Here is a 56,394-nt window from a genome sequence, read left to right on the forward strand (position 1 = left end):
ACGGCAGCCTCGACAAAGACGACAACCCACTGAAAAACGCCCCGCACACCGCGGCGGAACTCGTCGGCGAGTGGACTCACCCCTACAGCCGCGAACAGGCCGTTTACCCGGTGGCGTCGTTGATCGAAGGCAAATACTGGCCGCCGGTGGGCCGGGTCGACAACGTGTTCGGCGACCGCAACCTGGTCTGCGCCTGCCCGTCGATCGAAAGCTACGCTTGATCTGTGAAGGGGGACGGTCCATCCGTCCTCCGAACTTCCCTTGTGGGAGCGAGCCTGCTCGCGAAGGCGATATGTCAGCCAAATGGATGTCGACTGACAAGCCGCCTTCGCGAGCAGGCTCGCTCCCACAGGGAATCAGTTTTCAAACCTTGTAACCGTCGATCCCATAAAAAGAAACCGGAGAAACACCATGTCGTTAAGCGTGTTCGACCTGTTCAAGATCGGCATCGGCCCTTCCAGCTCCCACACGGTTGGCCCGATGCGTGCCGCGGCCCGGTTCGTCGAAGGGCTGCGCCGTGATGACCTGCTCAAGACCACTGCCAGCGTCAAAGTCGAGCTGTATGGCTCCCTCGGTGCTACCGGCAAGGGCCATGGCAGTGACAAGGCCGTGCTGCTGGGCCTGGAAGGCGAGCACCCGGATACCGTGGACACCGAAACAGTCACCGCCCGGCTCCAGGAGATTCGCAGCAGCGGTCGCCTGAACCTGCTCGGCGAACACCTCATTGAATTCAACGAAAAGCTGCACCTGGCGATGATTCGCAAACCGTTGGCCTTCCACCCCAACGGCATGATCTTCCGCGCCTTCGATGCCGCCGGGCTGCAGGTGCGCAGCCGCGAGTACTACTCGGTAGGCGGCGGTTTTGTGGTGGACGAAGGCGCCGCCGGTGCCGACCGTATCGTCGAGGATGCAACGCCCCTGACCTTCCCGTTCAAGAGCGCCAAGGACCTGCTCGCCCATTGCACCACTTACGGCCTGTCCATCAGCCAGGTGATGCTGACCAACGAAAGTGCCTGGCGCCCCGAAGCCGAAACCCGCGCCGGCCTGCTGAAGATCTGGCAGGTCATGCAGGATTGCGTGGCGGCCGGCTGTCGCAATGAAGGGATCCTGCCGGGCGGGCTGAAGGTCAAGCGACGGGCCGCCGCGCTGCATCGCCAGCTGTGCAAGAACCCCGAAGCGGCATTGCGTGATCCGTTGTCCGTGCTCGACTGGGTCAACCTGTATGCCTTGGCCGTCAACGAAGAAAACGCCTACGGCGGACGCGTTGTCACCGCGCCGACCAATGGCGCGGCAGGCATCATTCCAGCCGTGCTGCATTACTACATGCGCTTCATTCCCGGGGCCAACGAAGATGGCGTGGTGCGGTTCCTGCTGACCGCCGCCGCCATCGGCATCCTCTACAAGGAAAACGCTTCCATCTCCGGCGCCGAAGTCGGCTGCCAGGGCGAAGTCGGCGTGGCCTGTTCCATGGCGGCCGGCGCACTGTGCGAAGTCTTGGGCGGCACCGTGCAACAAGTGGAAAACGCCGCCGAAATCGGCATGGAACACAACCTCGGCCTGACCTGCGACCCCATCGGTGGCCTCGTCCAGGTGCCTTGCATCGAACGCAACGCCATGGGCTCGGTGAAAGCCATCAACGCGGTGCGCATGGCCATGCGCGGCGACGGGCATCACTTCGTCTCCCTCGACAAAGTCATCCGCACCATGCGCCAGACCGGCGCCGACATGAAAAGCAAATACAAGGAGACCGCCCGCGGCGGTCTGGCGGTCAACATCATCGAATGCTGATACGCGCCACTTTCATTTTCCAGGAGCTGATATGTCCACCGAACAATTGTTGAAAACCCCGCTGCACGCGCTGCACCTTGAGCTGGGCGCGCGCATGGTGCCATTTGCCGGCTACGACATGCCCGTGCAATACCCGCTGGGCGTCATGAAAGAACACCAGCACACCCGTGATCAGGCCGGGCTGTTCGATGTGTCCCACATGGGCCAGATCCGCCTGACCGGCGCCGATGCCGCCAAAGCCCTGGAGACACTGGTGCCGGTGGACATCGTCGACCTGCCGGTGGGCATGCAGCGCTACGCCATGTTCACCAACGATAACGGCGGCATCCTTGACGACCTGATGGTCGCCAACCTGGACAATGACGAACTGATCCTGGTGGTCAACGCCGCCTGCAAGCATCAGGACCTGGCCCACCTGCAAGCGAAAATCGGCGACCGGTGCAGCATCGAACCGCTGTTCGAAGCCCGCGCCCTGCTCGCCCTGCAAGGCCCGGCCGCCGTCAGCGTACTCGCGCGCCGGGCGCCGGACGTGGCGAAAATGACCTTCATGCAGTTCCAGCGCGTGACGCTGCTGGGCGTGGATTGTTTTGTCAGCCGTTCGGGCTACACCGGCGAAGACGGTTTCGAAATTTCCGTGCCGGCCGCCGACGCAGAGAAACTCGCCCGCGCCCTGCTGGCCGAACCGGAAGTCGCGGCCATTGGCCTCGGTGCCCGCGACTCCCTGCGCCTGGAAGCCGGCCTGTGCCTTTATGGCCACGACATGAACACCGAAACCACGCCGATCGAAGCCAGCCTGCTCTGGGCCATTTCCAAAGTACGCCGTGCCGACGGTGCCCGCGCCGGTGGGTTCCCCGGGGCTGAGACCATCTTCGCCCAACAACAGAGCGGCGTCAGCCGCAAACGCGTCGGCCTCCTGCCCCAGGAACGCACACCGGTGCGCGAAGGCGCGGAGATCGTCAACGAAGCTGGCGAGACCATCGGCACCGTATGCAGCGGCGGTTTCGGCCCGACGCTGGGCGGTCCGTTGGCCATGGGCTATCTGGACAGTGCCTACGTGGCAATGGATACACCGGTCTGGGCCATTGTGCGTGGGAAAAAGGTGCCCATGCTTGTAAGCAAAATGCCATTTGTTGCACAGCGCTACTACCGTGGTTGATTGGCTGTTTCTATAAGTAACGCGGTTGCGTTAAACGTGCACTAATGTGTAACGCAACCGCCATAAAAAGGTGCATGTTTGATATTCAACCGGGCTTATAACGTCGCGGAACTATTGAACTAGCCTTTCGAATAAGCCTTCCCCAGCGAAACATCTAAATCGCCAGCAAGCTGAGCAAATCCGGGCCCTTGAGGGGGGTTGTTTTTTCATTGGAAGTTGGCGTAGAGTTTCGTCACTGTGTTTGCATGGGTCGCTTGGATCGTGACCTGGGCAGTAGCCTACGAAGTTAGCTACATCCCGTTCGACGTCATCTTACTTTCCTGCAACCCAGCCCCAGTACTCTTTCGCGTTGAAAGAGGCTGTCATTAATTTAGCGTCAAGGAAATTAAGAAAATGTCTACTCGTCAGAGCGGTACCGTCAAGTGGTTCAACGACGAAAAAGGTTTTGGTTTCATCACCCCTGAAAGCGGTCCGGACCTGTTCGTGCACTTCCGCGCCATCCAGGGCAACGGCTTCAAGAGCCTGAAAGAAGGCCAGAAAGTCACTTTCGTCGCTGTGCAGGGCCAGAAAGGCATGCAGGCTGACGAGGTTCAAGCCGAGGCCTGAGGCTTTCGCAAACTAAAAAGCCCCTGATTGATATCAGGGGCTTTTTTATGGGCGCAAATCCGTAAAATGGCTTCTTTTTTCAGCCGAGGCCGTCATGCCGAAACACCTGCTCACTCCCCAGGGCGATTTCCCCCCCGTCGGCCTGGGCCGTCGCCTGGCAGCGATGTTTTATGACTTCCTGCTGTGCACGGCACTGCTGATCGTGACCGGTGGCGTCTACAAGATGATCCAGATGGCGATCATCGGCGAAGAAAAGATGCGCGCCCTCACCGACGCCGGAGCACTGGACGGTGACCCGCTGCTGTCCACCGTATTGCTCTTCGTGCTGTTCGGTTTCTTCGCCAAGTTCTGGACCCACAACGGCCAGACCCTGGGCATGCAAGTCTGGTGTATTCGCGTGCAGAACGCCGATGGCACGGCCATCAGCCTGTGGCAGGCGCTGTTGCGGTTCGTGGTGTCGATTGCGTCGTTGCTGCTGCTGGGGCTGGGTTTCATCTGGGCGCTGTTCGACAAGCGCAAGCGCGGCTGGCATGACATCTACTCGGATACGCAGCTGGTGCGGATTCCCAAGAAGACCAAGTAAAGGAACAACCACTGGTCTCGTGGCGAGGGAGCTTGCTCCCGCTCGGCTGCGCAGCAGTCGTAAAAGGCCTGTTTGGTTTACCTGAAGATATGCGGTGCTGGCAGGAGGGGGCTGCTTCGCAGCCCAGCGGGAGCAAGCTCCCTCGCCACGAAGGTTTCTCAGGTCTCAATACCTCTCAAAGCTTCAAGCCCTTCAGAGATCTCAAGACTCCCGGAATCAGGCATTCCCCGCCAATTTCATCCGCGCTGCCTGGGTGAAGTCCAGCATGCGCTTGAGCGGGCGGATCGCCTGGGGGATCAAGGCCGGGTCGACGAAGATCTCGTTGCTGCCGTCCTTCAGCGCCTGGAGCGTGCGCTCCAGGGTGTTCATCGCCATCCACGGGCAATGCGCGCAACTGCGGCACGCCGCGCCGTTGCCAGCCGTAGGGGCTTCGATGAAGACTTTGTCGGGGCACAGCTGCTGCATCTTGTAGAAGATGCCGCGGTCGGTGGCGACGATCAGCGTCTTGTTCGGCAAGCTTTGCGCCGCAGCGATCAACTGACTGGTGGAGCCCACGGCATCCGCCAGCTCGATCACCGAGGTCGGCGACTCCGGGTGCACCAGGATCGCGGCGTCCGGGTACAGCGCCTTCATGTCTTCCAATTGCTTGGACTTGAACTCCTCGTGGACGATGCAGGCACCGTCCCAGAGCAGCATGTCGGCGCCGGTCTTGCGCTGGATGTAGGTCCCCAGGTGCTTGTCCGGGCCCCAGATGATCGTCTCGCCGTTGTCCATCAGGCTCTCGACGATCTCCAGTGCGCAGCTGGACGTCACGACCCAGTCGGCCCGGGCCTTTACCGCCGCCGAAGTGTTGGCGTAGACCACCACGGTGCGCTCCGGATGCTGGTCGCAGAACGCCGAGAACTCATCCACCGGGCAGCCCAGGTCCAGGGAGCAGGTGGCTTCCAGGGTCGGCATCAGCACGCGTTTTTCAGGGTTGAGGATCTTCGCGGTCTCGCCCATGAACTTGACCCCGGCCACCACCACGGTCTTGGCCGGATGGGCGTTGCCGAAGCGGGCCATTTCCAGGGAGTCGGAAACACAGCCCCCGGTCTCCTCGGCCAGGGCCTGGATGATCGGATCACAGTAGAAATGCGCAACCAGCACCGCGTCCTGAGCCTTGAGCTCGGCGGCGATGGCGGCGCGGTACCAGGCTTCTTGCTCGGCCGTCAGCGGCTTGGGCTGCTTGGCATCGAGGTGGGCCTGGACCAGAAGGCGTTCGGAAATCTGCGTCATATTCGCAAGACCTATGGGCGCGTTTTGCGCGAAAGTCGAGTATACACCCGGCTCCGGACCACTCGGGTACCGCCGGGAAAGTGGGTATCAATCAGGCACGGGACAGCATGAAGCCGGCAAGGCTACAGAATATCCCGCCGTTGCAAAAGATCATTCTGACCTGTGCCCGGCCACTGCAACGCACCCGTTCCCTCGTGGTGCCAAGCTGACTGAAATGTAATCACCCGCCGCGTCCGGCTGTGTCATCTTCTTTTCAACCCGCACAGGGGCCAGTTCCTGTGCCTGCTTTGAATCGAGCGATGGATTTTCAAACGTCATGCAATCGAAAACTTCCCGGCGAACCTTCGTCAAGGGCCTGACTGCCGGCGGCATCCTTGGTGGCCTGGGCTTGTGGCGCTCGCCCGTCTGGGCGATTGCCAGCCCGGGCCAGCCCAACGTACTGAGCGGCACCGAGTTCGACCTGTTCATCGGCGAAAGCCCGGTCAATTTCACCGGCAACCCGCGCACCGCCCAGACCATCAACGGCGGTATCCCCGGCCCGTTGCTGCGCTGGCGTGAGGGAGACACCGTGACCTTGCGTGTACGCAATCGCCTGCAAGACAGCACTTCGATCCATTGGCACGGCATCCTCCTGCCGGCCAACATGGACGGCGTCCCCGGGCTGAGCTTCAAAGGCATCGAGCCCGGCGGTCTGTATGTCTACCAGTTCAAGGTCCGGCAGAACGGCACCTACTGGTACCACAGCCATTCCGGCTTCCAGGAGCAATCCGGGGTCTATGGCTCGCTGGTCATAGACGCCAGGGAACCCGAGCCTTTCCAGTATGAGCGGGACTACGTGGTCATGCTCACCGACTGGAGCGATGAGGACCCCACCCAAATCATCCGCAAGCTGAAGAAACAATCGGACTACTACAACTACAACAAACGCACGGTCGGCGACTTCATCGACGATGTCGGCAAGAACGGCTGGGCCGCCACCGTGGCCGATCGCAAGATGTGGGCCGAGATGAAGATGAATCCCACCGACCTTGCCGACGTCAGTGGCGCCACCTATACCTATCTCATGAACGGCCAGGCACCGGACACGAACTGGACCGGCCTGTTCAAGCCGGGTGAACGCATCCGCTTGCGTTTCATCAATGGCTCGTCGATGACCTATTTCGATGTGCGCATACCCGGCCTGAAAATGACGGTCGTGGCCTCTGATGGCCAGTACGTCAAACCGGTGAGTGTCGATGAGTTCCGAATCGCCGTGGCGGAAACCTACGACGTCATCATCGAGCCGACGCAGCAAGCCTACACCCTGTTCGCCCAGGCCATGGACCGCACCGGCTACGCCCGCGGCACCCTCGCGACCCGGGCCGGATTGGCGGCGCCGGTACCGCCCTTGGACCCTCGGCCACTGGTGACCATGGACGACATGGGCATGGCCGACATGGACCACGGATCGATGCAGGGCATGGACCATAGCCAGATGCAGGGCATGGATGACATGACCGGCATGGACCACGGCACCCTGCCAGGTATGGGCGGGATGCAAACCCATCCCGAAACGGAGAACAACAATCCGTTGGTGGACATGCAGGCCATGAGCGTCAAACCCAAGCTCGACGACCCAGGCATGGGCCTGCGCAACAATGGCCGCAAAGTGCTGACCTACGCGGACCTGCGCAGCACCTTTGGCGACCCCGACGGCCGCGAGCCGGGCCGCACGATCGAGCTGCACCTGACCGGGCACATGGAAAAATTCGTCTGGTCGTTCAACGGCGTGAAGTTCAGCGACGCCGCGCCGCTGCTGCTCAAGTACGGCGAGCGCCTGCGCATCGTGTTGATCAACGACACCATGATGACCCACCCCATCCACCTGCACGGCATGTGGAGCGACCTGGAAGACGAAAACGGCCAGTTCATGGTGCGCAAGCACACCATCGACGTACCGCCCGGTTCCAGGCGCAGCTATCGAGTGACCGCCGACGCGCTTGGCCGCTGGGCCTATCACTGCCACCTGCTGTTTCATATGGAAATGGGCATGTTCCGCGAAGTCCGGGTGCAGGAATGAGGAGCCGACCATGATCAGCCTGTTTAAATCCCCCACCCTGCCCGTGGCTGTGCTTGCCCTCGGCACCAGCCTGTCAGCCTGGGCAGCAAGCGACACGATGCACGGCATGGATCACAGCCAGATGCCGGGTATGGACCACAGCCAGATGCAAGGCATGGACTCGATGCAGGGCATGGATTCCATGCAAGCCGCGCCCACCAGCAATCGCACACCGATCCCTGAACTGACCGCAGCTGACCGCGCCGCCGTCTATGAAGACCATGGTGGCCATGCGGTGCACGACAGCGCCATCAACTCATTCTTCCTGATCGACCAGTTGGAGTGGCAAAACGCCGATGACGGCAGCGCCCTTAGCTGGGATGCCTCCGGCTGGATCGGCGGCGACATCGACCGCTTGTGGCTGCGCTCCGAAGGCGAACGCACCCATGGCAAGACCGAAGAAGCCGAACTCCAGGCCCTCTGGGGTCATGCCATCAGCCCTTGGTGGGATGTGGTGGCCGGCGTGCGCCAGGACTTCAAACCAGGCGACTCACAGACCTGGGCAGCATTCGGCGTACAAGGCATGGCGCTGTACAACTTCGAAGCCGAGGCCACCGCCTTCATCGGTGAAGATGGCCAGAGCGCGGCGCGCCTGGAGGGCGACTACGACATTCTGCTGACCAATCGGCTGATTCTGCAGCCCACCGCCGAAGCCAACTTCTACGGCAAGAATGACCCTGATCGGGGCGTCGGCTCGGGGTTGTCCGACACCGAAGTGGGGCTGCGGCTGCGCTACGAAATCTGCCGTGAGTTCGCCCCGTACGTTGGCGTGACCTGGAACCGCGTCTACGGCAACACCGCCGACTACGCCCGGGACGAAGGCGAAGACCGCAGCGAGGCACGCCTGGTAGTGGGTGTGCGCCTGTGGTTCTGAGGCATTGGCCCTGCTCCATCAATCACTGAAAAACAAGCTGTAGGAGTCCTGCATGTCATTCATCAAAACCGCTGTCATGGCCGCCGCGCTGTCCACCGGCCTGTTGGCCAATGGCCTGGCCCAGGCCCATCCGAAACTGCTGTCCTCCAGCCCCGCCGAAGGCGCTGAGGGGGCATCGCCAGCGAAGATCGAGCTGCACTTTTCCGAAAATCTCGTGACCCAATTTTCCGGCGCCAAGCTGATTATGACCGGGATGCCCGGCATGTCGGCGCACGCACCAATGCCCGTGCCAGCCAAGGTTTCCGGCAGCGATGATCCGAAAACCATGGTCATTACTCCCCATGCGCCTCTCACCGCCGGCACCTACCAGGTGCAGTGGCGCGCGGTATCGTCAGACACGCACCCGATCACCGGCAACATTACGTTCAAGGTGAAGTGAGTTGACGAGCGACTCGATCAACATCGCGCTGCGCTTTGCCCTCTACCTGGATCTGATGTTGCTGTTCGGCCTGGCTGCGTTTGGCCTTTACAGCTTGCGAGGTCGGGAGCGGGCGTCAGGCGCGGTGTTGCCTTTCGCGTCGTTGCTGGCGACCACGGCCGTGCTTGGAATGTTGCTCTCCCTGGGCGCCATGGCGTGCATGACCTGGGCCATGAGCGGAGCTTCGGAGTGGGCCGAGCTGTGGCCACACTTCGAAATGATGGTGCTGGAAACCGATGTCGGTTTGAGCTGGACGCTGCGCATGGCGGCGTTGTTGCTGGCCGGTTTCGCCGTGACGCTTGATAGCCGCTCGCCAACCTTCAGCCTGGTCCTGGCCATGCTGGGCGGAGCCGTGGCTCTGGCGACGCTGGCCTGGGCAGGGCACGGCGCCATGGACGAAGGCGCACGCCGGAGTTGGCATTTCACCAGCGACTTCCTGCACCTGTGGGCAGCGGGTGGCTGGGTCGGAGCCTTGGCCGCGTTTGCCCTGCTGCTTCGGCAGGCCGAACCTCAGCTGGCGGTACTGGCCCGGACCTTGAGCGGATTTGCCACGGCCGGTGCGGTAATTGTGGCAGTCATCGCTGTGACAGGAGTCGCCAATTATCTGTTCATCGTCGGCACGAACTTCGCGGGGTTACTCGACAGCACCTATGGTCAGCTGCTGATGCTGAAACTCGGCCTGTTCCTGGCCATGCTGGGGTTCGCCGCGCTGAACCGTTTTCACCTGGGCCCGCTGCTGGAACAGACCCGACAGACTGGCGAGCACGACGTCGCGGTGGAAGCGTTGCGACGCAGCATGCTGCTGGAGCTTGGTGTGGCGGTGATCATCCTGGGACTGGTGGCCTGGTTGGGGACGTTAAGCCCGGGGATGGAATAAAGCCCCTCTCACGGCACTCACCGAACCCGTGGCGAGGGAGCTCGCTCCCGCTGGGGGGCGAAGCCGCCCCAAAACCGCCGCACTCGGTCCCCCCAGATGCATCGCGCCCATTCTTTTTCAGGTCTGCTTCGCAGCCCAGCGGGAGCAAGCTCCCTCGCCACGAAGGGCGACTGGGTGCGGCATTTGATTATTCGATAAGTCCCGCCGTTTTTCAGTTTGCCCAATGCAGGCCGCCGTAGCCTAAATGTGCTTTGTCTTAGCAAGGCCCCATCATGGAAAACGTCCAAACCACCAGCACCCGCGCCGTCTGGCTGATGGTCAGTATCGTGCTGGTAGCGCTGAACCTGCGGCCCTCGATGGCCGCGGTCGGGCCGCTGCTGTCAGCCATTCGCGGCGAGGTGCCCCTGAGTTTCAGCAGCGCTTCACTGCTGACCATGCTGCCCGTCATGGCGATGGGCGTGGCCATGTTCCTGGGCATGCGCATCGCCCTGCGCATCGGTGAACACCGTACCGTCGTCCTGTCGCTGCTGATCATTGGTATCGCCACGGCATCGCGCTTGTATCTGGACAGCGCCGCCGGGGTGGTCACCAGCGCGGTGGTGGCCGGGCTCGGAATCGCCTTGATCCAGGCCGTGATGCCAGCACTGATCAAGGCGCGCTTCGCCGACAGCGTCTCGCTGCTGATGGGCTTGTATGTCACCTCAATCATGGGCGGCGCGGCGCTTGCCGCCTCGTTTTCACCCTTTGTCCTGGCGCAGACCGGCAGTTGGCGCATCGGCCTGGCGATCTGGGCCTTGCTGGCGCTGGTCGCCTTGGGCTGCTGGTGGGTCCAACGCTGGAGCGTCACGCCCCTGCCCCAAGCCGCATCCCAGCGCCACCAAGCGTTTTTCGGCAACGCCCGGGCCTAGCTGCTGGCGATTTTTTTTGGCTTGGGCACCGCCTCCTATACCTGCGTACTGGCCTGGCTGGCACCGTATTACGTGGAAAAAGGCTGGAGCGAACAGCACGCCGGCCTGCTGCTGGGATTTCTCACGACGATGGAGGTGTTGTCCGGCCTCATCACTCCGGCGATCGCCAACCGCAGGCAGGACAAACGTAAAATCCTGGTCGTTCTACTGGTCATGATCATGGTCGGCTTCTGCGGCCTGATTCTCAATCCGGAGCGCCTCAGCCTGTTATGGCCGAGCCTGTTGGGGCTGGGTATCGGCGGGCTGTTCCCCATGAGCCTGATCGTCTCCCTCGATCACCTGGACAACCCACGCCGCGCCGGGGGGCTCACTGCATTCGTGCAGGGCATCGGCTACCTCATCGCCGGGCTGTCGCCGCTGATTGCCGGGATGATCCGCGACCGGCTGGGGAGTTTCGAATGGGCTTGGTGGTCGCTCGTGGCGGTCATCGCGCTGATGATGGTTATGGTATCGCGCCTGGACCCGAAACATTACGCAAAGCACATCCGCTAACGATTTCAGGTAGGAGATTTACAGGTTGAAGCTTTAGCTCTCGCTTCCTGGCGCTACTATACCTGCTAGGAATTTTACCTTGTAAGGGAGCTACGCCTTGTCCGTCAGACCTGACAGAACCTTCGCTGAAGTACTCAAGCACACCGTCAGACGCATTCTTTCCTATTGGACCCAGATCACAGTCACCTTGGGCCTGCTAGCAACAGGACTAGGGTTCATCACACTGTATCTCTATACCCGCACGATTGGACGAATCGATCTGTTCATGCCGTCCATCGATGTGAAGTCCGCACTGTTGGTCTGGGTCGTACTGGTTTTACTGCTGATGCTTTCGTACCTGTTCATCCTCGGAGCAACAACCTGGATGTTCGGCTGCTCGGTTTCGCTGTTTTCAAACCTGAAGGATAACCAGCCGAAGATCGTTTTTTATCTGGCGTTCCCCACTGTCGTTGGATTTAGCGCATTCATCCTGACCACTTTCTTCCTGCCCGCATTAAACGCATGGGCGACATTCGCGGCGTTACTGGTGGTCGTCTTCGTTGCGTGCTTTCTCATGTACGCCTTCACGCCGTTCAAAAAAATCATCAGGAAAAGCATCCTTGTCCAAGCCAGGCTGGATCGAGCCCGCCTGAAACGCCTGGCGCACCATCAGCAGATAAAGCAAAAAAAACAAAAGCCGCAGAAGGCAGCCCGCGCCCCGAAGGTCCGGCTGCCAAAACGGCTTACTGATTCGTGGCAGGCACTCAAAAACAGGACGACGCCAACGTGGCTACGGATGACAAGAGAATGCCAGCGGCTATGGTCATGGGTATGGGCTCGCAAAGGATTCTGGCTCGTCTCCCTGCTCTCGCTCTCCATATTTGTCACTGTGATCTTCGCCGCTTTTCCAATCCTGTTGACGATACGTTCGTATATGGAGAGGGAAACGCCGGACACCGTCCCCTACGTGGCGGGTCTGTCTTGGTTGACACTCATCTTCACCCTGCTGCCAGTCATCATCTTTTATTGTTTCAAGGGGGACATCTACAGGCGTACCTTCAATGGCCTGATGGCAATGATCCTCGCATTCTGCGCCTTCACAATGCTTTCACCAGGCAGTTTGAGCCACATTACCTATATCGCGGCCGAAGGCTTGTCAGTTCGGCAAAAAACGGCAGAACGATATGCGTTGCCAGAAGACATGGAGCTGCAGGACCTGAGCGCCACCCTGTGGAAAACACGTCAGGTGGCCGCGAAAAAAATAGAAGTCGAGGCGTTCCAGTTGTATTCCTTTGGGGACGTACTGCTGCTGTGCCCAAAAGACATGCTGTCGCTTGAACTCAAGGAGCTGAAAAACTACTCGAAGTTCTGTGTCAGCACGCTCAACAGCAAAGTCGTACGAAAACCTCTGTTGCCGGCATTCGCCAGGAAGGCGCCAAATGAATGGTCCTGCCGGGTACCATCATGGCAAATCCACGCAGGACGTTGGCTAGGTTGGGAAGTGCTGGTTCCAGGTATCCATCGCTCCGCTTGGGGCGAGAAGAAAGCGCCAGACCAGGTCAGGTCATAGCGTATCGCTCGCACTACTCGTCGCAGAGCTGGCATGCGTCCGCTCTGCGACCGTCCAGCCGCAGCACCTGACTCCTCGCTTCTGCGCGGGGAGATACTTTATTCCAGGCAAAAAAAAATCCGGAAATCCTCACTTACGTGGGCCTTCCAGACTTTTAAAACTACAGAAAATGGTGGGTCGTGTGGGATTCGAACCTACGACCAATTGGTTAAAAGCCAACTGCTCTACCAACTGAGCTAACGACCCTCTGTGTGGTGGCGCGTATAATACTGATTTCTAAGGACTATTCAACACTTAATTTGAAATAAATCAAAAATAAGGGGTTGGATCGCTCACGCCGGCTGCCGCGAAGCCTTCAGCACGCAGACGGCAGCTGTCGCACTTGCCACAAGCACGCCCTTGATCATCGGCCTGATAGCACGAGACGGTAAGGCCGTAGTCCACGCCCAGCTTCACCCCCGCCTTGACGATGTCAGCCTTGCTGAGGTTTTGCAGCGGCGCCTGGATACGAAAGCCTTGCCCTTCTACACCGGCCTTGGTCGCCAGGTTGGCCATACGCTCGAAGGCTTCGACGAACTCCGGGCGGCAATCCGGATAACCGGAATAATCCACCGCATTGACACCAATGAAGATGTCACGCGCCCCCAGTACCTCGGCCCAGCCCAACGCCAGGGACAGGAACACGGTATTGCGCGCCGGCACGTAGGTCACCGGAATCCCCTCGCTCGGTGCTTCGGGTACGTCGATGGAACTGTCGGTCAACGCCGAACCGCCGATGCCGTTGAGGTTCAGGCCGATCACCTTGTGTTCGATCACACCCAGGTCTCGTGCCACTCGCTCGGCAGCATGCAGTTCGGCACGGTGGCGCTGGCCATAATCGAAGCTCATGGTGTAGCAGCGATAACCTTCGGCACGGGCCATCGCCACGACGGTCGCCGAGTCCAGGCCACCGGACAGCAGGATGACGGCACGTTTTTCAGAAGTGGTTGATTGTTCAGTCATGTCAGCGCCCCGGCTCGTCGTTCCAAAGATATTTATGCAGCTGCAATTGCAGGCGCACCGGCAAGTTGTCCGCTACCACCCAGTCGGCCAGATCCCGGGCGTTCAGGTCGTGGTGACTCGGCGAGAACAATACCTCGCCGGCGCGCTGATCGAGTCCGTACTGGATCAGCTTGGACACCGCCCAGTCGTAATCTTCCCGCGAACAGATAACAAATTTGACCTGGTCGTTGGACGTCAACAGCTCCATGTTCTCGTAGCGGTTACGATGCGCCTCCTTCGAACCAGGGGTCTTCAGGTCCACGACACGACTGACTCGCGGATCGACAGCCGAGATATCCAAGGCGCCGCTGGTCTCCAGCGAGACCTCATAGCCGGCATCGCACAGTCGCTTGAGTAAAGGAATGGCATTGGGTTGTGCCAATGGCTCACCGCCAGTGACGCAAACATAGCGCGGACGAAAACCTGCGACTTGTTCAACGAGGTCATCGAGGGTGCGCAAGGTACCGCCGCTGAAGGCGTAGGCGCTGTCGCAGTATTGGCAACGCAGCGGGCAACCGGTGAGGCGCACAAAAACAGTGGGCAACCCGGCCGTCCGCGTTTCACCCTGCAACGAGTAAAAAACTTCGGTAATTCTCAATGTGTCTTGCATAGTCGCCACGGGCGTAACAGCTAAACAGGCTGTCCGCCTCCGTCAGGCACTTCAAGCAACCCCGCCAACGCGTAGATCCCAGGAAGCGTGTTTCAGAAAAAGGGCGTGAATTCTAACGAAAAAACCCGCGACAGGCGCGGGTTTCTTCAAAACGGGTCAAACGGCCTTACATGCGTTGCAGATCGCGCTGGGCCAACTGAGCGGCGGAGGTACCCGGATATTGGGCCACCACCTGCTGCAGAATGCCTTTTACCTTGTCGGTATGACCGAGGCGGCGCTCGACATCGGCGAGCTTGTACAGCGAATCCGGCACCTTGGCATGCTTGGGATACAGCTGCGAGACCTTGGCGAACGCCTGGCCGGCGCCTTGCAGGTCGCCCTTGGCCAGGTTCACTTCGCCCAGCCAGTATTGGGCATTACCCGAATACTGGCTGTTGGGGTATTTACGCAGGAAAGCGCCGAAGGCCTGGCTGGCCTTGTCGAAATCCTTGGCTTTGATCAGGTCGAAGGCAGCATCGTAATAGAGCTTTTCCTTCGCCGGGTCAGCCGGCTCGCCACCGGCGGCAGGTGCTGCCGGGGCACTCGCCCCGGCGCCTGCGGCTGCACCGGGGGCGTTCAAGTCGCCACCGGCTGGAGAATTCTCAGGAGTCGCGGCAGGTGCAACGCCGGTTCCTATGCGCCGATCAAGATCCTGGTATCGCTCCAGGTTTTCCTGCTTCATGCGCGATACTTCGTTTTGCAGAACTTCAATCGCGCCTTGCTGGCGTGAAAGTTGATCCTGCATTTGCTGCAGTTGGTTGAACAGCTCGCCCTGTGCCGAGACAGGGGCCGAAACCCCTCCCCCGGCATAGGCGCCGTTCGTACCGTAACCTGCAGGCGGATAACTGCTCCCGCTATTGTTATAGCCGGCATCGTTATCGACCACAGGAACCGCAGCCCACGCCGCAAGCGGCGCGAGGCTGAGAGCCAGAACAGTTACAGCACGACGGCACGTTCGCATGACGAATTACTTACGCAGTTCGACGCGACGGTTTTGAGCCCAGGACTGCTCGTCGTTGCCGGTAGCAACTGGACGCTCTTCGCCGTAGGAAACCAGTTCCAGCTGAGCTGGGGAAACACCTTGCAGTACCAGGTAGCGCTGAACGGCTTTCGCACGACGCTCGCCCAGTGCCATGTTGTACTCACGAGTACCACGTTCGTCGGTGTTGCCTTCCAGAACAACGCGAGCGCCGTTTGCTTTCAGGTCTTTGGCGTGAACGTCCAGAGCGCGCATGGCTTCTGGCTTCAGGTCCGAGCTGTCGTATTCGAAGTAGAAGGTGGTGATTGCGCGCAGAGCAGCTTCTTCGCTCAGGGAGCCATCAACTGCACCAGTGTTAGCGCCGTAACCAGCGTTTGGATCAACAGCGCCTTCACCGGCGTTGTCGCCGCCTTTGGACGAGCAACCTACAGCTACAGCCATGGCCAGAGCCAGCGCAGCAAATTTACCAAACTTCAGCATTTCCATCGTGAAACTCCTAATGAACCCCAGTGTGTTAAGTAAAACGTATTGCGCCGCGTCAGTTCAGGTAAGGGGACCAGGACGGTTCTCTGACTTCGCCTTGAGCGGTAGGAAGCGGGAGCCTCACGCGTCCATTAATGGACACGAGCATCAAGACTCCCCGGCCCTGCTGGCGGGTGGCGTAGATTACCATGGTGCCGTTGGGCGCAACAGTAGGTGACTCGTCCAGAGTGCTATCAGTGAGGATTTTTACGCTACCGCGCTGCAAATCCTGGGCCGCCACCTTGAAATTGGTGAAACCGTCCTGGCGATGGATCATCACCAGAGTCTTTTCGTCCGCCGAAAGTTTAGGGTTGGCGTTGTAGTTACCGACGAACGTCACGCGCTCGGCACCACCGCCACCGGCGCTGGTCTTGTAGATCTGCGGCTTGCCGCCACGGTCCGAGGTGAAGTAGATAGTCGAGCCATCCTTGCCCCAGAACGGTTCGGTGTTGATGCCCGGGCCGTTGGTCACGCGGGAGATCGAGCGTGAAGCCAGGTTCATCACGTAGATGTCCGGATTGCCATCCTTGGACAGCACGAACGCCAGCCGCGTACCGTCGGGCGACCAGGCAGGCGCGCCGTTCAGGCCTTCGAAGTTGGTGATCTGCTCGCGGCGACCGGTGTCGATGTGTTGGACGAAGATGCGCGGGCGCTTCTGTTCGAACGACACATAGGCGATGCGCTTGCCATCTGGGGCGAAACGCGGCGACAGGATCGGCTCGCGCGATTGCAGCAGGGTCACCGCGCGGGCGCCGTCATAGTCGGAGCGCTGCAGGGTGTAGCGGGTATTTTTCTCGGAGAAGCGTTCGGCGGTCACGTAGAGCATGCGGGTCGAGAACGCGCCCTTGATGCCGGTAAGTTTCTCGAACGACTGGTCGGCGATGTAGTGGGACATGTCACGCAACTGGTCAACGCTGCCCGACACGCTGCCGGTCAGCACTTGCTGCTCGGTGGCGACGTTGAACAGGGCGTACTGCACCTGCAGGCGGCCACCGGCCGGAACGATGCTGCCGACCATGATGTACTGGGCGCCAAGAGCCTTCCAGTCGCGGTAGATGACTTCGCTGGCCTGGGTCGGCAGGCTGATCATGTTCTGCTTGGGAATCGGCGCGTAGTAGCCCGAGTTGCGCAGGTCGTTGCCGATGATTTCCGCCATGTCGTCCGGCAGGACGCTGCCGCCCTGCCAACCGAACGGAACGACGGCGATCGGGGTCGCACGGTCGCTGCCGCTGGTGACCAGGATGTTCTTTTCCTCTGCTACCGCTATCCCTGCCAGGCAGCAGATAACGACAAGCATTGATCGAAGAAGGTTTCTCACAAGGCTAGATCCTCAGGTGTGAATGTCATCTTGAACGAACGATAGGGAGCAAAATCGCTCGGCTTCATTCCTTGCATTTCCGTCAATCGCCCAATGTTCTTGACCGCCGCGACCGCCGAAGCGTCGAACGGACCATCGCCACTGGACTTGGCCACGCTGACCGAGGTAACCGTACCGTCGGGCAACATGCCGATTTGTAATACTACCGTCATGCCTTTGCGCGCCGAAGGAGGACGAGCCCAGCCTTCCGCCGCTCGGGCGCGAATCAGATCGTCGAAGCTGCCGGCGACTTCATCGCCCTGCTCGTCGGCCAAGGCCTGCTGACGCTCCGGCGTGTCGGAAAGCAAATCTGCCAGGGCCTGGGCCTTTTTCTCTTCGGCGGATTTACGCGCTGCGTCCTGGGCCTTCTTCTTGGCGGCGTCGGCGGCGGCTTTCTTCTTCGCGTCTTCGGCGACTTTCTTTTTCGCCTCTTCAGCTTCAGCTTTCTTCTTGGCGTCTTCGGCCGCTTTTTTCTTCGCGTCCTCGACAATCTTTTTCTTCGCTTCTTCAGCGGCCGCTTTCTTGGCCTCTTCTTCAGCGGCTTTCTTGGCTTCTTCTTCGGCTTTCTTCTTGGCTATATCAGCCAATTGTTTCTCTTCTGCCTTTTTCGCTTCGGCGGTTTTCTTCGCCTCGTCGGCTTTCTTGGCTTCGTCGGCCTTTTTGGCCTCGTCCGCTTTTTTCGCCTCATCGGCCTTCTTGGCTTCTTCGGCCTTTTGAGCAGCTTCCTCTTTCTTTTGTTCCGCTGCTCTCACCGCTTCCTGCTCGACCTTCTTCTGCTCCATCTGCTCGACTTCGGTCTGGCGCGCGGCGGATTTCTTCGCCTCGCCGGCAAGCTTCTGGTTGGTCTGCGTGGTGGCCTGGCTTTTCGATTTGAGCTGGTACAGGGTCGCCTGCACGATCGGCTTGGCCGGCGGCAGCTCCGGTGTCATGGCAAAACTGACGAACAGCATGCCGAATACCAGCACATGCAGGCCGATTGCCAGGACACTAGGCCAGAAGTAGCTTTCCGAGGCGGACGGCTCTCGCTGTTGCTGCATCAGGGCGCCTCGGTGATCAAGCCAACATTACCGACCCCGGCTTTCTGCAGGCCGCCCATGGCGCCCATCACGGCACCGTAGTCGACGGTCTTGTCGCCGCGAATGAAGACCTGGGTGCGCTTGCCGTTGCTGTTGCCGGCATTGATGATCTTGGTCACCGCGTCGGTCATCTGCGGCAGGGTCATGGCCCGGTCCTGCTGCTTCTCGGTGTCGACTTCGCTGCCAAGGTTCCAGTAATAGGTCTTGTCGGCCTTGATCGAAATGGTCAGGACCTGGGTGTTGTTGTCCTGCGGCAAGGCTTCGCTGGAAACCTTGGGCAGATCGACCTTCACGCCCTGATTGAGCATCGGCGCGGTCACCATGAAGATGACCAGCAGCACCAACATCACGTCGATGTAGGGCACCACGTTCATCTCGGCAACCGGCTTGCGCTTGTTTCGGGCTCGAGCGATTAAAGCCATCGGGAAATACCTGCTTATTCTTCGCTGGTGTGCACTTTGCGGTGCAGGATCGCCTGGAATTCATCGGCGAAGGTGTAGTAACGGCTGGTCAGCGTTTCGCTGCGAGCCGCGAAGCGGTTGTAGGCGATCACGGCCGGAATCGCCGCGAACAGGCCGATGGCCGTGGCGATCAGCGCCTCGGCGATACCCGGGGCAACGGTGGCCAGCGTCGCCTGCTGGGCGGAAGCCAGCCCACGGAACGAGTTCATGATCCCCCACACGGTACCGAACAGGCCGATGTACGGGCTGACCGAACCGACGGTAGCCAGGTACGGCAGGCCCTGTTCGAGTTTTTCTTCCTCGCGGGATATGGCGACGCGCATGGCGCGGGCCACACCTTCCATAACCGCTTCAGGGTCTACGCCCGGCTGCTGGCGCAGACGGGAGAATTCCTTGAAGCCGGCACGGAAGATCTGCTCGACGCCGGAATCCGGGTCCGGATTGCTGCCGGCCTGGCGATAGAGTTTGGACAGGTCGATGCCGGACCAGAAGCGCTCTTCGAAGCTCTCCAGGGCACGGCGACCGGCACGCAGCATGTTGCTGCGCTGAAAAATCATGATCCATGAGGTCACCGATGCGGCTACCAGGATCAGCATTACCAGTTGCACCACGACGCTGGCATTGCTGACCAGGCTCCACATGGAGGAATGGTCGACGACGTTAGCTTCCACGCTTTATCTCCTGCTCTGAGTGTGTACCCGCGCCGCTCACGCCGGCAAAGGCCGCGCGTAAAGCTTCGGGAATGGCCCGGGGTTTCAAACTATGGGTGCGCACACAGGCCACCAAAAACTGCCCTTCGCAGAGCAGCACATTATCCGCAGCCCGCCTGACCTGCTGTTTGAAGCGCAGGCTGACGCGGTTCAATTCGATGACATCGGCAGTCACCACCAGCTCGTCGTCCAGTCGCGCCGGCGCGTGGTAGCGCGCTTCGCTGGAATGCACGACGAATAACAGGTCCTCCCCTGCCAGCGCGGATTGGGCAAAACCCAGTTCCCGCAGCCGTTCGGTTCGAGCCCGTTCCATAAACTTGAGGTAATTGACGTAGTAAACGATGCCGCCGGCATCGGTGTCCTCGTAATAAACGCGACAGCGATGTGCGAACGACTCAAGCCCGTTTTGCGCGCGCATACTCTAGTGCTTACTCCTCGGGTTGCCAATCCGGCCAGGCAACTGTTTTTTCATTCTTGAACGCATTGACGCTCCAGGCGTGGTCTGGGACAGCACGAAGCGGAAAAAAGTCGGGATACAGAGCGGGCTCAATCGTCCACCGCATCGAGAAATTCGTCTACCACCGGCATCTCACCCATTCGTGTCGGGATGTTTAAGCCGAAGTGCAGATAAGCATGACGGGTCACCACGCGTCCGCGGGGCGTGCGCATGATATAGCCCTGCTGGATCAGGTACGGTTCCAGCACGTCCTCGATGGTGTGGCGCTCTTCGCTGATGGCGGCCGCCAGGCTGTCCACGCCCACCGGGCCACCGTCGAATTTCTCGATCATGGTCAGCAGCAGGCGCCGGTCCTGGTGGTCGAAGCCGCGCTCGTCGATGTCCAGCAGGTTCAAGGCCAGGTCGGCGATCGGCTTGGTAATGTGCCCCTTGGCCCGCACTTCGGCAAAGTCGCGGACCCGACGCAGGAGGCGGTTGGCGATCCGCGGCGTCCCCCGCGCCCGACGAGCGATCTCATAGGCGCCGTCAGGGTCCAGGGGCAGCCCGAGGATGCCCGCCGAGCGGCTGACAATCGTCGCCAGGTCGGCGTTGTTGTAGAACTCCAGGCGCTGGACGATACCGAACCGGTCGCGCAGCGGGTTGGTCAACATCCCGGCGCGGGTGGTGGCGCCCACCAGGGTAAAGGGTGGCAGGTCCAGCTTGATGGAGCGCGCCGCCGGCCCTTCGCCGATCATGATGTCGAGTTGGAAATCCTCCATGGCCGGGTACAACACTTCCTCGACGATCGGCGACAGCCGGTGGATTTCGTCGATGAACAGCACATCATGAGGCTCAAGATTGGTCAGCAGCGCCGCCAGGTCACCCGGCCGTTCGAGAACCGGGCCGGACGTGCTCTTGATCGACACGCCCATTTCCTGGGCAATGATGTTGGCCAGGGTGGTCTTGCCCAGGCCCGGCGGGCCGAAAATAAGTGTGTGGTCCAGCGACTCGCTGCGCCCGCGGGCCGCCTGGATGAACAGCTCCATCTGCTCGCGCACGGTCGGCTGGCCAATGTAATCGGCGAGGCTGACGGGACGAATCGCACGGTCCTGGATTTCCTCGCGGTCACGGGGCGCGCCCGTGGCGGCGATCAGACGATCGGCTTCAATCACTTAAATCATTCCCTTCAGGGCGCGGCGAATCATGTCTTCGGTACTCAAGCCTTTTTCCTTGATCGCGGAGATCGCCTTGCTGGCTTCCTGCGGCTTGTAGCCCAGGGAAATCAGCGCGGTGACCGCATCGTTTTCAGCGCTGACCGCCGGCATCGGCGCATCCGGCTGGTTCGGCACCAGGGCGAACATTGCCGGCACCGTTTCCCAGGCCTTGAAGCGATCCTTGAGCTCGACCAACAGGCGCTCGGCGGTTTTCTTGCCGACTCCCGGCACCTTGGTCAGCGCCGAGGTGTCCTGGGACTGCACGCAACGAATCAGTTCATCGACTTCCAGGCTGGACATCAAGGCCAGCGCCAGCTTCGGGCCGACGCCATTGAGCCGGATCAGCTCGCGAAAGAAATCCCGCTCGCGCTTGGCGAAGAAACCATAGAGTAACTGGGCATCTTCACGCACGACCAGATGAGTGTGCAGCGTCAGCGGCTCACCGACCGACGGCAAGCGATACAGGGTGGTCATGGGCACTTCCAGCTCATAACCGAGGCCGTTTACATCCAGAATCAGGTGCGGCGGCTGTTTTTCAGCCAGGGTGCCGCGCAAGCGTCCAATCACGTTTCAGATCCTTGGGCGTTGGCCAGCCCGCTGGCTGGCGAATAACAGCCCAGGCAGGAAGGCCGACGACACAGGCGCAACTTGCATGGGCTGATGAATGAATGCGCTGATGCTATCAGAGACGCAGGCGCCCGCCACGACTGCGTGCGCTTCCCAGACCATGAGGCAGCAGGCTGGAACGGGTATGCGCATGGCAAATGGCGATGGCCAGGGCGTCGGAGGCGTCGATCTGCGGCTTGCTGACCAGTTTCAACAGGTGCATCACCATCATCTGCACCTGTTCCTTGTTTGCCGCGCCGGTGCCTACCACGGCCTGCTTGACCTGGGTCGCGGTGTATTCGGCGATCTCCAGGTTTTCCTCGGCGCCGGCCACAATGGCCGCGCCGCGGGCCTGCCCCAGCTTCAGGGCGGAATCGGCGTTGCGGGCCATGAAGACCTTTTCGATGCCCATGGTCACCGGGCCGTAGGTCTGGATGACTTCGCGCACGCCGCGATAAACGATCTGCAAGCGCTCGTGCAACTCGCCCGCACCGGTGCGGATACAGCCGGAAGCAACGTACACGCAGCCACGCCCGGTATCGCGAACCACGCCGTAGCCGGTGATGCGCGAACCGGGGTCGATACCAAGGATTAAAGTCATAACGCCTGCGGCTTGAAGGAGGTTACCTGGAACGGTGGGAGCGAGCCTGCTCGCGAAGAGGCCGTCATATCCGACATCAAGGTCGGCCGACACACCGCATTCGCGAGCAGGCTCGCTCCCACCCTGGCACTCATGCTATTGGATAAAAACCATCAGCCCAGTTGCTCAGCCACCGACTCCGGAATATCGGCGTTGGAATAAACGTTCTGCACATCGTCCAGGTCTTCAAGCATGTCGATCAGCTTGAGCACCTTCTCGGCGCCTTCCAGGTCGAGTTCGGCACTGGTGGTCGGCTGCATGACGATTTCCGCGTCGACCGGTTTGAAACCGGCAGCTTCAAGGGCATTACGCACGGCATAGAAGCTGGCGAACGAGGTGAACACGTCGAACGAACCGTCTTCGTGGCTGACCACGTCATCGGCATCGGCTTCCAGCGCCGCTTCGGTCAGCGCATCTTCATCGATGCCTGGCGCGAAGCTGATCTGCCCCTTGCGCTCGAACAGATAAGCCACCGAACCGTCGGTCCCCAGGTTGCCACCGCATTTGCTGAAAGCATGGCGCACGGCCGCAGCGGTGCGGTTGCGGTTGTCGGTCATGCACTCGACCATGACCGCCACGCCGCCCGGGCCGTAGCCTTCATAGGTCAGCTCCTCGACGTTGTCGGCCTCGGTGGCGCCCGCGCCACGGGCAATGGCCCGGTCGATGATGTCGCGGCTCATGTTTGCGCCCAGCGCCTTGTCCAGCGCGAGGCGCAAGCGCGGATTGGAACCCGGATCGCCGCCACCCTGGCGGGCCGCGACCGTCAGCTCACGGATCCACTTGGTAAAGATCTTGCCCCTCTTGGCATCCTGACGTTCTTTGCGGTGCTTGATGTTCGCCCACTTGGAATGACCTGCCATAACTCGCTCCGGTTTTTCTTTGAAACATTGCCCGCCCCGCTTGCGCGGCAGCCAGCAATCGGAAATATCGACCCCAATGAAAAGGCGCATCCGAAGATGCGCCCTCAGGTGCCGGCCTTACTCAGCCTTTGGCTGTTCACGCAAACGGATATGCAACTCGCGCAGCGCCTTGGCATCCACCACGCCCGGAGCCTGGGTCATGACATCGGCCGCGCTCTGGGTTTTCGGGAATGCGATCACTTCGCGGATCGACTGGGCGCCGGTCATCAGCATCACCAGGCGATCCAGGCCGAAGGCCAGGCCACCGTGGGGCGGCGCACCGTACTTCAAAGCGTCCAGCAGGAAGCCGAACTTCTCTTCCTGCTCGGCTTCGCTGATACCCAGCAGACGGAACACTGCCTGTTGCATTTCCTTGCGATGGATACGGATCGAACCGCCGCCCAGCTCGGTGCCGTTGAGGACCATGTCGTAGGCACGGGACAATGCGCCGGCCGGGTTGGCCTCCAACTCTTCAGGCGAGCACTTCGGCGCGGTGAACGGGTGGTGCAAGGCAGAGAAGCTGCCGTCGTCGTTTTCCTCGAACATCGGGAAGTCGACGACCCACATCGGCGCCCACTCGCAAGTCAGCAGTTTCAGGTCGTGACCCAGCTTGATGCGCAGCGCGCCCAGGGCTTCGCTGACGATCTTGGCTTTGTCGGCGCCAAAGAACACGATGTCGCCATCGACCGCGCCCACGCGATCGAGGATCACGTTGAGGTTGGCTTCCGGGATGTTCTTGACGATCGGCGACTGCAGGCCGTCGATACCGGCGGCGCGCTCGTTGACCTTGATGTACGCCAGGCCCTTGGCACCGTAGATGCCGACGAACTTGGTGTAATCGTCGATCTGCTTGCGCGGCATGCTGGCGCCGCCTGGAACACGCAGGGCGGCGATACGGCATTTCGGATCGTTGGCCGGACCACTGAAGACCTTGAATTCGACTTCCTTGAGCTGGTCCGCGACGTCCACCAATTCCAGCGGGTTGCGCAGGTCAGGCTTGTCGGAACCGTAGCGACGCATGGCCTCTTCGAAGGTCATGTGCGGGAATTCGCCGAACTCAAGACCCAGCACTTCCCGGAACAGGTTGCGGATCATGCCCTCGGTCAGGCCCATGATGTCTTTTTCGTCGAGGAAGCTGGTCTCGATGTCGATCTGGGTGAATTCAGGCTGCCGGTCGGCACGCAGGTCTTCATCGCGGAAGCACTTGGCAATCTGGTAGTAGCGGTCGAACCCGGCCACCATCAGCAACTGCTTGAACAATTGTGGCGATTGCGGCAAGGCGAAGAAACTGCCGGGGTGGGTACGGCTCGGCACCAGGTAGTCGCGGGCGCCTTCCGGCGTGGCACGGGTCAGGATCGGCGTCTCGACGTCGAGGAAGCCGTTCTCGTCCAGGTAGTGACGGATGCTGGTGGTCATGCGCGAACGCAGGCGCAGCTTCTCGGCCATTTCCGGGCGACGCAGGTCGATGAAACGATAGCGCAGGCGGGTTTCCTCGCCTACGTCGGAATATTCGTTGAGTGGGAACGGCGGGGTTTCCGCTTCGTTCAGCACTTCCAGCTCGTAGCCCAGCACTTCGATCATGCCGGACGCCATGTTGGCGTTGCCGGCGCCGGCCGGACGCAGGCGCACCTTGCCGGTGATCTTGACCACGTATTCGCTGCGTACGCGGTCGGCGGTGGCGAAGGTTTCCGCGCGGTCGGGGTCGAACACTACCTGGGCCAGGCCTTCACGATCACGGATATCGAGGAAAATCACCCCGCCATGGTCACGGCGACGATGAACCCATCCGCAAAGAGTAACTTCCTGACCTTCCAGGCTTTCGTTCAGTTGGCCGCAATAATGGCTGCGCATCATGGTAGTGGTTTCACTTCTCGTAATTCGAAATTCGGTTGGAGGCCCTGCCGTGCAAGAACCCGCGCGTGTTCAACTCAGTCAGCCTTGTCGCCACCGGCCAGGTTCTTCTTGGCACCGGTCTTGAAGTCGGTTTCATACCAGCCGGTGCCGCCGAGGCGGAAACCTGGCATGGACAGCATCTTTTTCAGCTCCGGCGCCTGGCAGGCAGGGCAATCGACCAGCGGTGCCGCGCTGATTTTTTGAATGGCTTCCATCTGATGACCACAGGAAGCACATTGATAGTCGTACATCGGCATGGGGGTTGTCTCGGCAATCAGGTTATTCACGCAAAACCCGGGCTTTGCGGCAAAGAGCGGGATTATATCCATTAAATGCGGCCTGTGCAGCCGTAAGACCGCACAGGCGGTGAGAGGGCTAGGCCTCGCGATGATCGGTGCCCATATCCTTCAGGCTGTGCACCACGCAGACAACACGCACCAGCCCGCTGAAATTGCGCACGCCGCCGTGACGCAACTGCACCTCCCGATCCACATGGGAGAGCAAGGTACTGACGGAGCAACTGTTGAGCTGGGCCATATCGCCGAGAATATCCCAATAGACTTGCTCAAGGCGTAAACAGGTGGCGAACCCGTTAAGCCGGATGGAGCGGGCCAGGGGCCGGGCCAGTTGCATATCGAACCCACTGACGAACGGGTCGATGCTGACGGACTTGAGGCGCCCGCCTGCACCGCCCCTGGGTGCTTTTCCTTGAATCATACCGTTGACACTCCTTTGCCATACGAGCCTCAGTCAGGCCAAGCGGCCTGTGGCTCTATGGAAGCTCAACTCGAGCGCAAGCTCCAGATGACTTTTTGCCCATCAGCGTAGGAGATGACAACAGTAGCCCGAGGACGAATGACTCCGTCCTACCCCGGACCGCAGGCGATGATGCCAATGGCGGCACCATCACCCAATTGCGGATTACCGCTCGTCCAGCAGCGAACGCAGCATCCAGGCGGTTTTTTCATGAACCTGCATGCGCTGGGTCAGCAGGTCGGCGGTCGGCTCGTCGCTGACCTTGTCCAATAAAGGAAAGATGCCTCGGGCCGTACGTGTCACCGCCTCCTGGCCTTCGACCAGTTGCCGGATCATGTCCTCGGCGCCAGGCACGCCTTCCTCCTCCTTGATGGAAGACAGGCGCGCATACACCGAGTAGGCACCCGGCGCCGGAAAGCCCAGGGCACGGATCCGCTCGGCGATCAGGTCCACCGCCAGCGCCAGCTCGTTGTACTGCTCCTCGAACATCAAGTGCAGGGTACGGAACATCGGCCCGGTGACGTTCCAATGGAAATTATGGGTCTTGAGGTAAAGCACGTAGGTGTCCGACAACAGGCGCGAAAGCCCGTCGACGATGGACTTGCGATCTTCTTCGCTGATACCGATATCAATTGCCATGTGTTTGATCTCCTGACGGTGATGAATTCGACAGCGGCCATTGCACTCTAGCGGGTGTCGCCATCTGTAGCCTGCGACTAATCGCCAGCCCTCCTGAACCGACAAGCCGGGATGGCGGAGGGTTCCGGCGCAGCGGAAAATTCAAGCTCCTTTGCCGACCATCTTCAAGCGCCCCGCCGGCGCTTTTCGGCCGACGAACAGCGTGTCACGGGCCCGTAACGAGTTTGAGAAGGCCGGGGCTTTGCTGTTAAATAGGCAGTGTGTCGCTACGCCTATTTTTCCGGGCGTCGCGCATAGGCTGATTCGGGTACGTGTTCCTACGCCTCTCATTGTTCTGAAGCGAACCGCCCCCGACCAGCTCTTCCTTGTGATCTGTCTTAACCGTGAGCCAATCAAAATGTTGAAAATCGTCCACTTGCTAATGGGCGCAGCTGCCCTGCTGCTGTCCTTCATCCCTAGCCTGGGTTCCGAAGCCACACCTTACCTGCAACATCCCGACGCGCTGTACCTGGCCTTTTTCGGCCTGCTCAACCTGACCCTGGCACCCGTCATCCCTTACTGGAACAAAGGTCCACGTCATCAACTGCAAAACCTTGTCAGCGCCCTGCTGGTGCTGGCCGTCGCCCTGCAAACACTGACCCTGCTGGCGCCCATGCCGGAAATCGGCGGCCAACCCGCCATTCTTTCCAGCCTGGCCGCCGCGTTGCTCGCTGTGCTGCTGCACCTGGCCATCAGCTTCTACAAGAAGTCGTCGCCGGCCGCCGCGCCGCAGAACTACGACATGTCCAACCGTGATACCGGTACCGTGAAGTGGTTCAACACCTCCAAGGGGTTCGGCTTCATCTCCCGCGACTCCGGCGATGACATTTTTGTGCATTTCCGGGCCATTCGTGGCGAAGGCCATCGCGTCCTGGTCGAAGGCCAGCGCGTGGAGTTTTCCGTCATGCACCGTGACAAAGGCTTGCAGGCCGAAGATGTGATCGCCGCGCTGCCGCGCCGCTGATCCAGGCGTAAAAAAACCGCGATGCAGCCAGGCTGCTCGCGGTTTTTTATCGCCTGCCGTTCGGCCCCGGTCAGTAATGCGGTGGCGGCGCATCTTCTTCAAAAGATTCGAACTGGCCGGCCATTTCCTCCTGACGCTTGAGCAACGCCGCCATCTGCAGCTGCAGACGTTCGACAACTCGCTGCTGCTCCACCAGCACGTCGTTTAATGCCTGGATGGTGTCGTCCTGAAACGCCAGGCGGCTTTCAAGGTCGGTTACACGCTCTTCAAGGTTCATGGTTCAGCCCTCCAGGAACTTGAAATCATCGGTCAGGACCGCTCGCAAGCGTTCACGAATGACGCTTACCTGCCCGGCATCATAAGGCTGTGCCGGATGCTTGCCCCACACCGGCGCAGGCCATGCGGCATCCTCTCGCTTGCGCACGATCACATGCATGTGCAATTGACTGACAACGTTACCCAAGGTTGCAACATTCAATTTGTCGGCATCGAACGAGTCCTTGAGGGTTTCAGCCAGTGCCGTGGTTTCTTTCCACAACTGTTGTTGATCGGCGTCATCCAATTGAAACAATTCACTGATATTTTCCCGGCGCGGCACGAGAATGAACCACGGGTAATTGGAATCATTGGACAACAGCAAACGGCACAGCGGGAAATCGCCGATAGGCAATGTGTCTTGTTGCAGTCGTGGATCTAGGGCAAACACCGCGCGTACTCCTCGCTCATTGATCGATTGCGATCGAGCTGGCAGCCCGCAGGCCCGCCCGAGCACAGGAGGCCAGCATACCTGTGAATGCCGGAACGTTCACTGCGCACCGTCTTTGCGCACCAATACCGCGCACCGGTACTTTAACGGCGCACCTTAAGCTGAGCAGACACAAGCCCTGTGCGGTTTTCGTACAGCTGGAAGATTTTTTGCACCAAAACAGCACAATGCGTCTACGCTCTGTGCACGAAGCATCCGCGTTTTACCCACCGAAGGGGTGAACCGGTAACGTTTTTGGTTGTCCGGCGCGGTTTACCCGCTTCAAACATGGCAGCTGCCCAGCAGTCAACCCCATTTAAAACAAGGCCTTTGGAGCCCGGTTTCATGAGGTTTCACCGCAACCGCAGCTAAAATGTGAAAAAAATGTAAAAGAAAACCGGATTTGTGCATGCTTGTTGCATTCATCCCAACATCGTCTACAGGGTATCGCCGGAAGCGAAACCTGCAGGCTCGAAAATTAAAGTGGCAAGGCTGCCCTCAGGAGCATCAAGCGTAGCAACCAGGGACTCTTTACACCGATGGCGAACCCAATAGAACAACTCTGAAGTTGTCAGTTCGGACGCCTCGGTTCAGCTGAAATGCGACATGGATCGAGCCATTGGCGACATGGTCGTAAAGAAGCTGAAAGGTTGAATGGGCAAGTGTCGCCAAAGAATGTCGGCGTGATATAAGTTTGCGCCGACACAAAAAGAAAGAGCCGCCCAGATAAAAAAACAGGTGGGACGGCAGTACTCTTAAAACCAAAGGAGCAAATCACGATGCGCGTGATGAAGTGGAGCATGATCGCACTGGCCGTTGCTGCAGCAGCCAGTACTCAAATGGCTACGGCCGCACCTTTCGTAAGTGACCAGTCTGAAGCCAAAGGCTTTGTTGAAGACGCCAAGTTCGATTTGCTGCTGCGCAACTATTACTTCAACCGTGATAGGAAAGATGGCGCTACCGATCAGAAAGACTGGACCCAAGGCATCTGGGGCAACCTCAGCTCCGGCTACACCCAAGGCACAGTAGGCGTCGGCGTAGATGCATTCGGCTACCTGGCTTTGAAACTGGACGGCGGTGACGGCACTGGCGGCACCGGCAACATGAGCCGCGACGCCGATGGCGAAGTCAACGACAGCCAGGGCAAAGCCGGCGCAGCCATCAAGTTCCGCGTCTCCAAGACCGAGCTGAAAATCGGCGACATGCAGCCAAGCACCGCTCCAGTGTTTGCGGTTGGCGGCTCCCGTGTCCTGCCTCAGACTGCCAGCGGTTTCCAACTGCAGAGCAGCGAAGTCAAAGACCTTGACCTCGAAGCCGGTCACTTCTACTCGGGTACCAGCCAGGACCGTAACGCACGTGATGGCGGCCTGTGGGCTACCTACGCTGGCGTGGAAGCCAGCTCGATCGACTACGCAGGCGGCAAATATGCCATCAGCGAAAACCTGAGCGCATCGGTCTACGGCGCCCAGCTGGAAGATATCTGGAACCAGTACTACGGCAACCTGAACTACACCATCCCAATGGGTGGCGATCAGTCGCTGAACCTGGACGGTAACATCTACCGTACCTCCGACACTGGCAGCGCCAAGGCCGGTGACATCAGCAACACCACCTTCTCCCTGGCTGCGGCGTTCTCGTTCCTGAAAGCGCACACCGTTACTGTTGCCTTCCAGAAGGTCAACGGCGACACCCCGTTCGACTACATCGGTGTAGGTACCAACAACCGTGGCGGCGACTCGATCTTCCTCGCCAACTCCATCCAATACTCCGACTTCAACGCGCCTAACGAGAAATCTGCCCAGATCCGTTACGACATCAAGATGGCTGAGTACGGTGTTCCTGGTCTGAGCTTCATGACCCGTTACGTCAAAGGTTGGGACATCGACGGTACCAACACTCCTGCAGGCAGCCCTTACGCTGGTCTGTACGGTGAAGACGGCAAGCACAACGAAACCAACTTCGAAGCCAAGTACGTTGTTCAGTCTGGCCCGGCAAAAGATCTTTCCTTCCGTGTTCGTCAAGCCTGGCACTACGCTAACGCTGACGAAGGTGAAGGCGACATCAAAGAGTTCCGCCTGATCGTCGACTACCCGATTTCGGTTCTGTAATTGCCGAAAGTCAGTTTGCGGTAATCAAAAAAAGGCCCATCTTCGGATGGGCCTTTTTTATTGCGCTGAAGCTTGACCGGAAATCAAATCGGTCAGACCGATGCAGATTCCTGAACCACTCGGATCACACGCTGTGGAAACGGAATATCGATACCGGCATCTTTCAAGCGGTCACGCGCCTGTTCATTGAGCATGAACATCACGTTCCAGTAGTCCGCCGTCTTCACCCAGATGCGCAGCGAAACAGTGATCGAGCTGTCGCCCAAGGTGGAGATCACCGCCTCAGGTGCAGGATCGGTCAACACCCGTTCATCCTTGGCCAACTCCAGTAACACTTCCCGGGCCTTTTGCAGGTCAGCCTGGTAATCCACGCCCACGTCGAACACCACTTTGCGGGTCGGCTGGCGATTGGTGTTGGTAATGATGCCGTTCGACAGATTGCCGTTGGGCACGATGACCGTCTTGTTGTCACCGGTACGCAGGACCGTGTGGAAGATCTGGATGCTGTCGACCGTTCCGGCTACGCCTTGGGCCTCGATCCAGTCACCGATGCGAAACGGACGAAAGAGCAGGATCAGCACGCCGCCGGCGAAGTTCGCCAGGCTGCCTTGCAAGGCCAGGCCAATCGCCAGGCCTGCCGCACCGATGGCCGCGACGAAGGACGTGGTTTCCACACCAATCATCGAGGCGACGCTGACGATCAGCAGGATCTTCAGAATGATGTTTGCCAGGGTACTGATAAAGCCTTGCAGCGCGAGGTCGGCGTTACGCAGGGCCAGCAGCGCCCCGAGCTTCTGGGTGACCTTGTTGATCAGCCACCAGCCGATGGCCAGGGTGACAATTGCCAGCAACACGCGGCTGCCGTACTCCATGATCATCGGTATCCAGGCCTGGGAGGCCTTGACCAGGTGATCTACTTCAGCGTTCAAGTCCATCTAATTCTCCTTTGTTCCTGTTGCACGCGGTTGTGGCTAGGGGGCTTGCTCCCGCTTGGGGGCGCAGCACCCACCAAAGGGGCCGCTACGCAGCCCAGCGGGAGCAAGCTCCCTCGCCACAGTGGTTCCCTATAACCGAGGGGTCAATCGCGGAAGTTGTTGAACTGCAGCGGCATGCCGAATTCCTTGCCCCGCAGCGCGGCGATGGCTTCTTGCAGGTCGTCACGTTTCTTGCCAGTGACACGCACCTGCTCGCCCTGGATGGCGGCCTGGACCTTGAGCTTGGCGTCCTTGATATGAGCGACGATTTTCTTGGCCAGTTCCTTGTCGATGCCTTCCTTGAGCACGGCTTCCTGCTTCATCAGCTTGCCGGAGGCGTAGGCATCCTTGACCTCAAGGCATTGCACGTCGATCTTGCGCTTGACCAGCGCCAGCTTGAGGATCTCGATCATCGCCTCGAGCTGGAAATCGGCCTCGGCGGTCAGGTTGACGGTCAGGTCCTTTTCCTTGAACTCGAAACTGCCCTTGCCCTTGAGGTCATACCGACGGTCGAGTTCCTTGACGGCGTTTTCAACGGCGTTGGTGACTTCGTGCTTGTCCAGTTCGGATACCACGTCGAATGACGGCATGTAGTGTTCTCCAAATAAAAAGGCGCGCTCATGACAAAGGCGCGCACTTGGCTTGTGGTTGAAATCGGGCTCATTATAACGGGTCTTTTCCCGTCGTTACCGCGAGCGCCTCAGATGCCTGCGCCAAACCGAGTAAAAAACTGATGTCCACCACCTGGCACGTCCTGGGCGCCGGCAGCCTCGGCACCTTGTGGGCGACGCGCCTGGCCCGGGCCGGCCTGCCGGTGCGGCTGGTGTTGCGCAATGAACAGCGGCTGCAGGCTTACCGGGAGGCCGGAGGGCTGACGCTGGTGGAACAAGGCCAGGCGCAGTGTTACCCGGTGCCAGGCGAAACCGCGCAGGGCCTCGAACCGATAAAACGCTTGCTGCTGGCCTGCAAGGCTTATGACGCGGAGGCGGCTGTGGCTTCGGTCGCCCATCGCCTGGATGGCGAGAGCGAACTGATCCTGCTGCAGAACGGCCTCGGCAGCCAGGACGCCGTGGCGAACCGCGTCCCCCAGGCCCGCTGTATCAGCGCCTCCAGCACCGAAGGCGCGTTTCGCGACGGTGACTGGCGCGTGGTGTTCGCCGGCCACGGCTACACCTGGCTGGGCGACCCCGCCCAGCCGGTGGCGCCGGTCTGGCTGGATGACCTGGGCATGGCCGGCATTCCCCACCAGTGGAGCGCCGACATCCTCACCCGCCTGTGGCGCAAACTGGCGCTCAACTGCGCAATCAACCCACTGACGGTACTGCATCAATGCAAGAACGGTGGCTTGCAGGAACACCGCTGCGAAGTGGCAACCCTTTGTGCGGAGCTCGCCGATCTGCTCGAACGCTGCGGCCAGCCGGCGGCGGCCGAGGATTTACAGTCGGAGGTGGAACGGGTGATCCAGGCCACAGCCGCCAACTATTCCTCCATGTACCAGGACGTTGCCAACCGGCGACGTACCGAAATCGGCTATCTGCTCGGCCATGCCTGCGCCGTCGCGCGGCGCCATGACGTGGCGGTGCCGCATCTTGAACAGATGCGCCAGCGCCTGATTGCCCACTTGGACAACCTCGGATTGCCCAGCGACTGAGCAGCGGCTACGCTGGCCCTCGTGTTCCCTTTCAGCGACGAGTCAGATGCCATTGCGCCAGCGCCTTGAAAATCTCCCGGTCGGCCAGAAACTGCTGGCGGCCCTGTTGGTATTGTTGACCACGGTTCTGCTGGTGGCCAACCTGACCTTCATCAGCGCGGCCTATTACATTTCCCAGGAAAGCATGGCGCCTCAGGCCTTGCAGACCATCGGCCGACTGGTAGCCAACCCGAGCCTGATCTCCGACGCGTTGCAATCGCCGCAAAGCGCCAAGCGTCTGCTCGATGAACTCAACAGCTATGCGCCGCTGCGGGCAGCGGCACTGTATGACGGTGACGGCGTACGCCTGGCCCAGTTGCAACAGGGCGAGAAACTCAAGTTGCCGGACCATTTCCGTCATGTGCAGGCGTGGCAGGCCGGGGAGTTTCGCAGCAACCAGGTCATTACCCTGCCCCGCCCCGGCACGGCGCCCGGCCATCTCCTGCTGGTGGCTAGCAGCGAACTGCCCACCGCGTTCTACACCGGCACCCTGACGGCCAGCCTGGGCATCCTGATTTTCAGCGTGCTGTTGTGGCTGGTCATTGCCCAGCAGATCAAGCGGCTGATCACCCAGCCGATCCATCAGCTCGAAGAGTTGTCGCGCCAGGTCACCCGCGAAGAAAACTATTCCCTGCGCGCCGCCCGGGGCAACCACGACGAAATCGGCAGCCTGGCCGAGGCGTTCAACACCATGCTCTCGCGGATCGAAGCCCGGGAACAGCAGCTCAAGCGCGCGCGGGACGATTCCCAGGCCGCCTACGACCAGGCCCAGGGCCTGGCGGAAGAAACCCGTCACACCAACCGCAAGCTGGAGCTGGAAGTCCAGGTCCGCAGCAAGATCGAGAAAAAACTCACCGGCTTCCAGAACTACCTCAACAGCATCATCGACTCCATGCCGTCGGCGCTGATTGCCCTCGACGAACAGCTCTATGTCACGCAATGGAACCAGGAGGCCAGCGCCCTTTCCGGCACCCGGCTGGATGAGGCGCTGAACCAGCCGATTTTCCTCGCCTTCGAGCCGCTCAAGCCGTACCTGCCGCAGCTCAAGCAGACGGTGGAACAGCACACAGTGGCCAAGATCGAGCGCGTCACCTGGACCAAGGACGATGAAGCCCGGCATTACGCCCTGACTTTCTATCCTTTGATGGGCGGTGCCGGGCGCGGCGTGGTGATCCGCATCGATGACATCACCCAGCGCCTGTCGCTGGAGGAAATGATGGTGCAATCGGAAAAAATGCTCTCGGTAGGCGGCCTCGCGGCGGGCATGGCCCATGAGATCAATAATCCGCTGGGGGCGATCCTGCACAACGTGCAGAATATTCGCCGACGCCTGTCTGCGGAATTGCCGAAGAACCTTGAGCAGGCCGAGCAGTTGGGGATCGATTTACCGGTGGTCAACCGCTACCTGGAAAGCCGGGAGATCCCGCAATTGCTCGATGGCATCCAGCAGGCCGGCGCCCGGGCAGCGAAAATCGTCACCCACATGCTCAGCTTCAGCCGCCGCAGCACAAGGCAGATGGCGCCTTGCGACCTGCCGGCACTCATCGACCAGGCCGTGGAAATTGCCGGTAACGACTTCGACCTGGCGATCGGTTTCGACTTCAAGGGCCAGGCGATCATCCGCCAGTTTGACCCGAACCTCGGCCCGGTGCCCGGCACCGCCAACGAACTGGAGCAGGTATTGCTCAACCTGCTGAAAAACGCCGCCCAGGCCATCCATCAACGCCAGGACGACAGCGAGCCCGGCCGTATCATCCTGCGTACACGGCTGAATCCGCCGTGGGCGGAAATCCAGGTCGAGGACAACGGCATCGGCATGAGCGAGAACGTGCGCAAGCGTACCTTCGAGCCGTTCTTCACCACCAAGGAGATCGGCCAGGGCACCGGGCTCGGATTGTCGGTGTCGTATTTCATCATCACCAACAACCACAAGGGCCAGATGGAAGTGCAATCAGCGCCGGGCCAAGGCACTTGCTTCACCCTGCGCCTGCCACTGGCGGGCACTTCGATGGTGGCGCAAGAACACAAGCAAGTGGAGCGCTGAACATGGGTTTTCGTCTGTCGAAGATTTACACCCGTACCGGGGACAAAGGTGAAACCGGACTGGGGGATGGTCGCCGGGTGGCGAAGGATCATCCGCGGATCGAGGCCATCGGCGAAGTGGATACGCTGAACAGCCAACTGGGCTTGTTGCTGGCCGGGCTTGCCGCCGAAACGGAACGGTGCCCGGCGTTAAAGGAAGTAACCGAGATACTGACGCCTTGTCAGCATCGGCTGTTCGACCTGGGCGGCGAGCTGGCGATGCCGGCCTATCAGGCCCTGAACGATGCAGAAGTGGCGCGCCTGGAAGCGGCCATCGATGTATGGAATGAAGAGTTGGGGCCGCTGGAGAATTTCATCCTGCCCGGCGGCTCGACCCTGATCGCCCAGGCCCATGTGTGCCGCAGTCTGGCCCGTAGCGCCGAGCGCCGTTGCCAACAGTTGAACGCAGTGGAACCACTGGCCGGGCCGGGGCTGGCGTATATCAATCGGTTGTCGGACCTGCTGTTCGTGGCGGCGCGGGTCATCGCCCGGCGCCAGGGTGTGGCGGAAGTGCTTTGGGAGGCGGCGGCAAAGCCTGGGAGTTGAAGCATAGGCGCCTGTCAGGGCCTCTTCGCGAGCAGGCTCGCTCCCACAGAGGTTTTGTGAACGCCGAAATCCAGTGTGGGAGCGAGCCTGCTCGCGAAGCGGCCACCAGACACACCCACAGAATCAAGCGTCAGGCCAGAACGCCCGAATCCCTGCCACCCCTTGCGCCCCGGCTTCCCAGGCTTTCTGCCGCTGATCGGGGCCTACCCCGCCCAACAGATACACCGGCCTGTCGAACCCCTCGATCAGTCGCGCAGCCTCTTCCCACCCCAATGGCTGCGCATCGGGATGGGTCTGGGTCGGTTGCACGGGGGACAACGTCACGAAATCCACGCCCATCTGCTGAGCCAGGGAGAGTTCCTCGGCGTTGTGGCACGAGGCCGCCAGCCAGCGGTCGGTGCCGAACGGTCGCCCCGCCGCCGCATGCTTGCGCAGTTGCGCGGCGGTGATATGCCAGCCGGCAGACGGAAAGTCACCCAGCCATTCGAACGGGCCCTTGAGCATCAATTGCGCCTTGCCGGCACACAGCCCCACCGCGTCCACCGCCAGGTCACGGTATTGCGGGTCGTAACCGTTGGGCGCGCGCAGTTGCAGCAGCTTGATCCCGCCAGCAACAGCCTTTTGAATGCCACGCAGCAAGGCGGGCGTTTCAAGGCCTTCAGGGGTGATCAGGTACTCGCCCGGCAAACGGGCCGCCGCGACGATCGGCTGATTGGCCGCTGGAAACTCGTAGTTGGTCAATTCACGGGCCGTCACCCAGGCAAGCGGCTGGCCTTCGGCGCCATGGGGCTCGCCGCTGAACGCCGAGACTTCCCAGACATCCAGCAACACCTGCTTGTCCGGATAATCGTGGCGCACCTTGATCAGTGGCCGGGCAGCGCTGACGACAATGCCCAACTCTTCGAGAAGCTCCCGGGCCAGGGCCGTTTCGACCGACTCATCAGCCTCGACCTTGCCCCCCGGAAACTCCCACAGGCCGCCCTGGTGCTGGGAATCGGCCCGGCGGGCAATCAGGATTCTGCCGGCGGCGTCGCGAATGACTGCCGCCGCTACATGTACGCGTTTCACCGGGCGATTTCCTCCAGGCCAGCTTGCTGCCATGCTTTGAAGGCCGGCCATTGATAAAGGGTTTCAACGTAGGCCGCGTCGACTTCCGGCAGTTTCACCTGGTAGGTGCGCAAGCGCACGGCAATCGGCGCAAAAAATACGTCAGCCAGGCTCAGGGTACCAAACAGGTAGGGACCGGCTTCGGTAGCCGCCGCGCGGCACTCTGCCCACAACGCCAGCATCCGCTGGATTTCCGCCTGCACATCCGCCGGAATCGGTGACAACGGCGCATCGCGGCCCAGGTCGAACGGCATGTGGGTGCGGATGGCAAAAAAACCACTGTGCATCTGTGCACAGGCCGAACGAGCCTGGGCCCGTGCCGCTACATCCTTGGGCCAGAGACCGGCCTCGGGAAACTGCTCGGCCAAGTACTCGGCAATGGCCAGGGAGTCGGCGATCACGCCGAACTCGGTCTTGAGCAGCGGGACCTTGGCCGTGGCCGAATACTTCAGCAGTTTTTCGCGGGTGTCGGGCTGGCCGAGCCTGACCAGTTCTTCGGTGTACTTCGCGCCGGTCAACGACAGGGCCAGCGCGCCCCGCAGGGACCAGGATGAAGCTCGTTTATCGCCGATGATCAGGTGCAGGCTCATTTGGATTCCTTTCTTGTGGTTCTGGGGGTGTTTGTACTGCCGCCTTCGCGAGCAGGCTCGCTCCCACACTGAATCTGCGGCGTCACAGAATCCCTGTGGGAGCGAGCCTGCTCGCGAATGGAACGACTCGGTTTTAAGTCCGATACTCAGCGTTGATCTTGACGTACTCGTGGGACAGATCGGTGGTCCAGATCGTTTCGCTGCAATCGCCACGCCCCAGCTCGATGCGGATGGTGATTTCCTCCTGCTGCATCACCGCCGCGCCCTGCGCCTCGGTGTAGGTCGTCGCCCGGGCGCCCTGGCTGGCGATGCAGACATCACCGAGGAAGACGTCGATCTTGCTCACGTCCAGCTCAGGCACCCCGGCGCGGCCGACAGCGGCGAGAATACGACCCCAATTCGGGTCGGAAGCAAACAGTGCGGTCTTGATCAGCGGCGAATGCGCCACGGTATAACCGACGTCCAGGCATTCCTGGTGATTACCACCACCGTTGACCTGTACGGTGACGAACTTGGTCGCGCCTTCGCCGTCACGGACGATGGCCTGGGCCACTTCCATGCACACCTCGAACACCGCCTGTTTCAGCGCCGCGAACAGCGGACCGCTGGCTTCGGTGATCTCCGGCAGGTTGGCCTTGCCGGTGGCGATCAGCATGCAGCAGTCGTTGGTCGAAGTGTCGCCGTCGATGGTGATGCGGTTGAAGGACTTGTTGGCGCCGTCGAGCATCAGGTCCTGCAACACCTGGCGGGAGACCTTGGCGTCGGTGGCGATGTAACCGAGCATGGTCGCCATGTTCGGGCGGATCATGCCGGCGCCTTTGCTGATGCCGGTCACGGTCACGGTTACACCGTCGTGCTGGAACTGGCGGCTCGCGCCCTTGGGCAGGGTGTCGGTGGTCATGATGCCGGTGGCGGCCGCGGCCCAGTTGTTTTCCGAGAGGTCATCAAGGGCGGCTTGCAGCGCGCCTTCGATTTTTTCGACCGGCAGCGGTTCGCCGATCACACCCGTGGAGTACGGCAGCACCTGGCTGGCGTCGACACCGGTCAGTTCAGCCAGCCTGGCGCAGGTGCGCTCGGCGGCGGCCAGGCCTGGCGCGCCGGTGCCGGCGTTGGCGTTACCGGTGTTGGTCAGCAGGTAACGCACCGGCCCTTGCACGCGTTGCTTGGCCAGGATCACCGGCGCGGCACAAAACGCATTGAGCGTGAACACGCCGGCTACCGTCGAGCCCTCGGCGCAACGCATGACCACCACATCCTTGCGCCCGGGACGCTTGATGCCCGCCGAGGCGATACCAAGTTCAAAACCGGCAACCGGGTGCAACGTTGGCAACGGACCAAGACCAACAGCCATGAATGCGCTCCTTATAAAATTATTTCAGCACCGCCTTCATCAAGACGGCGAATCAAATGGCAAAACGCCGCGACAAGAGACTCTTGTCGCGGCGCGGGTCGCTCAGCGTTGAAACGGGTTTATTGGATCTGCCCGTGGCAATGCTTGTATTTCTTGCCCGAGCCGCAATAGCACAGCTCGTTTCGGCCCAGTTTCTGCTCGTTGCGTACCGGTGCGGTGGCCAGTGCCACGTCCACATCGACGCCCTCTTCCATCGCCTGGACCACTTCCAGGCCCGGAGCTTCGGCGTGCTCGAACTGCATGCGCGCGGCCAGGGCTTCGGCCTCCTGGCGCAGGCGGGCTTCTTCTTCGACCGGATCTTCGCGGCGAACCTGAACGTGGGACAGGACCCGGATCGAGTCGCGCTTGATCGAATCCAGCAGCTCGGAGAACAGCGTGTAGGACTCGCGCTTGTATTCCTGCTTCGGATTCTTCTGCGCGTAGCCACGCAAGTGGATACCGTGGCGCAGGTGATCCATGGTCGACAGATGGTCTTTCCACAGGTCGTCCAGCACCCGCAGCACGATTTGCTTCTCGAACGAGCGCAGCGCTTCGGCGCCGGCCTGGTCTTCTTTCTCGTTGTACGCGGCGATCAGTTCGGTCAGAAGTTTCTCGCGCAGCGTTTCTTCGTAGAGGTGATCGTCCTCGTCGAGCCACTGCTGGATCGGCAACGACACGCCGAAATCACTGCGCAGGGAGGCTTCCAGACCAGCAACGTCCCACTGCTCCGGAAGCGACTGCGGCGGAATGTGTGCGCTGACAGTGGCGTCGAGCACTTCGCGGCGGAAATCGGCGATGGTTTCGCCAATGTCGTCTGCGGCCAACAGGCTGTTGCGCATGTGATAGATCACTTTGCGCTGCTCGTTGTTGACGTCGTCGAATTCAAGCAACTGCTTGCGGATGTCGAAGTTGCGGCCCTCGACCTTGCGCTGCGCCTTCTCGATGGCGTTGGTCACCATGCGGTGCTCGATCGCCTCGCCCGGCTGCATGCCCAGGGCCTTCATGAAATTCTTCACCCGATCAGAGGCGAAGATGCGCATCAGGCTGTCTTCCAGGGACAGGTAGAAGCGGCTGGAGCCGGCGTCGCCCTGGCGACCGGCACGGCCACGCAGCTGGTTGTCGATACGGCGCGATTCGTGACGCTCGGACGCGATCACCTGCAAGCCACCGGATTCGAGCACCTGCTGGTGACGCTTCTGCCAGTCGGCCTTGATCTGCGCGATCTGCTCGGGGGTCGGGTTTTCCAGCGAAGCCACTTCGACTTCCCAGTTGCCGCCCAGCAGGATGTCGGTACCACGGCCGGCCATGTTGGTGGCGATGGTCAACGCACCCGGGCGACCGGCCTGGGCGATAATCTCGGCTTCCTTCTCGTGGAACTTGGCATTGAGGACCTTGTGCTCGATACCTTCCTTGGCGAGCAAGGCGGACATGTGCTCGGAGGTCTCGATGGTCGCGGTACCCACCAGGATCGGACGGCCCTGGGCCATGCCTTCCTTGATGTCGTTGATGATCGCCGCGTATTTCTCTTCGGCGGTCAGGAACACCAGATCGTTGTAGTCCTTGCGCGCCAGCGGCTTGTTCGGCGGAATCACCACCACTTGCAGGCCGTAGATCTGGTGGAATTCGAACGCTTCGGTGTCGGCGGTACCGGTCATGCCGGACAGTTTGTTGTACAGGCGGAAGTAGTTCTGGAACGTGGTCGAGGCCAGGGTCTGGCTCTCGGCCTGGATGTTCAGGCCTTCCTTCGCTTCGATGGCCTGGTGCAGGCCTTCGGACAGGCGACGGCCCGGCATGGTGCGGCCGGTGTGTTCGTCAACCAGTACGACCTGGCCGTCCTGGACGATGTATTCGACGTTGCGATGGAACAGCTTGTGGGCACGCAGGCCGGCGTAGACGTGGGTCAGCAGGCCCAGGTTATGGGCCGAGTAGAGGCTTTCGCCTTCAGCCAGCAGGCCGACGCGGGTCAGCATCTCTTCGATGAACTGGTGGCCGGATTCGTTGAGCTCGACCTGGCGGGTCTTCTCGTCGACGGTGTAGTGGCCGGGCTGGGTCACTTCGCCTTCGACTTCTTCGACGTGCAGCTGGAGCTGCGGGATCAGCTTGTTGATCTCGATGTACAGCTTGGAGCTGTCTTCGGCCTGGCCGGAAATGATCAGCGGCGTACGGGCTTCGTCGATGAGGATGGAGTCGACTTCGTCGATCACGGCAAAGTTGAGTTCGCGCTGGAATTTTTCTTCCATGCTGAACGCCATGTTGTCGCGCAGGTAGTCGAAACCGAATTCGTTGTTGGTGCCGTAGGTGATGTCCGAGGCGTAGGCCGCGCGCTTCTCTTCCGGCGGCTGGAACGGCGTGACCACGCCGACCGTCAGGCCGAGGAATTCATAGAGCGGGCGCATCCAGTTGGCGTCGCGGCGGGCCAGGTAGTCGTTGACCGTCACCACGTGCACGCCGTTGCCAGACAGTGCGTTGAGATATACCGCCAGGGTCGCCACCAGGGTCTTGCCCTCACCGGTGCGCATTTCGGCGATCTTGCCTTCGTGCAAGGTCATGCCGCCGATCAACTGGACGTCGAAGTGGCGCATGCCCATGACCCGCTTGCCGGCTTCACGGCAGACCGCGAAAGCTTCGGGCAGGATCTGGTCAAGGGTCTCGCCCTTGGCGATGCGGTCCTTGAATTCGGCGGTCTTGGCGCGTAACTGATCGTCCGAAAGGGCCACCATTTGCTCTTCGAAGGCATTGACGATCTGTACCGTCTTGAGCATGCGTTTGACTTCACGCTCGTTCTTGCTTCCAAAAAGTTTCTTTAACAAAGGCGCAAACATATCGGCAGGATCTTCCACACTAAAGGGATGGAGGGCGGCCCCATGAGTCGCCCGTGCAGCCCTCATGGCCGCATGCGAACGAGCATTCTACCCGGAAACGATGGAGAGGAAAGTGGCGTTATTCCACGATGCTGGCACAGCGCTGTGACGGGGCCTCCCTAAAATAAGGGCTTTTGCGCGAACTTCAACCCACAAAACGCAGAAGTTACTCATTGATTATGCGAGTAAAAGCCACCGGGCGGCAGGGCTCGGGCGTATCTGGCGCTTTCTGCTACCATGGCGCCTTTGTCACTTGCGGTAATCAACCATGGCCTTTCGCCCTCTTCCAGCCAAGGCGCCCGCCGTTCTGCTGCGCGAAGCCAAGCCGCTGAAAGCCATCTTCGGCCACGCCAGACGCCTGGGGCACCTGCAGCGCCTGCTCGACAGCCAGCTACAGCCCGCTGCGCGCGAGCATTGTCACGTAGCGTCCTGGCGGGAAGGCAGTTTGTTGCTGATCGTCACCGACGGTCACTGGGCCACGCGCCTGCGCTACCAGCAAAAGCGCCTGCTGCGCCAATTGCAGGCATTCGAGGAGTTCGCCAACCTGACGCGAATCCTGTTCAAGGTCCAGCCGCCCACGGTGCAAGTCGGCGCCAAGGGTCATACGCTGGATCTGTCCACCGACGCTGCTGCCACCATCCAGGCCACGGCCGATGGCATCAGCGACCCCAACCTGCGGGCAGCCCTGGAGCGATTGGCGGCCCATGCGCGGCCCAAGGATTGAGATTTTTTTCGGCTGTTGAATAGCCTTCGCGGGCAAGCCCGCTCCCACAATGGATCTGCATGAGGCACAAGATTTGCGCGCGCAGGAGATCTCCTGTGGGAGCGAGCCTGCTCGCGAAGGGAGCGATTCGGTTTCTGCCTACCGCCGCTTGCTGCCCCCCAGCAACGACCCCATCAACCCACGCACCAACTGCCGGCCCAACTGATTGGCCGCCTGGCGCATCGCCGATTTCAGCGCCTGGCCGGCCGCGGTGCCGAGGAATTCCCCGGCCTTTTCGGTGAAGCTCGGTTCCTCGGTCGCCGGTTTGCCTGGCGCGGCTTCGGCCTGCGGCTCCAGCCCCTTGCGCCCCATCAGCACTTCATAGGCCGACTCGCGGTCGATGGGTTTGTCATAACGGCCCTGCAACGGTGAGCTGGCGATCAGCCCGGCACGCTCGGCCGCGGTCAACGGCCCGATGCGCGACTGCGGCGGCGCCACCAGCACACGCTGGACCATTTCCGGCGTGCCTTTTTCCTGCAAGGTGCCGACCAACGCTTCACCGATGCCCAGCTCGGTCAGCACCGCCAGGGCATCGAATTGCGGATTTGGTCGAAAACCGTCAGCCACCGCCCGCAGGGATTTCTGTTCCTTGGCGGTGAACGCCCGCAGACCATGCTGGATGCGCAACCCCAGCTGCGCGAGCACGTCGTCCGGCAGATCGCCCGGCGACTGGGTGACAAAATACACCCCGACGCCCTTGGAGCGGATCAGCCGCACCACTTGTTCCAGGCGCTCTTGCAATGCCTTGGGCGTGCCGGCGAACAACAAATGTGCCTCATCGAAAAACAACGCCAGCAAGGGTTTGTCCGCATCGCCGCGCTCGGGCAGTTGCTCGAACAGCTCGGCCAGCAGCCACAGCAGGAATGTCGCGTAGACTTTCGGCGCTTCATGGACCAGGCGACTGGCGTCCAGCAGATGAATGCGCCCACGGCCGTCACTGGCCGGTTGCAGGATGTCTTCAAGCTGCAACGCCGGTTCGCCGAACAAGGCGTCCGCGCCCTGCTGTTCCAGGGTGGACAGTCGGCGCATCAAGGCCTGGCTGGAACCGGTGGTCATCAGGGCCGCGTCGTCCCCGAGCAATTCAGGGTTGTCCTTGAGGTGATTGAGCAGCGCCTTCAGGTCCTTGAGGTCGAGCAGCAACAGGCCCTCGCGGTCGGCGACCTTGAACGCCGCATACAACGCCGCTTGCTGGCTGTCCGTCAGTTCCAGCAGGCTGCCGAGCAACAACGGGCCCATTTCACTCAACGTCGTGCGCAGCGGATGACCGGACTGGCCGTGGATATCCCACAAGGTCACCGGATAGGCCTGGGGCTCATGGCCGAGCCAGGGCATGCCGGCGATGCGCTCGGCGATCTTGCCTTGGGGATTGCCGGCGGCGCCGAGGCCGCACAGGTCACCCTTGATGTCCGCCGCGAACACCGCCACGCCGGCATCGCTGAACATCTCGGCCAGGCGCTGCAAGGTGACGGTCTTGCCGGTGCCGGTGGCGCCCGCCACCAGCCCATGACGATTGGCCAGGCGCATGGCCTGGGCGACAGGTTGGCCGGCCAGGTCGGCCCCGATAACGAGTTGCGATGAATCAGGCATTTGGTCACCTGTGGGTTTGCGGTATGACGCCATTTTGCGCGCTTATATAAAAGCATGCCCAGTGCAATAAGGCCCGAGCGGCAGAATAATAGCCTGCAACCAGCACTGGCCCCTTCGCGAGCAGGCTCGCTCCCACAATTTGGGCCTATGTTGAACACAGAACCCTGTGGGAGCGAGCCTGCTCGCGAAGAGTCCCCGACAACGCATTCCTTTACTGCACCCAACCCCAACCGAACATCTATTCTTACCCAAGGTCAACAAGGGGAGAACACAGACCGGAGGGATGTTCATCGTGCATATAGCGGACATAACCATGTTCTACGCCCCCGCCAGCGGAGGTGTACGCACTTATCTGGATGCCAAGCACCGGCGCCTGGGCAATCGGCCGGGTATTCGCCACAGCCTTCTGATCCCCGGCGCGCATTTGAGCGAGCAGGATGGGATCTACAAGGTCCCGGCCCCTCCGCTGCCCTTTGGCAAGGGCTACCGCTTCCCGCTGCGCCTGGCCCCTTGGCGTAACGTCCTGCGCGACTTGCAGCCCGACCTGATCGAGGTCGGCGACCCTTACCTGACCGCCTGGGCGGCACTGGATGCCCGGCGACAGCTGGACGTGCCCGTGATCGGCTTTTATCACTCCGACCTGCCGTTGTTGGTAAGCAACCGCATGGGCAACTGGTTCACGCCCAATATCGAAGCCTATGTCAGCAAACTGTACGGCAACTTCGACCGGGTGCTCGCGCCGAGCCAGGTCATGGCCGACAAACTCACCGGGCTTGGGGTCAAAAATGTCTACGTGCAGCCGTTGGGGGTAGACCTGCAGACCTTCAATCCCGCCGCTCGCGACCCGGAACTGCGGGCCGAACTCGGCATCGCCGAAGACGCGCGCCTGCTGATTTTCGCCGGTCGCGGCTCCAAGGAAAAAAACCTGCCGGTGCTGCTCAAATGCATGCAACGCCTGGGCGAACGCTATCACCTGCTGCTGGTGGGCTCTTCGATGCCAGCCGTGGTGCCGGACAACGTCACGGTGATCGACGAATTCTGCCCGGCTGCGCAAGTCGCCCGGCTGATGGCCAGCGCCGACGCCCTGCTGCACGCAGGCGACCAGGAAACCTTCGGCCTGGTAATCCTCGAAGCGATGGCCAGCGGCATCCCGGTGGTAGCGGTCGCGGCAGGCGCCTTCAATGAAATCGTCCACGAGGACTGTGGCCTGCTGTGCGCGCCCGACAATCCACAGGCGATGGCCAATGCCGTTCGGCAACTGTTCGCCGAAGGCTGCCAGCAGCGCGGCGTAAAAGCTCGCCGGCATGTAGAACGTCATTACGCCTGGGATTCGGTGGTCAACAGTCTGTTGGGCCACTATTACAGCGTGCTCGGCGCAGAAATGCCCCTGCTGGCCAATGGTTGAGCCGAGGCCCATGTCGATGACCGCTCAATCCAGCCTGCTGCTGGTGCTGCACGATGTCGCACCGCAAACCTGGCCCGACTACCAGCCCTTCGTCGAAGCCGTCGACGCCCTCGGCCAGGTGCCGATGACCTGGCTGGTGGTGCCGGACTTCCACCACGCCAACGCGCTCGACGGACATCCCGGCTTCCGGCGCATGCTCGACAGCCGGGTCGAACGCGGCGATGAACTGGTGCTGCATGGTTATTACCACTGTGATGACGGTCCGCCGGCGCTCCATCCCAAGGACTGGTTCATGCGCCGGGTTTATACCCATGAAGGGGAGTTCTACGGTCTGTCCGAGGAAGCGGCCCTCGCCCGCCTTCGCGCCGGCATCGAAATCTTTCAGCGCTACCAGTGGCCGCTGGAAGGCTTCGTCGCGCCGGCCTGGCTGATGAGCGAGGGCACGCGCCAGGCCTTGCGCCAGTTGCCGTTGAGTTATACCAGCGACACCCAGCACCTCTACCGCTTGCCGGAGTTCACCCCGATCGATGCCCCGGGGCTGGTTTGGAGCGCCCGCAGCGCCTGGCGTCGAGGCCTGTCAAAAGTCATCAGCGACCGGCGTGAACAGCGCTGGCGCCAGGCACCGGTCATTCGCCTGGGCCTGCACCCGGTAGACATGCGCCACGGATTTTCCCGCAACTACTGGCTGCGAACCCTGGAGCGCCTGCTTGAGGACGGGCGCGTGCCGATGACCAAGATCGACTGGCTGGCGTCACTGCGCCAGCCAGTCAGCAGTGCCGCATGAAACGGCTGGTCTGGTTAGGCGCCGCCCTGTTGATTGCGGTATTGGTCCCGATGCTCGTGGGCGGCGGGGAAATGTGGTCGCGGCTGCAGCGCTTTCCGCTGTCCTTGCTGCTGGTCATGCTTGGCATGATCGTACTCTGCTGGGGCCTCAACTCGGTGCGCCTGCGCTTGCTGCTGGGTGAACACCGTGGGCGCATAGGCGGGTTGAAAAGCATTGGCGTGGTGATGTCCACCGAGTTCGCGATGTGCGCGACACCCGGCGGCAGTGGCGGGCCGCTGACGCTGATGGCGCTGCTCGCGCGCAACGGCGTGCGCCCCGCCCATGGCAGCGCGGTGTTCGCCATGGATCAGTTGAGCGACCTGCTGTTTTTTCTCTGCGCCTTGTTGGGCATCCTGTTTTATGCACTTTTCCAGAATCTCAGCCAGCGCATGGAATGGATGCTGGGGCTGAGCGCGGTTTCATTGTTCGGCGGGCTCTTTTGCTGCGCGCTGGTGGCCCGCTACCATCGCAGGCTGATTCTCCTGGGTGCACGGCTGTTGCGGCATTTGCGAGTGAAGCCGGTGACCCGTCGACGCTGGGGACGCAAGATCCTGAATTTCCTCGCGGCATTTACCGACACTCTGAAATTGCCACGCCAGACGCTGTTCCAGGTGTTCGTCTTGACCTGCCTGCACTGGGTCCTGCGCTACAGCGTGCTGTACCTGGCATTAAAAGGACTCGGGGCGGATCTGCAATGGGCCTGGAGTTTCCTGATCCAGATGCTATCCCTCAGCGCTGGGCAGTTCAGCCTGTTGCCGGGCGGCGCCGGAGCGGCGGAGTTGACCTCGGCGGCGTTGCTGGCACCGATGGTGGGCAAATCCACCGCGGCGGCAGCGATCCTGATCTGGCGGGCGGTGACGTATTACTTCTATCTGCTGGCAGGAGGACCGGTGTTCTTCATGATGGTCGGGCGACCTTTGATCAAGAAGCTGATGAAGCTGCGGCAAGCCTGAGAGGTCAGTCCTTGGACTCGGGATCGTCCTGGGGCTGCTCGTGCAGCTCTTCCCACAGCTGGGCGGCGTCGGGAAATTCGGTGCCGTCTTCCGGGCCCAGCGCTTCGGGATCGTAGCGACTCAGGCAACCCTCGCCCACGGTTGCCGGCGCTCTGGCGGTGGCTTTGTCCAAGGGATCGGTCATAGGATTCACGCCTCGAGGTTCGTGGCAAGGGAGAGAGCTCCCTTGCCACATAGAGTCAGAAGACTACAGATCAGAAGACCACGGTCTTGTTCCCGTGCACCAGTACGCGGTCTTCCAAGTGATAGCGCAAGCCGCGCGCCAGGACCATTTTTTCCACGTCGCGGCCGAAGCGCACCATGTCTTCAATGCTGTCGCTGTGGCTGACACGGACCACGTCCTGCTCGATGATCGGGCCGGCGTCCAGCTCTTCGGTCACGTAGTGGCACGTGGCGCCGATCAGCTTCACACCGCGCATCGAGGCCTGGTGGTAAGGCTTGGCACCGACGAACGACGGCAGGAAACTGTGATGGATGTTGATGACTTTGTGCGCGTATTCGCTGCACAGCGACGGCGGCAGGATCTGCATGTAGCGGGCCAGTACCACCACCTCGGCGTCGTGCTGCTTGACCAGCCGCGAGACCTCGGCGAACGCCGGGTGCTTGTCCTGCGGGTTGACCGGTACGTGGTAGTACGGGATGCCGTGCCATTCCACCATGCTGCGTAAGTCGTCATGGTTGGAAATGACACAGGCGATGTCGCAATCGAGCTCATCGCTGTGCCAGCGGTGCAACAGATCAGCCAGGCAGTGGGACTCACGACTGGCCATCAGCACTACGCGCTTTTTCTGCGCGGTATCGGTGATACGCCAGTCCATCGAAAACTCTTCGGCAATCGGGGCGAATGCCGCGCGGAAGGCTTCGATGCCGAAGGGCAGCGAGTCGGCGCGTATCTCGTGACGCATGAAAAACCAACCACTCTGATTGTCCGAATGGTGGCTTGCTTCAGTGATCCAGCCGTTATGGGACGCCAGAAAGTTACTGACTTTAGCAACGATACCGACGCGGTCCGGGCAAGCGATCACCAGCCGAAAAGTGCGCATTAGGGGAACTCCAGAACTTCGCAAAGGCGGCCATTCTAGCCATTGCGCGGCAAAACTGCAGTATCGATCACACATCGCGCCCAGCAGTGGCTGACCGGGACTGCCAATGCCCACGTGGCAAGCTTTATCGTGAACAGATGTGAAGACTGCATCACATTATTTATTTCACGGCGCTCACTCTGTGCTAGCGCACTATTAATTAAATAAACACTGCTTAAATGTTTACTTGATGAAACTGTCTGATTACTATTACCCCACTGTCTCCTTGTCACCAGCGTCCTACATAAGGTAGTCCCCATGTCCCTGATCACCGAATACAACGCTACAAAACAAGCCATTGAAGAACTGCAACAACGTCTGGCCGACCTGTCCAAAGACGACAAACTGCAAAAAGAACTGGAATTCGAAGGCAAACTGCGCACGCTGATGGGTGAATACTCCAAGTCCCTGCGCGATATCATTGCCCTGTTGGATCCAGAGTCCAAGTCGAGCAAAGCCCCGCGTGGCGCTGTGAAAACTACCGGCACCAAGCGCGCTCGCAAAGTTAAGCAATACAAGAACCCGCACAACGGTGAAGTCATCGAAACCAAAGGTGGCAACCACAAGACTCTGAAAGAGTGGAAAGCCAAGTGGGGCGGCGACGTGGTTGAAGGCTGGGCGACCCTGCTGGGCTAAGCTCCGGCGGTTCGAAGCGTTCTCGACGCAGAAAAAAACGCCAGCGATTGCTGGCGTTTTTTGTTGCCTGTCCACTTCCGATTTATTTCCTTACATGGCAGCGCGGCGACTCAAAGGCTTAAACGTTTGCGCAATTGCTGGCTATAGCCCTGCCATTGAGTCAGCACCTCTTGCTGCATTGGGCTGGAAAGCGCCAGCCACTGCGTCATCGCCTCATCAAAACTTTCCAGGGTATTAGGCGCCCCCCACTCCGGTGATTTCAGTCGCTGCTGGCAAAATAGTTTCCAGCGTGCCTGCTCTTCGGTGCTCAAGGTGTCGGGGAAGTTACGGGCCCGGTATCGGAATAATAATTCCGGCAGGCGCTCATCATCGAAATGCCAACGTTCCCCCGCCAACTGGTCGGGATCTGCCTGGCGCACTTGTTCGCACAAACGCCGATCACGATCACCCATGAATCCAGCGTACAACTGTTGTTCGGGGTCCTCGCTCGCAGTGAAATCCTCGCGACCATAAATCGCCTGGAGTTTATCGTGCCAGACTTGCTGTGCGTCACTTAGCCGCAGCGCCCGCTGGCGATAACCCTCCATGTCCAGTTGCAGGCGTTGCTGGTCCTCGTCGCGCAGGACTGACAGCGGCGCGACCACCGGGCACTTGTTGATATGAATAAGCTTGAGGGGTACGGGCAATTCTCCTTCCAACAACTCTTCACGGCGGGTATACAAGCGTTGGCGCAGGATTTCGGCGTCATGGTCCAGCAGCCCTTGAGGATCCAGATGCAGATCGCAGACGATCAGGGCGTTGCGGTTCTTCGGATGCCAGGCCAGCGGCAGGACCACGCCGATGTAGTTTCGCGCCGCCGAGAAGCGCCCGGAGATGTGCACCATGGGCTGTAGCAGGCGGACCTGGTCCATCACTTTCTGTTTAGTGCGCAACTGGAACAGCCAGTCGTAAAGCCGGGGTTGTTTCTGACGGATCAACCGGGCCAGGGCAATCGTTGCACGTACATCCGACAGCGCATCATGGGCCTGGCCATGGTCGATGCCGTTGGCGGCGGTCAGGCGTTCGAGCTTGAGGGTGACGCGCCCCTCCTCCTGCGGCCAGACAATCCCATCGGGGCGCAACGCATAGGCGGCCCGCACCAGGTCAATCAGGTCCCAGCGACTGTTGCCCCCCTGCCATTCCCGTGCGTACGGGTCGAAGAAATTCCGATAAAGGCTGTAGCGGGTCATCTCGTCATCGAAGCGCAGCGTGTTGTAGCCGGCGCCACAGGTCCCGGGCGCGGCCAGTTGCGCATGGACGCGGGTCATGAAATCGGCCTCGCTCAAGCCTTTTTCCGCCAGGCATGCCGGTGTGATCCCGGTGATCGCGCATGCGGCCGGATGGGGCAGGATGTCATCGCTGGGCCGGCAGTACAGGTTCACCGGTTCATCGATTTCATTGAGTTCGAAATCGGTACGTATCCCGGCCACCTGCAAGGGGCGGTCGCAACGCGGATTGATGCCGGTGGTTTCGTAGTCGTACCAGAAAATGGAGGTCACGGGTGGTTCCTGTGCTGAGGACTGGCGAAGTCTAGGCGCTGCAACCGGCCGGCGGCCAGCGCTGCTGTAACTTTTGAATACCTGGGAGGCGCAAGCCTGCGCCCTCCCGCAAGATCCCTGTTGTTTACATGAAGCGTGAAATGACCCACAGAGTTGTATCGTGCGCCTGCACGAAGACTGCTAGCATCTGGGCCGAGATCGAACGTTCGAACCGCCCCCTCACAGGTTGCCCATGCTCGAGACACCAGCATTGCAAAGGAACGCGCCGCTGCCCGCGCCACTGGACACGCGTTACCAGGTCGAGACGCCCGAGGGCATCGACCTGCCGCTGCGCCCGGCGGGGTTGATGCCTCGCGCCCTGGCCTTTGCCATCGACCTCGGCATACGGGGGCTGGCCTTGGGCCTGCTGTTCCTGATCCTGGCGTTTTTTGGCGAACTGGGCGTCGGCCTGGGCTCGATCCTGCTGTTTGTCATCAGCTGGTGGTACATGGTGCTGTTCGAGGTGCTGAACCAAGGGCGTTCCCCCGGCAAGCAGATCATGGGTTTACGCGTCGTGCAGGATGACGGCCGGCCTGTCGACTGGTCGGCCTCGCTGATCCGCAACCTGCTGCGCTTCGTCGACATGCTGCCCTTCGGCTATGCGTTCGGGGCGATTACCTGCCTGCAGCATCCAGCGTTCAAGCGCCTGGGCGACCTGGCGGCCGGGACCCTGGTGGTTTATCGCGAACAAGCGATCAAACGCCCCATCCTGCCATCGGCCCGACCGATACGGCCACCTTTTGTCCTCGACCTCAACGAGCAGCGTGCCGTGCTGGGCTTCGCCGAGCGCCAGGCAGAACTGTCCGGTGCCAGGGTCACCGAACTGGCGACGATCCTCGCCGCGCCGCTGAAGGTTCACCCTTCCGGCGCCGTGGCCGAACTCAATGGCATCGCCCGCGGCCTGCTGGGGCCGACATGAAACAAAGCCTTTTCGAAAAACGTCATCAAGAGGAATGGGACCGTCTGTCCCAACAGCTCGACCAATTGGAGCGCAGCCGCAACGTCGCGCAGAGCAGCGATTTCCCCAATGCCTATCGACGCCTCTGCCACCACCTGACGCTGGCCCAGGCCAGGGGCTACAGCAGCCTCTTAATAGACGCGTTGCAGCAATTGGCCCTGCGTGGTCACCAGCAACTCTACCGGGACCGCGGCCGGTTCTCGGCCAGCCTGTCAACCTTCATTCTGGCCGGTTTCCCCCGACTGGTTCGTGAGCAATGGCGTTTCGTGCTGGCGGCGGCCTTGATGTTCCTTGGTAGCCTGGTCGGCATCGGGCTGCTGGTCTACCTGTTCCCCGAACTGGTCTACAGCGTGTTGAGCGTCGAAGAAGCCAGCCAGATACGCGGCATGTACGACCCTGCCGCCGGCCACCTGGGGCGCTCGATCGAGCGGGCCGCCAGCGAAGACTGGGTCATGTTCGGCTATTACATCATGCACAACATCGGTATTGCCTTTCAGACGTTCGCCAGCGGCTTGCTGTTTGGCCTGGGCAGCGCATTCTTCCTGTTCTTCAACGGCCTGACCATTGGCGCGGTGGCCGGGCACCTGACCCAGATCGGTTCGGGATCGACGTTCTGGTCATTCGTGATCGGTCACGGCGCCTTCGAACTCACTGCCATCGTCCTGGCCGGCGCGGCGGGCCTGTTGCTCGGTTGGGCACTGATCGCGCCGGGGCGTCTCACCCGAGGCGAAGCGTTACGGCTCGCCGCCGGCAAAAGCGTGCTGATCATCGGCGGCGTGGTGCTGTTGCTGCTCATCGCCGCGTTCGTCGAGGCCTACTGGTCCTCCAGCGCGGTGACACCCACCACCAAATACATCGTCGGCGCCTTGTTGTGGCTGCTGGTGCTCGGGTATCTGCTGTTTGCCGGACGAGGCCACCATGCGCCTGAGTGACGCCAGCGTTGTCATCCGCCCCCGCACCACCTGGGAAGCCATGGACCTCGGCGTGCTGATGAGCCAGCAGCACCGACGGCTGCTGATGACCAGTTGGGCCATCGTCACGCTACCGGTGTATGCGCTGCTGACCCTGTTGCTGTGGGACTCGCCGTCGCTGGTAGTCATTGTGTTCTGGTGGCTGAAACCGGCCTTCGACCGCCTGCCCCTGTTCATTTTGTCCAAGGCCCTGTTTGGCGAGCCGCCTACGCTGAAGCAGGCGTTGCGCCAATGGCTCGCGCTGCTCAAGCCGCAATTGCTGGCCAGCCTGACCTGGCGACGGCTGAGCCTGAACCGCAGCTTCCTGATGCCGGTGGTGCAACTCGAAGGCCTGACCGGCGAGGCGCGCGAGCAACGTTTGCGCGTCCTGCTGCAGCGCAACGGCGGCGCGGCGCAGTGGCTGACCATCATCGGCGTGCACCTGGAAACCGCGCTGTGGTTCGGCCTGATGGCGCTGTTCTATCTGTTCATACCGCAACAGGTCGAGCTGGAATGGGACTGGCAGACCCTGATCGCCGTGGCTGAGCACGACTGGCTGTGGCTCGAACACCTGGTCAACTTCCTGTATCCACTGTTGCTGATCTTCTGGGAACCGGTTTACGTCGCCTGTGGCTTCAGCCTCTACCTGAACCGCCGCACGATTCTCGAGGCCTGGGACATCGAACTGGTATTCCGGCGCCTGCGCCAGCGCCTGGCCGGCACGGCCCCGGCGCTGTTGCTGCTGGCAATGACGCTGCTGCCGTTGGCGCCACCTGCCTGGGCCGCGCAGGACGACAACGGTCCCGACAGCCCGCGCTTGCTCCACCAGCCGCTGACCAGCGAGGCCTCTCGGGAAAGCATTGAAGCGATTCTCGAAGCGCCGCCATTCAAGAATCCGGAAACGATCACCCGCTATCGTTTCGGCGAAGAAGCCGAAAAACCAGCCGAATCAGCCGAACCAGCTGAAACCGATGGAGCGCCGGGCTGGCTCAAATCGCTGTTCGAATGGCTGTCGAAAAAACGCTTCGAGGGTATTGCCGCGCTGATCCAGGTGCTGCTCTGGGCGGCTCTGTTGACGGCCATCGCCTGGCTGGCCTGGCATTACCGCCATAGTCTCAAGACCCTGGCGAACCGTAGGCCAGCACAGCGCATGCATTCGAAACCCGCTGCGCCGGTGCAGATGTTCGGCCTGGATATTCGCGAAGAGAGCCTGCCGGAAGATGTGGCGAGCCGCGCCGAGCAGTTATGGTCCACCGCGCCTCGCGAGGCGTTGGGTTTGCTCTATCGAGCCTTGCTCAGCCGATTGCACCATGAATTCGCCATCCCCCTGAAACCCGCGGACACGGAAGGCCAGGTGTTGCAGCGCGTCGAACGACTCCAGCAGCCGGACCTGCTGGTCTTCAGCAAAAACCTGACCCAGCACTGGCAAAACATCGCCTACGGGCACCGTCCACCAGCGCCGCATCTGCAACGAGAGCTGTGCGATGGCTGGCGCGGCCTGTTCGGTCCGGGAGTTTCCCGATGAGCCGCCGCGCCGGATGGCTGGTCGCGGCGCTGGTTGCGGCGTTGGTCTGTGCAGTAGGCGTCTACTTGTCCACGAAAGCCGTGCCCTACCAGGAAACCATTGATCACGGCCCATCCCCCGAAGCCCAGGCCAATCCCTACCTGGCGGCGGAACATTTCCTGCGTCGGCATGGGGTAGAAGTCGATCACGCCAACAGCCTGGACGTCCTGCCCGGCCTCGAACCCCACCAGCGTAGCCTGCTGTTGCTGGGCGAGCGGAGCGACATGACGCCACGAGAGGCCGACCAGTTGATGAACTGGACCCGGGCCGGCGGACGGCTGCTGTTCGTCGCCGAGGCCTTGTGGGATGACAGCACCAGCAGCAGCGGCGACTTGTTGCTGGACCGCGTGGGTCTGCGCCAACTCCTCAGCAAGGACCTCGAGGAATCCGACGCCGAACTCATCAAGGATCGCTACCCGGAACTGACCAAGCTTTATCTGGAAGATGAAGAAGCGCCGGCCTATGTCGGCTTCGACACCGACTTCCATCTCGAAGACCCGCAGAACCTCGCCCAGGCCTGGGCCAACAGCGCACAGGCAACTCACATGATGCAACTGAACCACGGCCTGGGCACCATCACTGTGCTCACTGACGCCGAGCTTTGGAAGAACGACCAGATCGACCAATACGACAACGCCTGGCTGCTCTGGTACCTGAGTGCCGACACGAATGTGACGCTGCTGTTCGACATCGAGCACGACAACCTGCTGACCCTGCTACTGCGCTATTTCCCCCAGGCCCTGGTGGCGCTGCTGGTCCTGATCGGGCTGTGGTTCTGGCGCTCGGCGGTGCGGCATGGCCCGTTGCAACAACCCGCCCCCAAGGCGCGACGGCAGTTACTGGAACACCTGCAGGCCAGCGCCGCGTTCCAGCTGCGCCACCACGGCCGGCAACACCTGTTGCAAGGTTTGCAGCATGACGTGTTGCGCCGGGCGCGCCAGCTTCATCCAGGTTACGAACGGCTGGTCGTCGCCGAACAATGGCAAGTGCTTGCACGCCTGACCCGCCAACCCACGCGAACCATCAGCCAGGCCCTCAGCCCCCGGCCGGCGCAGCGCATGTCCAGCACTGAGTTCTGCCGCCAGGTTGCCCTTTTGCAAACTCTCAGGAATGCCTTATAGATTCCGAAAAAAATCCGCAAAAAAACTCTATATAACCTATCGTACCCTGTCACTAACCATAGCAACTGCGGGCATTATCGCCATTTTACTTTCCGCAGGAATTTCCGCAAAGTTGCCATAACAAACAGCCGTTTCCGTTCGCTGGAAGCAAAACGATGATTACCTCGAAAACGTACCTGGATCCAGTACTGCCGGAAAATCTTCCCGCCTCGATCATTCAGGCCGCGGATCAGTTGCCGCGCAAAGCAGAGTTTCTTGCCGGGCGGCTCGCCGATGAGACATCGAAGCAACTGGCGAGCCTGTTGCGCATCACCAATACCTACTATTCGAATCTGATCGAGGGGCATCGAACCGAGATCGCTGATCTCCAGGTCGCTCGCACCACGCCGAAACGCCAGCGAAAGGAGCTCAAAGAGCTTGCCGTGCAACACATGACACAGCAGGAGGTGATGGAGCGACTGCTTCGCATGCGCTCGACGGACAGTTTCTCTGCCTTGTTCGACCCCCAGTTGATCGCGACCATTCACCGTCGACTGTTCAAAGACGCTTCAACGCAGGAGCTGATCCTGAGCGACGGTCGGATGATGGAACCAGGAAAGCTGCGGGCCGAAGCGAATGAACAGGTCCAGGTCGGCGCACATGTCGCCCCAGCTGCTACTGCGGTATTGCCCATGCTTGAGCATCTGCAACTGCACTACGGACGTATAAACGACCCCCGACGCCAATTGATCGCCGCCCTGGCGAGTCATCACCGTGTGGCGCTTGTCCACCCCTTCCTTGATGGCAACGGTCGAGTGATCCGGATGCTCACCCACCTGCAGCTTGTCCACCTCGGGCTAAAACCGTTTCTCTGGTCACTGTCGCGTGGCTTGGCCCGAAGGCAGGATGAATACTATCGTTTCCTGGCTTTGGCTGATCGAACTCGAGAAGGCGACTGTGACGGACGAGGTCAACTCTCACAGCGCCATTACTTCAACTTCATCGAGTTCATGCTCGATGTCTGTCGCGACCAGATTGAATACATGACAACCTCACTCAACCCAGCCAGGCTACGCGAGCAGATCTTTCATGTGTTTTCGACGGATGCTGGCCTTCGCCGTGCGGGGATCAGACCCGCCAGTGCCGGTGCTGTGTTGGCGCTTCTCACCCAAGGCGCGATGCCGCGTGCGGAATTCAAGGTATTTACAGGATTGAAGG

55 protein-coding genes, 1 tRNA gene and 1 pseudogene (2 of these 57 only partly in view) are annotated in these 56,394 nt (G+C 60.8%); 26 read left to right on the forward strand and 31 right to left on the reverse strand.

From position 1 onward, the window contains the following. The 5 genes from gcvP to J3P84_RS21475 all read left to right on the forward strand — a co-directional run. Nucleotides 1-221, forward strand: the 3' portion of a protein-coding gene (gcvP, locus tag J3P84_RS21455) for an aminomethyl-transferring glycine dehydrogenase (protein ID WP_434625721.1). The gene continues 2,629 nt to the left of window position 1, outside the view; the window shows 221 of its 2,850 coding nt (coding positions 2,630-2,850); its start codon lies off the left edge, out of view; the stop codon is at nt 219-221. Nucleotides 222-411: 190 nt separating this feature from the next. Then, complete coding sequence (locus J3P84_RS21460) at nt 412-1,788, forward strand: L-serine ammonia-lyase (protein WP_434625723.1); 1,377 nt, start codon at nt 412-414, stop codon at nt 1,786-1,788. 31 nt (nt 1,789-1,819) lie between these two features. Further along, nucleotides 1,820-2,944 (forward strand): glycine cleavage system aminomethyltransferase GcvT, encoded by a 1,125-nt coding sequence (gcvT, locus tag J3P84_RS21465; RefSeq protein WP_434625725.1) that lies wholly within the window; start codon nt 1,820-1,822, stop codon nt 2,942-2,944. Between the two features lie 393 nt (nt 2,945-3,337). Continuing rightward, entirely contained in the window at nt 3,338-3,550 is a 213-nt protein-coding gene (locus J3P84_RS21470) for a cold-shock protein (RefSeq protein ID WP_003227496.1), read from the forward strand. Nucleotides 3,551-3,644: 94 nt separating this feature from the next. Beyond that, on the forward strand, nt 3,645-4,133 hold the full coding sequence (locus J3P84_RS21475) for an RDD family protein (protein WP_434569619.1): 489 nt from the start codon (nt 3,645-3,647) through the stop codon (nt 4,131-4,133). A 216-nt stretch (nt 4,134-4,349) separates the two neighbouring features. On the opposite strand, the gene nadA is transcribed toward J3P84_RS21475, so the two are convergent. Then, nucleotides 4,350-5,408: a quinolinate synthase NadA gene (gene nadA, locus J3P84_RS21480; protein ID WP_305496382.1), complete on the reverse strand. Its 1,059-nt coding sequence runs from the start codon at nt 5,406-5,408 to the stop codon at nt 4,350-4,352. 316 nt (nt 5,409-5,724) lie between these two features. On the opposite strand from nadA, the gene J3P84_RS21485 reads away from it, so the two are divergent. The 6 genes and pseudogenes from J3P84_RS21485 (at nt 5,725) to J3P84_RS21510 (ending at nt 12,744) form a co-directional block, all read left to right on the forward strand. Beyond that, nucleotides 5,725-7,467 carry a copper resistance system multicopper oxidase gene (locus J3P84_RS21485; protein ID WP_434625727.1) on the forward strand — a complete coding sequence of 581 codons (1,743 nt, stop codon included), beginning with the start codon at nt 5,725-5,727 and terminating at the stop codon, nt 7,465-7,467. 10 nt (nt 7,468-7,477) lie between these two features. After that, a complete protein-coding gene (locus tag J3P84_RS21490) occupies nt 7,478-8,380 on the forward strand; it encodes a copper resistance protein B (protein ID WP_434625729.1) in 903 nt (300 codons plus the stop codon). Nucleotides 8,381-8,432: 52 nt separating this feature from the next. Next, nucleotides 8,433-8,819 (forward strand): copper homeostasis periplasmic binding protein CopC, encoded by a 387-nt coding sequence (gene copC, locus J3P84_RS21495; RefSeq protein ID WP_434625731.1) that lies wholly within the window; start codon nt 8,433-8,435, stop codon nt 8,817-8,819. Nucleotides 8,820-8,874: 55 nt separating this feature from the next. After that, entirely contained in the window at nt 8,875-9,735 is an 861-nt protein-coding gene (gene copD / locus J3P84_RS21500; protein WP_434631461.1) for a copper homeostasis membrane protein CopD, read from the forward strand. Between the two features lie 272 nt (nt 9,736-10,007). Continuing rightward, nucleotides 10,008-11,195 (forward strand): annotated as a pseudogene (locus J3P84_RS21505) (cyanate transporter). A gap of 97 nt (nt 11,196-11,292) precedes the next feature. Continuing rightward, complete coding sequence (locus J3P84_RS21510; protein ID WP_434625733.1) at nt 11,293-12,744, forward strand: hypothetical protein; 1,452 nt, start codon at nt 11,293-11,295, stop codon at nt 12,742-12,744. Nucleotides 12,745-12,914: 170 nt separating this feature from the next. Here J3P84_RS21510 and J3P84_RS21515 read toward each other — a convergent pair. The 18 genes from J3P84_RS21515 to J3P84_RS21600 all read right to left on the reverse strand — a co-directional run bounded on the left by J3P84_RS21515 (nt 12,915) and on the right by J3P84_RS21600 (nt 26,622). After that, nucleotides 12,915-12,990 (reverse strand) — tRNA-Lys (locus tag J3P84_RS21515). A gap of 63 nt (nt 12,991-13,053) precedes the next feature. After that, on the reverse strand, nt 13,054-13,746 hold the full coding sequence (gene queC, locus J3P84_RS21520; RefSeq protein WP_305496390.1) for a 7-cyano-7-deazaguanine synthase QueC: 693 nt from the start codon (nt 13,744-13,746) through the stop codon (nt 13,054-13,056). A 1-nt stretch (nt 13,747) separates the two neighbouring features. After that, nucleotides 13,748-14,395, reverse strand: a complete 648-nt coding sequence (queE, locus tag J3P84_RS21525) for a 7-carboxy-7-deazaguanine synthase QueE (RefSeq protein ID WP_434602956.1) — start codon at nt 14,393-14,395, stop codon at nt 13,748-13,750. A 166-nt stretch (nt 14,396-14,561) separates the two neighbouring features. Next, nucleotides 14,562-15,395, reverse strand: a complete 834-nt coding sequence (gene ybgF, locus J3P84_RS21530; RefSeq protein WP_434569627.1) for a tol-pal system protein YbgF — start codon at nt 15,393-15,395, stop codon at nt 14,562-14,564. A gap of 6 nt (nt 15,396-15,401) precedes the next feature. Beyond that, complete coding sequence (gene pal, locus J3P84_RS21535) at nt 15,402-15,899, reverse strand: peptidoglycan-associated lipoprotein Pal (protein WP_003178634.1); 498 nt, start codon at nt 15,897-15,899, stop codon at nt 15,402-15,404. A gap of 52 nt (nt 15,900-15,951) precedes the next feature. Further along, a complete protein-coding gene (tolB, locus tag J3P84_RS21540; protein WP_370870988.1) occupies nt 15,952-17,253 on the reverse strand; it encodes a Tol-Pal system beta propeller repeat protein TolB in 1,302 nt (433 codons plus the stop codon). Further along, nucleotides 17,250-18,329: a cell envelope integrity protein TolA gene (tolA, locus tag J3P84_RS21545; protein ID WP_186611664.1), complete on the reverse strand. Its 1,080-nt coding sequence runs from the start codon at nt 18,327-18,329 to the stop codon at nt 17,250-17,252. Before tolA ends, tolB begins: the two co-directional genes overlap by 4 nt. After that, complete coding sequence (gene tolR / locus J3P84_RS21550; protein ID WP_162254906.1) at nt 18,329-18,781, reverse strand: protein TolR; 453 nt, start codon at nt 18,779-18,781, stop codon at nt 18,329-18,331. Before tolR ends, tolA begins: the two co-directional genes overlap by 1 nt. 23 nt (nt 18,782-18,804) lie before the next feature. Continuing rightward, nucleotides 18,805-19,500 carry a protein TolQ gene (tolQ, locus tag J3P84_RS21555; protein ID WP_305496399.1) on the reverse strand — a complete coding sequence of 232 codons (696 nt, stop codon included), beginning with the start codon at nt 19,498-19,500 and terminating at the stop codon, nt 18,805-18,807. Then, the gene (gene ybgC / locus J3P84_RS21560) at nt 19,490-19,957 is read right to left on the reverse strand and encodes a tol-pal system-associated acyl-CoA thioesterase (protein ID WP_030140799.1); all 468 of its coding nucleotides are present in this window, start codon (nt 19,955-19,957) and stop codon (nt 19,490-19,492) included. The genes tolQ and ybgC overlap by 11 nt, the downstream gene beginning before the upstream one ends. A gap of 128 nt (nt 19,958-20,085) precedes the next feature. Next, entirely contained in the window at nt 20,086-21,147 is a 1,062-nt protein-coding gene (gene ruvB / locus J3P84_RS21565; protein ID WP_003178599.1) for a Holliday junction branch migration DNA helicase RuvB, read from the reverse strand. Next, nucleotides 21,148-21,756, reverse strand: coding sequence for a Holliday junction branch migration protein RuvA (gene ruvA, locus J3P84_RS21570; RefSeq protein ID WP_434569629.1), 609 nt, complete (start codon nt 21,754-21,756; stop codon nt 21,148-21,150). Between the two features lie 115 nt (nt 21,757-21,871). Continuing rightward, nucleotides 21,872-22,396: a crossover junction endodeoxyribonuclease RuvC gene (gene ruvC, locus J3P84_RS21575; protein WP_305496403.1), complete on the reverse strand. Its 525-nt coding sequence runs from the start codon at nt 22,394-22,396 to the stop codon at nt 21,872-21,874. Nucleotides 22,397-22,548: 152 nt separating this feature from the next. Further along, entirely contained in the window at nt 22,549-23,295 is a 747-nt protein-coding gene (locus J3P84_RS21580; RefSeq protein WP_305496404.1) for a YebC/PmpR family DNA-binding transcriptional regulator, read from the reverse strand. Between the two features lie 117 nt (nt 23,296-23,412). Next, nucleotides 23,413-25,188, reverse strand: coding sequence for an aspartate--tRNA ligase (gene aspS / locus J3P84_RS21585; RefSeq protein ID WP_434625739.1), 1,776 nt, complete (start codon nt 25,186-25,188; stop codon nt 23,413-23,415). Between the two features lie 74 nt (nt 25,189-25,262). Next, entirely contained in the window at nt 25,263-25,484 is a 222-nt protein-coding gene (locus J3P84_RS21590) for an FmdB family zinc ribbon protein (protein ID WP_003178589.1), read from the reverse strand. Nucleotides 25,485-25,602: 118 nt separating this feature from the next. Continuing rightward, a complete protein-coding gene (locus J3P84_RS21595; RefSeq protein ID WP_434602954.1) occupies nt 25,603-25,944 on the reverse strand; it encodes a ribbon-helix-helix domain-containing protein in 342 nt (113 codons plus the stop codon). Nucleotides 25,945-26,148: 204 nt separating this feature from the next. Next, nucleotides 26,149-26,622: a Dps family protein gene (locus tag J3P84_RS21600; protein ID WP_305496408.1), complete on the reverse strand. Its 474-nt coding sequence runs from the start codon at nt 26,620-26,622 to the stop codon at nt 26,149-26,151. 397 nt (nt 26,623-27,019) lie between these two features. On the opposite strand from J3P84_RS21600, the gene J3P84_RS21605 reads away from it, so the two are divergent. Continuing rightward, on the forward strand, nt 27,020-27,625 hold the full coding sequence (locus tag J3P84_RS21605) for a cold shock domain-containing protein membrane protein (RefSeq protein ID WP_434625741.1): 606 nt from the start codon (nt 27,020-27,022) through the stop codon (nt 27,623-27,625). A gap of 70 nt (nt 27,626-27,695) precedes the next feature. On the opposite strand, the gene J3P84_RS21610 is transcribed toward J3P84_RS21605, so the two are convergent. Further along, on the reverse strand, nt 27,696-27,902 hold the full coding sequence (locus tag J3P84_RS21610; protein ID WP_420765260.1) for a SlyX family protein: 207 nt from the start codon (nt 27,900-27,902) through the stop codon (nt 27,696-27,698). A gap of 3 nt (nt 27,903-27,905) precedes the next feature. After that, the gene (locus J3P84_RS21615; protein ID WP_434625743.1) at nt 27,906-28,331 is read right to left on the reverse strand and encodes an HIT family protein; all 426 of its coding nucleotides are present in this window, start codon (nt 28,329-28,331) and stop codon (nt 27,906-27,908) included. Between the two features lie 818 nt (nt 28,332-29,149). Between J3P84_RS21615 and J3P84_RS21620 the strand changes: the two genes are divergently transcribed. Further along, nucleotides 29,150-30,478, forward strand: coding sequence for an OprD family porin (locus tag J3P84_RS21620; RefSeq protein WP_434625745.1), 1,329 nt, complete (start codon nt 29,150-29,152; stop codon nt 30,476-30,478). 92 nt (nt 30,479-30,570) lie between these two features. Here J3P84_RS21620 and J3P84_RS21625 read toward each other — a convergent pair whose 3' ends face one another. Next, nucleotides 30,571-31,413: a mechanosensitive ion channel family protein gene (locus J3P84_RS21625; RefSeq protein ID WP_434569633.1), complete on the reverse strand. Its 843-nt coding sequence runs from the start codon at nt 31,411-31,413 to the stop codon at nt 30,571-30,573. A 143-nt stretch (nt 31,414-31,556) separates the two neighbouring features. After that, nucleotides 31,557-32,042: a YajQ family cyclic di-GMP-binding protein gene (locus J3P84_RS21630; protein ID WP_003205057.1), complete on the reverse strand. Its 486-nt coding sequence runs from the start codon at nt 32,040-32,042 to the stop codon at nt 31,557-31,559. 143 nt (nt 32,043-32,185) lie between these two features. Between J3P84_RS21630 and J3P84_RS21635 the strand changes: the two genes are divergently transcribed. From J3P84_RS21635 to J3P84_RS21645, 3 genes are read left to right on the forward strand one after another with little or no spacing between them, the layout of a single operon-like run. Next, on the forward strand, nt 32,186-33,103 hold the full coding sequence (locus tag J3P84_RS21635; RefSeq protein ID WP_434625747.1) for a putative 2-dehydropantoate 2-reductase: 918 nt from the start codon (nt 32,186-32,188) through the stop codon (nt 33,101-33,103). Nucleotides 33,104-33,149: 46 nt separating this feature from the next. Beyond that, a complete protein-coding gene (locus tag J3P84_RS21640; RefSeq protein WP_434625749.1) occupies nt 33,150-35,186 on the forward strand; it encodes a sensor histidine kinase in 2,037 nt (678 codons plus the stop codon). 2 nt (nt 35,187-35,188) lie between these two features. Further along, nucleotides 35,189-35,770 carry a cob(I)yrinic acid a,c-diamide adenosyltransferase gene (locus J3P84_RS21645; RefSeq protein ID WP_434625751.1) on the forward strand — a complete coding sequence of 194 codons (582 nt, stop codon included), beginning with the start codon at nt 35,189-35,191 and terminating at the stop codon, nt 35,768-35,770. Nucleotides 35,771-35,893: 123 nt separating this feature from the next. Here J3P84_RS21645 and J3P84_RS21650 read toward each other — a convergent pair whose 3' ends face one another. From J3P84_RS21650 to secA, 4 genes are all read right to left on the reverse strand, one after another. Further along, nucleotides 35,894-36,838: a Nudix family hydrolase gene (locus J3P84_RS21650; RefSeq protein WP_434625753.1), complete on the reverse strand. Its 945-nt coding sequence runs from the start codon at nt 36,836-36,838 to the stop codon at nt 35,894-35,896. Continuing rightward, nucleotides 36,835-37,467 (reverse strand): glutathione S-transferase family protein, encoded by a 633-nt coding sequence (locus J3P84_RS21655; protein WP_434625755.1) that lies wholly within the window; start codon nt 37,465-37,467, stop codon nt 36,835-36,837. The genes J3P84_RS21650 and J3P84_RS21655 overlap by 4 nt, the downstream gene beginning before the upstream one ends. 133 nt (nt 37,468-37,600) lie before the next feature. Continuing rightward, on the reverse strand, nt 37,601-38,818 hold the full coding sequence (gene argJ, locus J3P84_RS21660; RefSeq protein WP_434625757.1) for a bifunctional glutamate N-acetyltransferase/amino-acid acetyltransferase ArgJ: 1,218 nt from the start codon (nt 38,816-38,818) through the stop codon (nt 37,601-37,603). Nucleotides 38,819-38,937: 119 nt separating this feature from the next. After that, nucleotides 38,938-41,679, reverse strand: a complete 2,742-nt coding sequence (secA, locus tag J3P84_RS21665; protein WP_434625759.1) for a preprotein translocase subunit SecA — start codon at nt 41,677-41,679, stop codon at nt 38,938-38,940. 307 nt (nt 41,680-41,986) lie between these two features. Between secA and J3P84_RS21670 the strand changes: the two genes are divergently transcribed. Continuing rightward, nucleotides 41,987-42,442, forward strand: coding sequence for a DUF721 domain-containing protein (locus tag J3P84_RS21670; protein WP_053124648.1), 456 nt, complete (start codon nt 41,987-41,989; stop codon nt 42,440-42,442). Between the two features lie 138 nt (nt 42,443-42,580). Here the strand turns inward: J3P84_RS21670 and J3P84_RS21675 are convergent, their stop codons facing one another. Beyond that, complete coding sequence (locus J3P84_RS21675; RefSeq protein ID WP_434625761.1) at nt 42,581-44,068, reverse strand: helicase HerA-like domain-containing protein; 1,488 nt, start codon at nt 44,066-44,068, stop codon at nt 42,581-42,583. Between the two features lie 283 nt (nt 44,069-44,351). On the opposite strand from J3P84_RS21675, the gene J3P84_RS21680 reads away from it, so the two are divergent. The 3 genes from J3P84_RS21680 to J3P84_RS21690 are packed head-to-tail and all read left to right on the forward strand — an operon-like array spanning nt 44,352 to nt 47,249. Continuing rightward, entirely contained in the window at nt 44,352-45,473 is a 1,122-nt protein-coding gene (locus J3P84_RS21680; protein WP_434625763.1) for a glycosyltransferase family 4 protein, read from the forward strand. Continuing rightward, entirely contained in the window at nt 45,466-46,257 is a 792-nt protein-coding gene (locus J3P84_RS21685; RefSeq protein ID WP_434625765.1) for a DUF2334 domain-containing protein, read from the forward strand. Before J3P84_RS21680 ends, J3P84_RS21685 begins: the two co-directional genes overlap by 8 nt. Further along, on the forward strand, nt 46,254-47,249 hold the full coding sequence (locus J3P84_RS21690) for a lysylphosphatidylglycerol synthase transmembrane domain-containing protein (RefSeq protein WP_434625767.1): 996 nt from the start codon (nt 46,254-46,256) through the stop codon (nt 47,247-47,249). Before J3P84_RS21685 ends, J3P84_RS21690 begins: the two co-directional genes overlap by 4 nt. Before the next feature lie 4 nt (nt 47,250-47,253). Here the strand turns inward: J3P84_RS21690 and J3P84_RS21695 are convergent, their stop codons facing one another. Together J3P84_RS21695 and purU are read right to left on the reverse strand one after the other, a co-directional pair. Then, a complete protein-coding gene (locus J3P84_RS21695) occupies nt 47,254-47,433 on the reverse strand; it encodes a hypothetical protein (RefSeq protein ID WP_434625769.1) in 180 nt (59 codons plus the stop codon). A gap of 70 nt (nt 47,434-47,503) precedes the next feature. Beyond that, nucleotides 47,504-48,352, reverse strand: coding sequence for a formyltetrahydrofolate deformylase (gene purU / locus J3P84_RS21700; RefSeq protein WP_434625771.1), 849 nt, complete (start codon nt 48,350-48,352; stop codon nt 47,504-47,506). Nucleotides 48,353-48,649: 297 nt separating this feature from the next. On the opposite strand from purU, the gene mvaT reads away from it, so the two are divergent. After that, nucleotides 48,650-49,027, forward strand: coding sequence for a histone-like nucleoid-structuring protein MvaT (mvaT, locus tag J3P84_RS21705; RefSeq protein ID WP_305496444.1), 378 nt, complete (start codon nt 48,650-48,652; stop codon nt 49,025-49,027). Between the two features lie 110 nt (nt 49,028-49,137). Here mvaT and sbcB read toward each other — a convergent pair whose 3' ends face one another. Further along, nucleotides 49,138-50,565: an exodeoxyribonuclease I gene (gene sbcB, locus J3P84_RS21710; RefSeq protein ID WP_434625773.1), complete on the reverse strand. Its 1,428-nt coding sequence runs from the start codon at nt 50,563-50,565 to the stop codon at nt 49,138-49,140. A 232-nt stretch (nt 50,566-50,797) separates the two neighbouring features. On the opposite strand from sbcB, the gene J3P84_RS21715 reads away from it, so the two are divergent. The 5 genes from J3P84_RS21715 to J3P84_RS21735 all read left to right on the forward strand — a co-directional run. After that, entirely contained in the window at nt 50,798-51,523 is a 726-nt protein-coding gene (locus J3P84_RS21715; protein ID WP_434569646.1) for an RDD family protein, read from the forward strand. Further along, entirely contained in the window at nt 51,520-52,494 is a 975-nt protein-coding gene (locus J3P84_RS21720) for a stage II sporulation protein M (protein WP_434625775.1), read from the forward strand. Before J3P84_RS21715 ends, J3P84_RS21720 begins: the two co-directional genes overlap by 4 nt. Beyond that, nucleotides 52,481-54,037, forward strand: coding sequence for a DUF4129 domain-containing protein (locus J3P84_RS21725; protein ID WP_434625777.1), 1,557 nt, complete (start codon nt 52,481-52,483; stop codon nt 54,035-54,037). The genes J3P84_RS21720 and J3P84_RS21725 overlap by 14 nt, the downstream gene beginning before the upstream one ends. Then, nucleotides 54,034-55,197: a DUF4350 domain-containing protein gene (locus tag J3P84_RS21730; RefSeq protein ID WP_434625779.1), complete on the forward strand. Its 1,164-nt coding sequence runs from the start codon at nt 54,034-54,036 to the stop codon at nt 55,195-55,197. Before J3P84_RS21725 ends, J3P84_RS21730 begins: the two co-directional genes overlap by 4 nt. Before the next feature lie 155 nt (nt 55,198-55,352). Next, nucleotides 55,353-56,394 carry the 5' portion of a Fic family protein gene (locus tag J3P84_RS21735; RefSeq protein ID WP_434625781.1) on the forward strand. 146 nt of this gene lie beyond the right edge of the window, so the window shows 1,042 of its 1,188 coding nt (coding positions 1-1,042); the start codon lies at nt 55,353-55,355; its stop codon lies off the right edge, out of view.

Origin of the sequence: Pseudomonas sp. Z1-29 (assembly GCF_051131995.1) — a bacterium.
Lineage (GTDB): Bacteria > Pseudomonadota > Gammaproteobacteria > Pseudomonadales > Pseudomonadaceae > Aquipseudomonas.

Coding starts and splice junctions, on each gene's coding strand:
- J3P84_RS21460 (WP_434625723.1), top strand. CDS start 412: ATGTCGTTAAGCGTGTTCGACCTGTTCAAGATCGGCATCGGCCCTTCC.
- gcvT (WP_434625725.1), top strand. CDS start 1,820: ATGTCCACCGAACAATTGTTGAAAACCCCGCTGCACGCGCTGCACCTT.
- J3P84_RS21470 (WP_003227496.1), top strand. CDS start 3,338: ATGTCTACTCGTCAGAGCGGTACCGTCAAGTGGTTCAACGACGAAAAA.
- J3P84_RS21475 (WP_434569619.1), top strand. CDS start 3,645: ATGCCGAAACACCTGCTCACTCCCCAGGGCGATTTCCCCCCCGTCGGC.
- nadA (WP_305496382.1), bottom strand. CDS start 5,408: ATGACGCAGATTTCCGAACGCCTTCTGGTCCAGGCCCACCTCGATGCC.
- J3P84_RS21485 (WP_434625727.1), top strand. CDS start 5,725: ATGCAATCGAAAACTTCCCGGCGAACCTTCGTCAAGGGCCTGACTGCC.
- J3P84_RS21490 (WP_434625729.1), top strand. CDS start 7,478: ATGATCAGCCTGTTTAAATCCCCCACCCTGCCCGTGGCTGTGCTTGCC.
- copC (WP_434625731.1), top strand. CDS start 8,433: ATGTCATTCATCAAAACCGCTGTCATGGCCGCCGCGCTGTCCACCGGC.
- copD (WP_434631461.1), top strand. CDS start 8,875: ATGTTGCTGTTCGGCCTGGCTGCGTTTGGCCTTTACAGCTTGCGAGGT.
- queC (WP_305496390.1), bottom strand. CDS start 13,746: ATGACTGAACAATCAACCACTTCTGAAAAACGTGCCGTCATCCTGCTG.
- queE (WP_434602956.1), bottom strand. CDS start 14,395: ATGCAAGACACATTGAGAATTACCGAAGTTTTTTACTCGTTGCAGGGT.
- ybgF (WP_434569627.1), bottom strand. CDS start 15,395: ATGCGAACGTGCCGTCGTGCTGTAACTGTTCTGGCTCTCAGCCTCGCG.
- pal (WP_003178634.1), bottom strand. CDS start 15,899: ATGGAAATGCTGAAGTTTGGTAAATTTGCTGCGCTGGCTCTGGCCATG.
- tolA (WP_186611664.1), bottom strand. CDS start 18,329: ATGCAGCAACAGCGAGAGCCGTCCGCCTCGGAAAGCTACTTCTGGCCT.
- ybgC (WP_030140799.1), bottom strand. CDS start 19,957: ATGCGCGCGCAAAACGGGCTTGAGTCGTTCGCACATCGCTGTCGCGTT.
- ruvC (WP_305496403.1), bottom strand. CDS start 22,396: ATGACTTTAATCCTTGGTATCGACCCCGGTTCGCGCATCACCGGCTAC.
- J3P84_RS21580 (WP_305496404.1), bottom strand. CDS start 23,295: ATGGCAGGTCATTCCAAGTGGGCGAACATCAAGCACCGCAAAGAACGT.
- aspS (WP_434625739.1), bottom strand. CDS start 25,188: ATGATGCGCAGCCATTATTGCGGCCAACTGAACGAAAGCCTGGAAGGT.
- J3P84_RS21590 (WP_003178589.1), bottom strand. CDS start 25,484: ATGCCGATGTACGACTATCAATGTGCTTCCTGTGGTCATCAGATGGAA.
- J3P84_RS21595 (WP_434602954.1), bottom strand. CDS start 25,944: ATGATTCAAGGAAAAGCACCCAGGGGCGGTGCAGGCGGGCGCCTCAAG.
- J3P84_RS21600 (WP_305496408.1), bottom strand. CDS start 26,622: ATGGCAATTGATATCGGTATCAGCGAAGAAGATCGCAAGTCCATCGTC.
- J3P84_RS21605 (WP_434625741.1), top strand. CDS start 27,020: ATGTTGAAAATCGTCCACTTGCTAATGGGCGCAGCTGCCCTGCTGCTG.
- J3P84_RS21610 (WP_420765260.1), bottom strand. CDS start 27,902: ATGAACCTTGAAGAGCGTGTAACCGACCTTGAAAGCCGCCTGGCGTTT.
- J3P84_RS21620 (WP_434625745.1), top strand. CDS start 29,150: ATGCGCGTGATGAAGTGGAGCATGATCGCACTGGCCGTTGCTGCAGCA.
- J3P84_RS21625 (WP_434569633.1), bottom strand. CDS start 31,413: ATGGACTTGAACGCTGAAGTAGATCACCTGGTCAAGGCCTCCCAGGCC.
- J3P84_RS21630 (WP_003205057.1), bottom strand. CDS start 32,042: ATGCCGTCATTCGACGTGGTATCCGAACTGGACAAGCACGAAGTCACC.
- J3P84_RS21635 (WP_434625747.1), top strand. CDS start 32,186: ATGTCCACCACCTGGCACGTCCTGGGCGCCGGCAGCCTCGGCACCTTG.
- J3P84_RS21640 (WP_434625749.1), top strand. CDS start 33,150: ATGCCATTGCGCCAGCGCCTTGAAAATCTCCCGGTCGGCCAGAAACTG.
- J3P84_RS21645 (WP_434625751.1), top strand. CDS start 35,189: ATGGGTTTTCGTCTGTCGAAGATTTACACCCGTACCGGGGACAAAGGT.
- J3P84_RS21655 (WP_434625755.1), bottom strand. CDS start 37,467: ATGAGCCTGCACCTGATCATCGGCGATAAACGAGCTTCATCCTGGTCC.
- argJ (WP_434625757.1), bottom strand. CDS start 38,818: ATGGCTGTTGGTCTTGGTCCGTTGCCAACGTTGCACCCGGTTGCCGGT.
- secA (WP_434625759.1), bottom strand. CDS start 41,679: ATGTTTGCGCCTTTGTTAAAGAAACTTTTTGGAAGCAAGAACGAGCGT.
- J3P84_RS21670 (WP_053124648.1), top strand. CDS start 41,987: ATGGCCTTTCGCCCTCTTCCAGCCAAGGCGCCCGCCGTTCTGCTGCGC.
- J3P84_RS21675 (WP_434625761.1), bottom strand. CDS start 44,068: ATGCCTGATTCATCGCAACTCGTTATCGGGGCCGACCTGGCCGGCCAA.
- J3P84_RS21680 (WP_434625763.1), top strand. CDS start 44,352: ATGTTCATCGTGCATATAGCGGACATAACCATGTTCTACGCCCCCGCC.
- J3P84_RS21685 (WP_434625765.1), top strand. CDS start 45,466: ATGGTTGAGCCGAGGCCCATGTCGATGACCGCTCAATCCAGCCTGCTG.
- J3P84_RS21690 (WP_434625767.1), top strand. CDS start 46,254: ATGAAACGGCTGGTCTGGTTAGGCGCCGCCCTGTTGATTGCGGTATTG.
- J3P84_RS21695 (WP_434625769.1), bottom strand. CDS start 47,433: ATGACCGATCCCTTGGACAAAGCCACCGCCAGAGCGCCGGCAACCGTG.
- purU (WP_434625771.1), bottom strand. CDS start 48,352: ATGCGCACTTTTCGGCTGGTGATCGCTTGCCCGGACCGCGTCGGTATC.
- mvaT (WP_305496444.1), top strand. CDS start 48,650: ATGTCCCTGATCACCGAATACAACGCTACAAAACAAGCCATTGAAGAA.
- J3P84_RS21715 (WP_434569646.1), top strand. CDS start 50,798: ATGCTCGAGACACCAGCATTGCAAAGGAACGCGCCGCTGCCCGCGCCA.
- J3P84_RS21720 (WP_434625775.1), top strand. CDS start 51,520: ATGAAACAAAGCCTTTTCGAAAAACGTCATCAAGAGGAATGGGACCGT.
- J3P84_RS21725 (WP_434625777.1), top strand. CDS start 52,481: ATGCGCCTGAGTGACGCCAGCGTTGTCATCCGCCCCCGCACCACCTGG.
- J3P84_RS21730 (WP_434625779.1), top strand. CDS start 54,034: ATGAGCCGCCGCGCCGGATGGCTGGTCGCGGCGCTGGTTGCGGCGTTG.